The organism is Methanobrevibacter sp. (assembly GCF_017406825.1).
Classification (GTDB): domain Archaea; phylum Methanobacteriota; class Methanobacteria; order Methanobacteriales; family Methanobacteriaceae; genus Methanocatella.
Genome location: NZ_JAFQXT010000012.1, coordinates 1 through 45,323, shown reverse-complemented (window position 1 = coordinate 45,323; position 45,323 = coordinate 1). Strand labels below are relative to the sequence as shown.

Here is a 45,323-nt window from a genome sequence, read left to right as displayed (position 1 = left end):
TAATCCAAAATACATATTAGCAGACAGAGCATACAACACAGAACCCATCAGGAAATGCATAAACGAAGAAGCAAAAGCACAAGATCAAATACCACTAAAAACACGAGCAAAAACAGGACATTATCGGCTTGAAAGTAAAAACACATTCAACAAAGACATGTATTCAAGAAAAAATAATGTAGAATCAATATTTAGTGTAATAAAAAGAATATTCAACGGAACAAACAGAAGCAGAAGCCTACAATTATCAAACAAAGAAACAAAACTCAAAAACACAATCTACAACATCTATCGATCCGCTCAAATACAAGAAAAATGAGGATTTCTACAAAGCCTAAATTTAAACTATTTTAATTAATAGTTATACCATTTTATTAACAACATTTATATAATAAAGATAATAAATTTTTAAATATAATTTAGGGTATTTTGTTAATCTTTTAAAAAAATCATTAATGGATAACTGTATTCTTTACCATTGAATAATCAGTTAACTAATTAAGTTGATTTTAAAACAGATTTATAAAGAGGGAATTGAATGAGTAATATAGATGATTTTAAATCAAAAATAACATATGAAAATAAAACAAGTATTGGTGTAGCGGGTCTTATTCTCGCATTTGTTTTTTGGGCAATTGGCAGTCCAAATATCGGTTTGGGGGATGTTTTATTGCTAATTTTCCCTGCGATTTTTCTTGTAATTCCTAGTGAAAGCATAAAAAATAATAAAATTTTAGGAATCATTTCAGCGATAATACTTTTGTTATTATTGTTGGTTGGAATCTCAGCATTTAGTGTTGTTATTACAGAATATTTACCAGATTCATATATGTTTCCTGATGGTTATGTTGCAAAAATGTTTATTGCAAATCTGCTTCAGATAATTTTATGTATTTATGGTTTATTCTGTGCATATTTATTAACAATTGAAACAAAGCAGAATAAAACTTCAATTAATAGTCAAAATATGAATTCTATTGTTAATAATACAATAAAATATGATAAATATTGTTCTGAATGTGGACAAGGTTTATTTGAAGATACTAAGTTTTGTCCAAGTTGTGGTACTAAATTAATTGAATCTGATGATAATGAATAGGGGATTTTATGGAAAAAAATCAAAAGATAATAATTGTGGCATTAGTTGCAATAATCGCAGTAATTGTTGTAATTGGTGTTGGAATGTATATGGCAGAATCGAATAAACCAAAAATAGTTGTTGCAGAAAGTTTTAAATTAGAAAGTAATGAATCTGGTGTAGTTACTTATATTAGTAATCAAAGCAATGGTTATAAATTAGAAATAAAAGAAGAAGGAAATCCTAATGGAATTAAAAAGGATGATATGTATGGTAGTATAATGAAATGTAATGTAGATGGAAAAGATTATGTTATAACATGTTATAATCCTGTAGATTATTCAAGAGAAGTATCACCTCATAGTTATGGATTATATGATGTTTCAGATATCAAAGCATATCCTGGTGTTAAACCGGTTCAATGTGTTAGTATGAATGATGCAAATATTTTCCCAAGCATTATGACTCAATGTAATTATCCATATGATTTAAAAACATTGCATAATATGAATAAGACTGGTAATTTGAATGCTTCAAGCATTCAGCAATATTTCCCACCAACATACACTGATGCTTGTAAATTACTTAAAGAAAGAGATGATACATATCTAATAAACAGATATTTTGGTTAGTAAGAAATAAGTGGGGGACATAAAATGAGATTTAATAAAATATGTATTGTATTAATCTTATTAATTTTTACAATGGGTTTTGTTTCATCCGCGAATGTGCATGATTTTAAGTACCCAAATACATTTGAAAAAATGGAAGACGGTAATGGTTATATCAATGAGATGGGCCAAGGTATGATTGTTTATGAATACGATGATGCTTCAAAAGCACTTTTCTTAACAAATCATGATAATTATGGTTTTGAATACTATGAAGGTAATTATTATGCTTTTGTTGATCGTGATACTGATTTGTGTGGTCTTTTAGAAGTTGTTGAGTATAAGGGGGATAAATACATTGTACTTTCAACAATTTTATATGACAATCTTGAATCTGAAAGTGGATATATCCAAGAAAATCTAGAGGAATTCAATGAATTAAATCATGTTCAGGCCATTAATATTTAAGAGGTGAATAATGCAGGAATCCTATGTAACTAATAATCATTTGAGAATAATCATAAATAATATTGGAAATTATTTAGATAAAGGTCAAGAACCTCCAGAAGATTTATTCGTAGAATTCATTGGTGAGTTAAGGGTGTCTAATTTATTAATTCCAGGCATTGTTGAAGGGGACGAATTAATTTCAGAAAATTTAACAAATGATGCTGGTGAGAGAGTTATTCCATTATACACTGATGATGAGGAATATGTTAAGGATAACGGTTTAAATTCAGATTATAATCCAATTCCTAATGATATTGGATTTTATGTTGAGTTAGTAAATGAAAATAATTTTAAGGGAATAATAATTAATCTAGCTAGTGAAAGTTTCTTCATACCTTCTGATTTATTAAATAATTTATCATTAGGACCAACATTTTCAATTAATGATAATTTTAGCGGATATGGTCCAGATAAATTATTAAATATTGCTGAAAATACCACAAATGACTCCTTAGTAAATTTCATTAGAAATTCATATGATGAAATTTTTGATGGATTAATGATGGAACTAACTAAATCCATATTGCTTAATGTTATAGTTAGTGCAGAAAATCTAGAAAATTATCTAAGTAACGGAGTAATATTTAGAGAAGACGTCGGAGGTTTTGAACTTTGCAATACCGGTAATGATGAAGAAACCTTTGGAATATTGTTCACAAGTAAAGATGCTATTTTAGCTACTATGGATTATAATTCGGAATTTTATTATTATTATCAAATAGCAATACTTTCTGAATTCTTTGACTACGTGTTAAGAAGTGATATGGAAGGGGTAATTATTAATCCAGGTTTAGATGATTATTTCATTCCAAGAAGCTTTTTATTAACCTTTTCAAATATAATGGACAATCCTAGTTTTAAACAAGCAATTGATTATGCATTTTTATTAGAATAACTATTCTAAATAGTTATTCTTTTTTTTATTTAACTTCTTAAATTAGTTATCCGTCTGTAACTTCTTTAAATTTCTCCCATATCTTTACCATAGCAAAAGTATCAAGTTCACAATATTTTAGCAAACATTTTCTTATTTCATCCTGTTCTTCTAAAATTTTTCCCTTCAAACTCAAAAAAGCCTCTGATGCTTCACCACCATTATGGATTAGGTCCAGATTATCATAATCAAGTTCTGGATTATCTGGAAACAATGCAGGTAAAACATATTTAATAGAATATGAACCTTCCATTTCTTTTGTGTAATAGTTCCTGTTTTTAAATGGCACCATAAAATCAACCATATTGGTATTAATTCTGTCAATCTCATCTTTCAAATCAGGATACATTTCTCCAATTTCCCGATTACGCCCTGCTTCAAAACCTTTATTATAGACAATTACACTACCATTTTCAGATAAATCATTAATCATACTCTCTGCAAAGTTTCTGATAATATTTTCATCATCAATTTGTGCTAAATACTCTTTATGTTCTACTGACCCATCTTCTTTAATGATATGCAATGAATACTGGAATGGAATTTGCTGGTATGCTTTTGTTCCTTCAAATTCTGGAATTGCATACTGACAGGTTTCATAATCAATGAAATATAATGGATAATTAAGAGAATCCAGTACACTCCTCAAGGCTTCCTTTTCTATTTTTGCTTCCCTGTCATTCAGTTCAAAATCAATCTGTTCCAGGTATTTGGGGTTAAGCTTTTCATTTTCCAAATCTTCAAATGAAATCTTGCCTTCATAGTATTTTTCAAATTTTTTGGATTTATACATTCCACTTACATCAAAAACATTAGGTTTTGGCAGATTTCTTGTGCAGTAACCCCAGAATTCACAGGAATATGGATCAAAACACTTCATTCCTATTTGAGAATCTGGTTCATTGTCCTCATCATATCTTTCCATAAAATCATTGATATAATCAATATTCTCTCTTATTTCAGCTTGTTTTTCCAAAACTACGCTTGTTATATCTTCAATATTAAACAATTGTTCTATATCTAATTCTCCGTATCTGACGTATTCATTGTTTATGTAAACAATGCATACCTTTTTCACGTTAAAGCCAAGGTTTGACAAGACAAAGTACTGGTATGAAGCATCATCCACATACACATCCTTGATTTTTGTAGAACTTTTCACTTCATATATTTCTACTCCATCAACATCATTTTTCAGGATATCCACACTACAAAAATTGTTATCATAAATAAAGGAGGCTTCTGTAATGATATTAACTTTATTTTTAAGTGCTTTTTTTGTTTTTTCCATCCTTACGCTATGTTTTTTATCATATGGGATGTCTTCATATTCGCCAAACAATCCCTTTGCAAGGTCACCCACTTGTCTGCCCTTTTCAAAAATTGACTCGTTATTCTCAGATTTTGAAGTATTTGATTTATATTTATTTAACCAGAGAATCTTTTCACATTGCACGCATTTACAATAGTCGGATTTTGATAAATAAAGTTTATTCATAATATAACTCCTTATTTAATACTTTATAATAACTTTAATTATAAATTTGTTTTGAAATATAATCATCAATTTTAAATAATTTTGATACAAATTGTTATATATAATAATCATTATATTGGATTGAGAGTTATGAATAATTTCAACTTAAAATTAAAGGATGTTCGTTCAATAAACCTCGCTGATATTAACATAGCTAAAATCAATGTAGTTGGAGGAGTTAACGGTAGTGGCAAATCAACAATTTCTAAATTATTATATTGTTATTTAAAATCAGAAAAAGACGATGAATCCTTCGATTTCTTAATGGATAGTGAAGATTTACAGGATATTAAAGACAGTAAAATAACATTTGAAAGTGATTTTATTCCATCTGATATTTTCTATATTGATAATTTATCTATTTTGGATTTGAAGGATTTGGAAATCTTCAGAGTTGATCATATCATTCACATCAAGGAAGCTTTAGAAGATGAAGGCAGTAATTCATCAGAAATATTGTCTAAAATTCGTGAAATCATAAAAACTGACAGTTTATATTCAGCGGGAATTAAGGAAATTGGAATAATACAAATCCTTCTTCAAAACAATAAACTGAAAGAAAACTCCTTTTTAATCATTGACGAACCGGAATCAAGCCTACACCCTGAATGGGAAATAAAATATGCTGAAATACTTGTTCTGCTTGCAAAAGAGTTAAACATTCATATATATCTAAACTCACACAGTCCAATGTTTATCGAGGCAATTTCACTTTACTCACAGTATTATGATTTATTAAGGGATACGAATTTCTATTTAACTCAAAAACAAAGTAATGGTAAATACAACTTCAAAAAAATCAGCCCGAAAAACATGGGTGAAGTTTATGAAAATCTGACAAGACCATATGACGAGTTGGACAAGCTCAAGGCCAAAATATTGTTCAAGGAGTAAGCATGTCATTAACAGCTGAAGAAACTCAATTTGTAAAATTCCTGGAATCGTTTCCCCAGTTTTACAAAAAAGCTTATGAAATAGCTGAAAATGCAAAGGGAATCTCAATCCTTCCGATGGAAGGCGGCAAAAACGAGTTTAAAATGTATGCATTGGATGACATCTGCCATTCCTGCAATATTTTTAAAGATGGAAATTTAATGATAACTCCGAAAACGACCGATGCAATATGGTATAAAAAAGAAAATAACAATTTCTTCATTTTTTTAATCGAGTTTAAGGGAGACCTGCTTTGCAGAAATTCCAGCAAATGCACACTGGTCGAAGTCGTTGACAATCTGAAAAACAAGAATTTCAATGAGGAAATAGAACATGAAATCTTCCTTTTGGATAAGGTCCTATCGAAATATTCGGACAGAATGCTGAACGGTCTTGCAGCAAAACCGTTGGAAACAGTAACGATTGCTCTTCCATTGATTTATGAGGAGTACTATGAGAAAAACAAGGATACGGTCGAGTATCTCGACATCAGAAACTTCCTGAAAAATTCAAGGATTGTTTATAGAGTTGTTTCAATATCAGAAGATTATGAACCTAACCGCCAAAGGACAAGGGCAAGATCTTACAGATGTTCCAATATAATCCCGTCAGCATGTAAAAGGCTTGCCAATGAAAAACATGATAAGGAACTGGCGGCATCATATGAATCAAGCCTGCAGACTTATTACAGAAGATATGAAAGGGCAGGAATTGTTTACAGCGCTGGTTTTGTTGATAATATTGCATTTAATAATTTCATTGAAAATTACTTAAAATAAAACTAATCATATATTGAGGTGAAAACAGATGGTAACCTGTAAAAATTGTGGAGAGGAAGTCAGAGACGAGGCAAAGTTCTGTCAGAACTGCGGAACTGAAATCGTCATTGAAGAGGATTTGACCGGCACAAAATTCTGTTCCAGCTGCGGATTTAAAATGCCGAAGGCAACCAAATTCTGCCCGGAATGCGGCGCTCCAACAGACAGGGCGCCAAGGACAGCCAGCGCAACCGTAATGAGCACGGATAAAAGTCCTGGCCTTGCGGCAGTCCTGTCCTTTTTCATTGTCGGACTGGGCCAGATCTATCTGGGACTGAACAGGAAGGGAATAATACTTTTCCTTGCGGCCGTTGCGTCAGGCATTCTGATGATGATACTGATAGGATGGATCACCTGGCTTATAGTATGGGGATACTCAATCTATGACGCATATAATTCGGCTGAAAAGATGAGAAGCGGAATCGCGGTTGAGGATGGAATAGATTTCGACAATCTGTTCTAAATATTGGTGGTGAGATAATGGAAGATGAAGATTACGGCGAATGCCCGTTTTGCGGCGAGCCTCTTGAGGAAGAGGACTACTGCTATAACTGCGGATGGCCTGACAACGAATGATGAGGTGATGTGATGATAACATGCAGCGTATGCGGACACCTGAACGACCCTTCAAGGGCGACATGCGAGAACTGTGGCTCAGACTTGTCAGACAGTCCCGACTGGGACATATATGACATCGACGATTTCGGCGACGACATGCTTGATTTCGACGATGCGGAGGAATTGGGATACGTTGACCCTGATGATTATGAGTGATATTTTCTCAAATATCTAAAACTTTATTTATTTTTTTTATAAACATATAACCATGGAACTGAAAGACCTTTTCACAAACTCCTCAAACGAAACTTACGCCAAAAATGGCGAGCTTCTCGAAGAGCATGGTCTTCTTAACATTTTCGGCTCTCCGAACAAGGCATTCCTGAAATTCCTCAAGGCAAAAAGGCTGAACATGAATGAGGACGAGCTTACAGAGGACCTGATTGAGGAGTTTGAGGCATCAAAGCAGTCCATCGACCTTAAGCTTGCCCTCATCCAACGCCAGAAGGAGACCATATTCAAAAACAGAAGGGTCTGGATCAACATAGATAAGGACGGCGAAACCCTAGGTTGCGACCTGCTTCTCGACCATGACGCAATCACAATTGAGGAAACAGGCAAAAGGATTGCCTACAGCCAGATGGATGAAATCGAAATCAGTGAAGGTGGATGGTCCAAAAAGCGCCTTTCAATAGTCTCTCCCGATGATGAGGAGACAGTCTTTGAGATAAACGAGGACAGCGCCGTTGCCCTAAAGGAAATCCTAGAGGACAACATCGCCCACAAAAAGCATGATGAAATCGACGACCTTCTGGAATTGCTGGGCCTTTATGAGGACGGCGAGATATCCGAAGAGGAGTATGAGGCAAGAAAGGCAATAATATACAGCGACGATGTGTACTGCACCAACTGCGGCGTCAAGATAGATTCGGACAGCGAGTTCTGCACCCAGTGCGGACACAGGGTCGGCGGGTGAAAAGGTTACAAAGATGTGGAAAATTATTATTAAAATGATGATTAATATATAATCATATGATTTTGCCTGTGGAAAACATTAGGCAAAAAAGTTGTTTAAAAAGGGATGGAAAAGTGCTTTGGCTTTCAATCCTCGTCGAGCATCTTCAGTATGGCGAGGCCCAGTTCGGTGTTTTGATAGATCCGGCCTTTCCTTGCCTCTTCGTTCATGCATTTGACAAGTTTCTTTTCTTTCAAGTCATGGAGGGCATTGGAAATCTGTGTGGTTCTGTAGCCGGTGAGCTTTGCAATCTCTGAAGGCATGAGGAATGTGGATTTAAGGGATTTCAGGGTCTTGAGCCTTATCGCTGAAACCTTGATGAAGCCTATCATCTCCCACATTTCGTCGTCGGTGATTCTCTCTGCCATGATTATAGGTTTTATTTAATCTGAAAGACTATCTTGTATAATGCATTATTATCTGTTGCACCTTTTTATTAACAAGTTTTATAAATTACCAAAAATAGAGTAGTAAATAATGAGTTCATCTAACAAGCATCTAAAGACAAAAATATCAGAAATAAGAAATTTCACAAATGCCCACAACAATCCGCCTAAGGATCTCTACCATTCCTTCCTTCTCGAGCTGAAGGTGTCAAAACTCTACCTTCCGGCCGAGTTTGAAGGCGAGGAGGTCAACTTCGACCATCTAGAATCCGATGACGGAATGCAGCTTTTGCCGTTGTACACATCGCCTGAAGAGTACAGGGGAGAAAAGGACCTGAAGAATTACGGATTTCCCTTCTTTGCAGAGATAATTGCGGACTGCGATTTTGACGGATGTGTGATAAACCCGGACACGGAAGAGATCTTCGTTGAAAGAAGCTTCACCGACGTTTTTAGAGTCAAGGCAAAACCGGCTGTCGATGATGATGAGATATATGACGCATTCGAGCTGAAAGAGATTGCCCACACTGTCAAAAACGAGGCTCTTGTAAGCTTTATACGCAACGACTCCAATTTCAACAGGTTCGATGACCTGATAAGGGTGCTTTCCGGCTCCGTGCTTTTAAACGTTGTTTCAAGCCACACCGACTTGAGCAATCTCGCCAATGACGGAATCCTTTCAACCCTTGAGGTCGGAGGATTCAACCTGAGCGTTAAAAGCGAAGGCATGAACAAGTACGGACTTCTTTTCACAGACCTTGGAGCTATAAGGGACACCTGCGACAGGGATGCAGGAATCCATTACTACTGCCAGGTCACATCATTCGATAAGATTCTGGGATTCATACTCACAAACGATCTCGATGGGCTTATAATAAATCCGGGCATCGACGATTACCATGTGCCACGAAACGTCCTTCTTGACATATATGAGAACCATCCTGAAATCATGGAAAATCCGAAGTATCTATCGGCGACATTCTACGCATTCACATTCTAGGCTTAATCACAAGTTATATTACTTCTGAAGGTCAACATAGTAATGTGAATAGTTATGTTGGAATGGACCATATGCACCAAGTGCGGAAAAGTTTTGGACAACTCGAAAGCCTCATGTCCCGACTGCGGCATGAAAACCGATAAGCTGGACATGTCAGCACTGAAAGGCCACCTGTCGAATGTGACATTTCTAGTAAGGACTCTCGACATTGAACTGATAAGGGATTACTGTCCCAAAATCAGCGCCCTCGACACAGGCATTGATGTCATAGTCCTCGATGACCTTTTCAGATATTTCTCATTTTTAGGCCTTGGAGACGGCGTCGTCACGGACAATGAACTGTCGTTCATAAACGAGCTTCTAGACTCATCATACACAAGAGATGACATCATGAATCTTTCAGGCGAAAAGGCCGACGGCCTGCCTGAGTCATTCGAATGCCTTCATGAGCTTGACATGTTTGCGCAAAACTTTGACATGACCGGCGTAAAGTCATGCAGCGAGCTTTTCGAATCGTACAGGTTCCTCGGTAAATTCTTCATAACAGTCGACGGCCAGCTTGACGAGGACGTTTTGGACAAATACACTGATTTTATAGATGATTTAAGGGACAATCTTGGAGACTACCTTCTTGAGGATGACGGCACAACAGTGCAGATTCCGAAACCTGTCGAGGAGGCCGAAAGGCATTCCCTTGACGAATATCTCGATGAGCTCAACAGGCTTATTGGCCTTGAGGATGTGAAAAGGGATGTCAATTCCCTGATAAACCTTGTCCGCATAAGAAAGCTTAGGCAGGAGCGCGGAATCGCCCAGCCTCCAATGAGCCTGCATCTGGTCTTCAGCGGAAATCCCGGAACAGGCAAAACCACTGTTGCAAGGCTTCTTTCAAAAATCTATCATGAGATAGGTCTGCTTTCAAAGGGCCATCTCATTGAAACCGACAGGTCAGGCCTTGTGGGAGGGTATGTCGGCCAGACCGCAATCAAGACAAGGGAAGTGATAGACACTGCCCTTGGAGGAATACTCTTCATCGATGAGGCCTATTCCCTTGCTTCAACTTCAGAAAACGATTACGGAAGGGAGGCAATAGACACGATTCTCAAGGCAATGGAGGACAACCGTGACGATTTCATTGTCATCGTTGCCGGATATCCTGCCCTGATGGACCGCTTCCTTCATTCAAATCCCGGTCTCGAGTCCAGGTTCAACAAGTTCATATACTTCGACGACTATACCGCAGAGGAACTCTATGACATATTCATGCTTTTGTGCGGAGATGCCAATCTGTCGCTTGACGGGCCGGCGGATGACTATGCAAGGCAGTACTTTGAGAAGATGTATGAGCACAAGTCCTCAAACTTTGCAAACGGCCGTGCGGTTAGAAACTTCTTTGAAGAGGTCATAACGGCACAGGCAAACAGGCTGGCGCCGAAAGAAAACATAACCGATGATGAGCTTAACACATTAACATATGAGGATTTCCTGGTTGAGGAGTGAAATGGAATGTCAAAGATATGCACAAACTGCGGAAGGAAAGTGCAGGATGAGGACAATTTCTGTCCCTACTGCAGATCTAAAAGCTTCAGAAATCAAAATGAGATAGTAACAGTGGACAACTCAGTTGTCCACAGATTATTCTACTGGAACTATGGCGGAAAATACGTACTTTCAAAATCAAAAGTCGCTGCGATAATAGTATTTCTAATCTTTTCGCTCGGTGCGCTTCTTTCAAATGCTCCGGGAGGAATTCTCTTTTTTGCAGTGGTATTTGCTCTTTTGACATACGTTCTTGGCTTTGCCTTTCATCAGATGATTAAAAAACCATCACAGCCAAAAATCGACAACAATGACTTCGGCCTTGGCCAGGACCTGATTCATTTCCTGTTTTTCTGGCAGAACAATGACGGTGGATATGCCCTTTCAAAGACAAAGATAATCTCACATCTGATATTTCTCCTGTTTTTCGCATATGCACTGACACTGCCTGAACTTGTGCTGTTTACCCAAATCCTTTTTGCTCTGGTATTTGAGACTCCTGCATTTTTCATAGGTTATGGAATACACAAGATTGTAAATCCGAATCCTCAGCCTACAAAACAGATTCAGCCTAAAAGGGAACCTGTCAAAATTGAAACCCCTAATATCAAGCCGCAGCCACAGATAATCAGAAAGCAGGTCATTGATGAATATCGCGACTACAAAAGGCGGCTGGATGAGGAGTCACAAAGATTCAGGGCTAAGGAAAAATCAGCACGGGACATGATTGAAAAGCGCTTTGAACCGCCTCAGCTTACTTACACCCGTTTTATCGGAGGCGTCGACAGGTCAAAGGAAATCTTTGAAAAGCAGTCAAAAACAGCATATACAATGATTGAGCTTGCAGACGAGTATTCGCCAAGAATCGCCGAAGAGCTGGAGGCCAAGATAGTAATTCTGGATTCAATCAACGATAGGCTGGAAGATTTGATAAATGAGCTTCTCTTAAGCGAAGACGCATCGCAAAACGGTGATGTCGAAAATGTCATAAGCCAGATGGATGAGCTTATAAGATCCGTCAAGGATTATGACCAATAAAAACAATACTTTCCAAATGCTCTCTAATCAGATTTATATACTATCCTTTTACTAAACTAATAATGAGATGTGGCAGTACAGCAGTTATTCAAAAATAGACCCCGAAGCAGAAAGGCACTTCCCCTTCACGGCTCCAAGACGCGACCAGCTGGAGACGATTTCAGAAATCATCGACGCAATCGACCGGGGCTTTAAATACATTGTCCTTGAAGCGGGCACGGGAACAGGAAAATCCGCAATAGCATATACATTATCCTCAATTTTCGATTCTTCATACATACTTACCGTCACAAAACAGCTGCAGGAACAGTACCTGTCTGATTTTAAGGATTTGAAACTTGTAAAAGGAAGAAACAACTTCACATGCACAAGAGACCCCGCCCGAACCTGCGATGAAGGCAGATGCATACTGGAAGGGCTTAAATGCGAGGACGCCATAAGAACATGCGAGTACTACCGCCAGAAAAACGCAGCCCTAAACGCAAAGACGGTCATCTCAAATTACCATTACATGTTTCTGGAGCTCAACTACGTCAGGGATTTCAAAAAGCGCGAACTTCTTATATGCGACGAGGCCCATAACCTTGAAAACACCATAATGAGCCAATTGAAGCTTGAATTTTCAATCGATGACTTGAAGGAGCATCTCAACATTGAAGTGGGCGATGACATTCTCTATGAACTTGACAATGGGGATTTTGACGTCTGGCTTCAGTTCATCGGCGAAATCAGGGACGAATACCAGCATGAGTATGATAAGATAAGGGATGTCGATGTGCCTCATCTGATTGAAAAGAAGTCGTTTATGAAAAACGAGATAAGCGACTGCAACCGTTTTGTCGAAAACATCACGCAGGACCCCTACAGCTGGGTGTTTGACTATGACAGGGATTATAATCTGATTGAGTTCAAGCCGCTTAAAATTGACAATTACGCCAAAAATGCAATGTTTAGGTATGGGGAGGTGTGCATTCTCATGAGCGCAACCATACTTGATTATGAGTTCTTCTCAAAATGCCTCGGCATCGGGGCTGATGAGATATATGCAATAAGGCGCAAAAGCCCCTTTGACATGCAAAGAAACGCCATCAGAAGCTGCAGCGACCTGGAGCTTTCACACAAAACAATCAAAGAAAACGCCCCCAAAACGGTTGACGCAATCAGGTCCATTCTTGAATATCATAGGGATGAAAAGGGACTGATCCACACAGTCAGCACCGCATGCAAGGATTATCTTATTGACAATCTCAATGACGCCCGGCTGATTGAACATAACACGAAAAATAGGGCCGAACAGCTTGAGGAATACAGGAATTCAGCAAGGCCCTTGGTTCTGGTGTCGCCCTCAATGAATGAGGGGGTTGACCTTCCTGGGGATTTGTGCCGCTTTCAAATCATCTTCAAGCTGCCGTATCCTGATTTGGCAGACAAGCAGATAAGGCTTCGGGCAAATGCCGATGAGGACTGGTATAACTACAAGACCGCCCTTTCCCTGATTCAGACATATGGAAGGGGAATGCGCTTTGAGGAGGACTACTGCAGGACATATTTAATTGATTCAAGAATCGGCGATTTCATCCTGAACTCCAAATTCATGCCGGATGATTTTAAATATCTGGTCAAACAAAATAATTCCAATGGCAAATCATAAACATTTGAGAGTGGTGTTGGAGGACATATTCCTCAACAACAATGAGCTTACGCAGGACTTGAAATCAAGGCTTGTCAATGAATTTAGATATTCGAATTTATTCATTCCCGCCAAGAGGGACGAGTTCACGTTGAACTTCATAATCTATGAGGATGAGGGCATGAGGCTGACTCCCCTTTTCACAGACAAAAATGAGTTTGACAAGTTCTTCGCTGACGCGGATGATATCGAGCTTATGGAAAACTCCTTCGAGCTTTACCGAAACATTCTCCTTACAAGCGACCTTGACGGATATATCATCAATCCCGCAACTGAAAAGTATGTATTTGACAGGAATTTCGTTCTCGACATCAAAAACGTTCCAAAAACCAATTTCTACACAACCGACACATACTCCAAAGAGGAAATAGGTGAAATGAGACATTCAGGAAATCCCAATCTTGAGGATTTCATTGGAAATCCCAACAACATCGGCGATTTCGAGGCCCTCTTTGAAGAGATGTCCAAATCAACGTTGCTTGCCATGATGGTTTCAGACGTTGATCTTTCGCCCAAATCTGAAAACGGAATCGTATCTCTTATGGACATAGGCCCGATGGCCCAGATGTACACTGACAGGGTCGGCGGAGTTTATGCATGCATATTTTCAAGCGAGGATAAGATGAGACTTGTCGGCTCATCCAAGTTCAGGTATTCGCAGGTGATAAACCTTGCGATGCTTGTCAATTTCGTCTTGAGCGAAGACATGGACGGAATAGTGCTCAACCCCGAAAGTGACAATGTCCTGATTCCAAGGTCTACCCTTTTGAGATATTCGCTCGGATTTGAAAGATATGCAAATGACGAGAAGCTGTCCAATTCCATTTATTACATGTTCCCTTTATAATTGCCTTCTTTATGTTAATTTATTTTTAATTTGGAATATTGTAATCGTTTTAAATCAAAAAATATATATGTTTTGACCATCTTATTATTAACTGGGATTGTTGGCCCTAGACAATCCCTACAAATTGGTGATGGTCGAAAGAATCCTGTTATCTTCTACAGCCTACTATTTTTTTCATAATGGGGTTCTTTCAATTAACAAATTTTAATAATTATATTGGATAAATAGATAATCATGTCTGAATTATCTGAATTGATTAGAATTAATAAGAATATCGAAAGGCAGAACAGGGAAATAGTCCGCCTTTTGAAAATCATCGCCGGCGAAAGCGACTTCGTGGACAGGTCAGGTTATGTCTTTCCGGAGTTTCCCGATGAGGAAGCCGATATTTATGAGGAGGCCAGGAATTTCTCTTCACTTTTGGATGTTTCATGCGATGTTGGTGAAGTCTATTTCATAGACGGCGACATCTTCAAACTAAGTGTCAAAAATAATGAAAAAGTGATTGAGAATTTGATGGGTGACGGCGAAAGTATTAATTTTAAAGTAGCGGAATTTGTATCTGATGAATCCATTAAAAGAAACCAAAGTTTGGATGACGCTACAGTTATACTCACAGACTCAAGTAAGGGAAAGTTACCCCAAACCTTGCAGTTATGTCATGAGCAGGATGCCAAAAAAGTCTTCATTCCATGGAACCAGATGATGGAATTGCTTGGGGCACCTGAAACACTACAGAGAATACTGAAACTCAATTTCTACAAATCCGAAGAGGATTTGGCAGAAAGAATATTCAAAAAGGAGGAAGAATAATGTTTTGCCCATCATGTGGAGAGGAACAGCCGGAAGGCTCAAAATTTTGTAAAAACTGCGGAAAGGAATTGACAAACCTGCAGCCAAGCAACGTTCAGCCAGCAGCTGAAAATGACCATATGGCAGCAGTCATTATAGGTTATATCCTTGCAATACTAATCCCGCTTTTCGGATTGATAGCAGGTATATATTTATACACCAGAAAGGATTCCGCAAACGCTCAAAAACACGCAAAATTCGTAATATTGGTTGCGGTAATCGTATGGTTCATATCATTCATGATAATGATGTCCTAAAAAAAAGTATTATGATGATTTGTTAAAATCATCAATGGCTGAGTCCACCAGTTCAATGACGGATTCAGATAAATCAGGGTATGAATCATCAATAGGCACAGGAATGTTGTCGCAATAGACCACATCCAGCCCGTGTGCTATGGCGTCTTTTGTTGCAACATCCACTGCAGCCGCCTTAAGTTCGGTCAGCATGACATCAGCATGATCCATATATTTCTGCATGTCTTCACGTAAAAGCGGCCTGTTGGACAGGTGTGCGGTTGTGCCGACGACTTCGCAGTTGAAGTTTTCTTCAAGATAATCCACTAGCTTGTCTTTAACCTCTTCAGGTGCTGTTGTTGCAAAAAGCACCTTTTTGCCTTCAATGCTTTCCAGCGGTTTCGGCCTGAAGACCGTTGATATTACGACCGCTTCAGGGTTTATCTCACCGACAAACTCTTCTATTTTTCTTATTTTCTCATCGCTGCACATAGGCTCTTCGCACATTGTCAGAATAACCAGGTCTCCAAGTCCCACCCTGTATGGTCCGAAGTAGGTGGTCAGGTTTTCGATAGGCTGGTTTGCTCCGATAAGCGCTATTTTCCTATTGGTCTTTATAGGAGGTATTGCAGCTCCGCTTCCTTCAAATATCGCGAATCTGGAGGCCACTTCATTGGCAAGTTTCGCTCCCTTTTTCATGTTGGTAAGAAAGACTTCGCCTGCCATTCCTCCGCCGCAGCGTCTGCATCCGATGGTGAGGATTCTGCTCATAAGGGCATCTTCCCAGTGGTCACTTGCAGCGTGAACTCCCTTTTCGGACTGTTCAAGCAGGAATTTGGCGTTGATTTCAAGCTCTTCGCCGTGAACGATTTCAGGCTCTTCAGGTCCGCCTCTTCCCATTGCGATAACGCACGGTTCATAGCCGTTTTTGTCAATGAGCCTTGCAACGAAACCTGAAACTGCAGTTTTTCCTATTCTTTTTCCGGTTCCAAGAATTGTGATTGACGGCTTTTCCATTATGTCATACTGTGTGGTTGGCTCGAACTTGAAGTCCGGGCCCTCATATGATATTCCCTCATTTAGAACTTTGCATGCGATTTTGAATCTTTTGGGATAGTCCAGTATTGGCTCGTCGCTCAAATCAAAGACTGTGTCGATTTCATATTTGCGGATCATCTCCACAATGATATCATATGGTATGTCCTTTCCTTTTGCAAATTGGACGGGAATTCCAAGCTTTACGGAATAGGATTCCTCTGAATCGTCCCGAAGCTTCTCTGTTCCTCCAATGAAAACGGCACCTTTGATGTCGATGTGTTCCAGGTTGTTTAATGTGTCGATTGCTTCTTGTGTGACTGGCAGGTAATGTTCACCATCAACTAAACAGAGCATTTTGGTTAAGGATTTCATGGTTATAGATATAATTTTAATAAATAAAAGTTTAATTATTAATTATGCAGATAGACATCGCGCAAACACACATCAGACTTACGAGTGATTTGAAAAATCATCATCTGGCAGAATACATCAAATCTATACGCACGGATTTGAAAATGCATATCGCCCACAATCAGGATTTCCTATACAGTCTGGAACCTGTTGAAGCCTCCGGTGATGGTATGGCCAGTATTGTTGAGAGGATGTGTGAATCATCAGCGTTATGTGATGTCGGGCCGATGGCCTGTGTTGCCGGAACGATTTCTGAAATGTCTCTTGAATATCTCATTGAAAGGGGCTCCCGCCATTCCATTGTTGAAAACGGAGGTGACATTGCACTTGTCAATGACCGTAAGGTCTTGTGCGGAATATATTCAGGAAATGAGGTTCTGGGAAATGGGCTGGCATTTGAAATCGGGGAAAGAAAAAGCCCGTTAGGAATCTGCACGTCATCGGGAAGGATTGGCCATTCCATAAGTTTCGGCTCATCCGACAGCGTCAGCGTCGTTTCAAGGTCACCTTCCGTTGCAGACGGTCTTGCAACAAGGATTGCCAATGAGGTAAATGGCGTGGACGGCGAAGAGAAGGTTGCAAGTGCTGCCGATGCGGCGGATGGTTACAGGGATCTTTTTGAGGGGGTCCTTATTGTTTCGGATGATTATGTTGCAACTGTTGGAAAATTGCCGAAAATCGTCGAAACATCTAAATTTCATGTGAATAAAATTTAAATTTATTTGAATTATTCTATTTACCATTATTATTTTGAATGCAAAATTTAAATATTATTACTTAATAATATAAATGTATATAATTAAGGAGTTATATTTTAACTAACTGAAATTAGTTAGATAAGGGTTAGATATCTATGTATAAAGACGAAATGATACAAATGCACCAGTTCTTAGTTTATGTTCTAAAATATTTAGCTGAAGATGACCAGATTAGCAATGACTGCAGTGAATACATCACCCTGAAAATCAGTCCTCATCATATTCACAAGACAAAGGCCGAGCATAAGCATGCCATTTTTGTTTTATGTAAAATTATCTCAGAGATTATTTCCGATAGGGAAGACAACCCTATTCCGGAAAATGTCCGCAACTCTTTATCAGACCTTGTAAGAAGATCTGAAAGGGAACTCTATGCGGAATAACTTCTTTTATTTTTTTTAAAATCAAAAGTGTTAATTACTTTTATATACTACTTATTTTATATATAATTAAAAAAATTAAAAATTAACACGTGTGATATCTTGAAATCCTTTGAATTCTTATCTAAAAAAAGGCCTGAAAAACCTCGGGACTGCGGAATCACAATGGTTCTGGACAAGGGCTTGGGCCTTGAAACAGCAGAAAGCCTTATGAACATATCCGGAGACTATGTGGATTACCTGAAGTTCGGATGGGGAACATCAATAGTTCACGACCGTGAAATAATAAAAGCGAAGGTCGAAATGTACAAATCCCACAAAATCACTCCCTATACCGGAGGAACACTATTTGAACTTGCCTACATGAACGGTAAACTGGACGAATTCTTCGATGAGGCTCATGATTTGGGTTTTCCGGCCATAGAAATATCAGACGGTTCCACAAACATTTCCCACGAGGAAAAGCTCAAATGCATCAGGATGGCAAAAGGCGAAGGCTTTGAAGTCCTGTCCGAAGTCGGCAAAAAGGACCCGAACCTTGACAAGGAACTCACGCTTGACGAAAGAATCAGATACATGCAAGAGGAGCTTGATGCCGGATCGTCACTTGTCATAGTCGAAGCCCGCGAAGGCGGAAAGAACATTGGAATATTCGACAGCACAGGCAATGCCAAGGAAGACGAGATAGACTATATCCTGGATAATTTCGACGGCTCAAGGATTTTATGGGAAGCTCCAAACAAGGACCAGCAGGTATTCTTTATCCTCAAGCTTGGAAACACTGTAAACCTTGGTAACATTTCATCAGATGACATAACCTCCCTTGAAACCCTAAGACAGGGACTTAGAGGAGATACATTAGGCAAAATCTAAAAGGAAGCATTTCTATGAAAGAAAGAAGCATTAATGACATAAACCGTAAAGTCCAAAGCGGCGAGGCAAACATCTACACTGCAGAAGAGTTCAAAAAACTGATCAAAAAGGGAGACGCTCCGGCTTTTGATGAGGTGGATGTGGTGACATGCGGAACCTGCGGCGTCATGAGCGGAACTGCGGCGATACTCAACTTCATCATATCAGAACCTGGAGTCTTCATAAGGGCAAAGGAAGTATACATGAACGGCGTTCCGGCATATGCAGGACCATGTCCAAACGAATGGCTTGGCTCAGTTGACGTGATTCTACACGGAACGGCCCACTCAATATATGACGAATCCTATGGAGGAGGATTCCTTCTAAAGGAAATCCTTGAAGGAAAACCGATTGACGTCAGGGTCGAAACCGCCGAAGGAAAGACAATTGAAAACACCATTACAATGGATGACATCACACGCGGACAAATAATAGGTGCCCGTATGGCATTCAAGAACTACACTGCATTCACAAATCCCGGAAAGGATGAAGTCAAATCAATATTTGCTGCAATGCCTCTTGAAGGAAACCTCAAAGGCCTTACCTTTTCAGGATGCGGAGACTTGAACCCTCTTCAAAACGACATACCACACAATGCAATAAAGCAGGGAAGCAAAGTATTGCTCAATGGCGCATTGGGATACATATTGGGAGACGGGACCCGGTCAAGCGCTGAAAAGCCTAACCTCATGCTTTCAGCCGATTTGTGCCAGATGGATCCATACTATCTTGGAGGATTCAAGACAGGCCAGGGCGGTGAGGTATACGATACCGTGGCAATACCCATACCGGTGCTGAATGAGGAAATCTACAATAACCTTCTAGTCACTGATGAGATGATTGACCTGCCTGTTGCAGACATCAAGGGCCGCCACCTGCCGCTTGACAATACCAACTATCAGGAAATGTGGGGAGATTATGATTTAAGACCCAAATATGATGAAAGGAAATGTAAGGACTGCGATTCATGTACAGTCGAAAGGGTATGTCCTACCAATGCGTTTTCAAAGCGGAAATTAAACATTGCCCGATGCTTCGGATGCGGAATGTGTGCAAGCCACTGCAGGCACGACGCGTTCGCCATGAATACCGGCAGCGTCGATTTGAACATCAACGGCGAAAATGTCAATATCCCTATTATCTGCAGGCAGTCTGACAGATTAAGGGCAAACAAATTATCACTGAAGCTTAAAAGAATGATTGAAAATAATGAATTTATGTTATAGGCGATTCCATGTCCATTCAACAAAAGATAAACGACTCTCCAATCGAGTTTGCAGTACAGATTATCAATGACGTAAAGAATTCCAAGGATGAGGGGGTTTTGAAATGCGTGCAATGCGGAATGTGCACATCAACATGTCCCGCTGCAAGACATTCGGACTACAATCCCCGTGAAATAATCGAAAGGGTGCTCGATGGGGACCTTTCCATAATAGAGGATGATTCCCTTTGGGACTGCTTTTACTGCTACACCTGCCACAGCGTATGCCCTGCCGGAAACAGCGTATGTGAGGTGAACCAGATTCTAAAGCAGATTGCCGTATACAAGGGCATAGGATACGACAAGCTCTATGAGTATCTTGGATTTGCCGATTCATACTTCACGGCCGCAATCGGGGCGATTCCCGAAATATTCTTTACAGACATTGACCGTGACGTGCCGGGATGGTGGGATTTCAGGCAGCATCTGGACGAGATTAGAAGCGAACTTGAACTGGACCCGCCGCTGATGCCGCCGAAAGACGTCATTGAAGAGGTAAGCAAAATATTGACAATAACAGGTTTTAAGGATAAAATCGAAAGGATAAGGTCCGCCGAGGAGGAATCCAAATGAAATATGTTCCAGACAAAGACATACTGCTTTTCAGAAGCTGCCTTGTAAGCGTCGAATATCCGGGCGTCGAGGCATCCACAAAATTCGTATTCGACAAGCTGGGAGTGGATTATGCAATATCAGAAAAGCAGACCTGCTGTACAGGACTCGGACATTATTCCGATGTGTTCAACCAGATTGACACATCAGCCATAGGGGCAAGGAACTTCAGGATTGCAAGGGATATCGGAAGGCCGAACCTTGTCATGATGTGTGCAACATGCTATGCAATCAACAAGAAATCGGTCAAGCTGCTCAACAGGAAGGACGAGTTGAGAAATCACATTAACGAATTATTTGATGAAAACGGCTTGTCTCATCTCAAATACGAAAAGGACGATTTGAAACCGAGTGAAAATATATTTCACGTGGTCGACATACTCTATGCCAAGCGGGATGAGATTGGAAAGCATATAAAATATGACTTAAGCGATTATACAATTGCAACCCACCACGGATGCCATTACTGTAAGGTGCACTATGAGGACACAATCGGAGGGGTCCGCGACCCGAACGTCATGGATGAGCTGATTAAGGAATGCGGTTGCACTACAATCGGATGGTATGACCACAAAAGGGCAACATGCGGAACTGGCTTTCGTCAGAGATACTCAAATCCTGACCTGTCTTTTACAGCCACCGCAGACAAGATGAACGCGATAGCGGATGAGGATGTGGACATATTGGTTCATTTATGCCCTAACTGCCATATCCAGTTTGACAGATATCAGTATCTGATATCAGAAAGGGAAGGCAGAAGCTTCAGGGCAATCCATCTAAACATTGCACAGTTCATTGCCCTTGCAATGGGGGGAGACCTTGATAAGGTAATCGGTGCCAAGGCACACACCGTGCCTATAGATTCTGTTGTTAAGGATTTGAAGGAGGTTAAAAAATGAGGGATGATTTAAAAGTTGGCGTGTTTTTATGCGAGTGCGGAGGAAACATTTCAGACATTGTGGATCTGGATAAGGTAAGGGAAGAACTTGACGTGGAGTTCATAGGCCAGTTCGAAAACCTGTGTTCACTGAACGGCCGAAAGATCATACGTGATGCGATATTCGACCACGACCTGGACAGGGTTGTAGTTGCGGCATGCTCACCGATTTCACATGAAAAGACATTCCAGGACTATGTAAAGCCCCTGAATCCGTATCTCATGGACATGGCCAATATAAGGGAGCAGTGCTCATGGGTGCACTCCGACAGCGAAAGGGCAACACGAAAGGCAATCACCCTGATAAACGCCTCAATAGAAAAGGTAAAGCAGTCCGATGCTGTGGACCCTATCTATTGCCAGACTCCCGATGAGGTTGCAATAATCGGCGGCGGAATTGCCGGCATGAACGCCGCACTTTCCCTTGCAAAGCAGGGAACCAAAGTCACCCTTATAGAGCAGTCCCCATCAATCGGAGGGCACATGGCAAAGATAGGAAAGGTGTTCTCTCCGGTTAAAATCGCAGAAGAATGCGGAATGTGCCTTTTGAATCCTATTTTAAATGAACTGGTCTGGAATGAAAACATTGAAGTCCTGACAAACACAAAGGTCATCGAGGCCGAAAGGCGCGCAGGTACATATAACCTTATTCTTGAAAAGTCCCCACGTTATATCGACACCGAGAAATGCATTGCATGCGGAAAGTGTGCCGAGGCATGTGAGGTTGAAGTTCCCAATGACTGGAACGACAATCTCTCAATGAGAAAGGCAATATACAGGCCCTTCGGACAGTCATATCCAGAAGCATATGTAATAGATATGGACAACTGTTCCAAATGCAGCAACTGCGTAAAGGCATGCAGCATGAAGGCGATAAGGCTTAGGGGAAAATCCGAAAGGATTCCTCTGCAGGTGGGATCAATCATCGTTGCCACAGGCCACAAGCTCTTCGACATGGAAAAGCGTCCCGAATACGGATACGCACGCTATGATGATGTCATAACGCAATCTGAGCTTGGACGTATCACCGGAGTCAACGGTCCGACCAAGGGCAAGTTGCTTAAATCCAACGGAGAGGTTCCAAAGCGTGTCGTGATGATACAGTGCGTCGGCTCAAGGGATGAAAAGCCTGACGGGCACAAGTACTGCTCAAAGATATGCTGCACGGTGGCCCTCAAGAACGCAAACATCATAAAGCACAAATATCCAGATACAGATGTCCTGATTTGCTACACTGATGTGAGGACTCCCGGAATGTTTGAGAAATACTACAAGCACACCCAGGAAAACGAGGTCAGGTTCCTCAGAGGAAGGCCTGGCGAGGTTGTCAAGAAAGGAGACAACTATATTGTAAGAACAGAGGACACTCTTAAAGGCGAATTCGTTGAAATCGAAGCCGACATGGTTGTTCTTTCAACTGCAATGGAGCCTTCTGAAGGAACAGAGGAAATAGCTGAGATTCTAAACATAGGAACAACAGAAGACGGATTCATCAAGGAGTCACATCCGAAAATCAAGCCTGTTGCAACCGACGTTCAGGGAATATTCGTCTGCGGAACCGCACATGAGCCGAAAGACATCACAGACTCAATCATGCAGGCGACCGCCGCGGCCGCAAAGGTCAACGAATACAATTATGGCGGTGTGGAAATCGAACCATTCATCGCAGAAATCGACAACGACAGATGCAATCTGTGCGGAGAATGCATAGAGCGCTGCAAGTACAAGTCAATGAGCATTCAGAATGATGAAATCTACATTGATCCTATGAGCTGTACAGGCTGCGGAAAATGTCTTGTCGGATGCAAGCAAAGGGCAATCACGGTAAACGGCAACATCGATGAGAAGATCATGGCAACCATCAAGGGAGCATTGTCCAAAAAGAGGGACGGCGAACGCATGATACTTGTGTTCCTGGACAATATAGGATACACCGCCGCCGACAATATCGGTGTCAACAGATTATCATATCCCGAATCGATTCATATAATCAAGGTAATATCCGTCAACCGTGTAAGGCCGAGACACATCAAATATGCGCTTGAAAACGGTGCTGACGGAGTATTCATCGGCGAGTTTCCGGGGGATTTGATGTATGATGAGGTGGAGCGCAAAATCCAAAGGGCCAAAAACAGGCTTCAGGAACTGGGCGAAAACCCTGAAAGGATAACATTCTCAAAGGTTTACATTCCATACTTCTCAGGACTTGCCCGCAAGTTCAATGAATTCGATGCAAAAATCGCAGAGCTAGATGATGAAACCTAGAAAAAAACCGGATGATGACTTAAGTGAGATTGCCGCTAACGACCCCGACTATCGCAAGCGTCTTAAAGCCGTTGAAGCAATCTCTGATGATGAGCTCTTGAACGATCTGGCCTATTCTGATTCAAACCGCAAGGTTATGATTTGCGCTGTCGAGAGGATTTCAAATCAGAATTATATTGCCCGAATCGCCGCAAAGCATAGTGACTGCCATGTCAGGATTGCGGCAATAAGAAGAGTTGAGGACAGGTCTGTTCTCGAAAGGATTCTCAAAACCGAATCCAACAGAAAGGTAAAAGGGGTTCTACTTGAAATCCTGAAATGATTGTGCTAAGCATTATTATATCTAAGAAACATATATCTAACATGTAGGTGATTTCAATTAAGTTTCTTGAATTGAATAATCGGAACAATTCCCTGAATTTATTTAGATTAATATTTGCAACATTCGTTTTAATCAAACATTCGTTTGTCGTATTTGCAGCCGACATCAACAGTTACATGCCCAATTCCATTGTTGTTGTCATGTCATTTGCAGTGCCTTTCTTTTTTTATATATCAGGCTATCTTATCACGGCATCCGCAATCAAGAATGATTTCAAGACATTTCTGAAAAAACGTTTGGCGAGAATATATCCCGCATATTTCATTTGCATTTTGCTGATTGTAATCCTGTTTGCCCCATTGGCATTTACGATAATTAACGGCAATTTCGATTTGCTTTCATATTTGAATCTGAACCCTTCACCCGCCAGGTTTTTCATTTATGCGCTTCCGTTGAACCTCTTTGAAAACAATATCGGCACGTTGCTTGAAGCCATCAACGCCGACAATTGGAATGTTTCCATATGGACGCTGATTTTTGAGTTTGGATGTTATATTGCCGTATCCATCGTCATGGCGGTTTTGATGAAATCCAGAATCAGAAAGAACCACTATCCAAAAGCGCTTTTCGCCATTTATCTTATTCTTGGCATTGCATATACTTTAATGCCTGACAGCTCCAGCAAGGCTTTGACTTACTTTAAGCTTGGGCTGTATCTCTTTTCAATGTTTTTTGCAGGAGGATTTGTCTATCTGATTAAAGACAAACTTGCATTCTCATATAAGCTGTTCGCTTTGGCTCTGATTTACTGTACCGTTTGCATGGCATTATTTTCAAGAAACGCCGCTGGAATATACATTGCCATTCCAATGACATATATTCTTCTTGTACTTTCCGTTAAGATTAAATCTCCAGGATTCATCAAGGAAAATGACATATCATATGGAACATATATCTATGCATGGCCGGTACAGTGCCTTATTGCAATTCTTATCACTTTCAACAACCTTAATGTCAGTGTATGGCAATACCTGCTCTACGTTTGGATTCTGACTACCTTTTTTGCGGTGATGAGCTGGTTTGTTGTCGAAAAGCCTATACTGAAAAAAGTGAGATGAACTAAATCATAGATTCTTCAGGACTTCAATACCCAACTGTGTGCATTTGTAAAGGCGTCCCTTTCGCATGTCCTCATTAATGCACAAGACGATATTCTCATTTTTCAAACCGATCAGTATCCTTGAAACCTGAGATGTGGTGAGGTCAATCTCTCCGGCGATTTCAGAAGGCATCTTGAAGGAATTTCCGATAGCTTTCAGAGTGTCTATTCTGAATTGCGAAACTTTCACAAAGCCCAAGGCACGGAATAATTCATCATCATTCATATATTATTATATAGGCATGATTTTTATTAATTATTTGGATATGTCAAACAGTTTAAAGTAAACTAAACAGTTAAAATGATGCCATGAACCTTTCCTTGATGGTAATAGGGTCTATATCTATAATTGGAGCGTTTGAATTTCCGGATTCGGTTCTGTATACGATGAAGCTTGCATCATCGCTTTTGATGAATTCCTTAAGGTTGATGTCATCGAAGTAATGGCTGTTTTTAAAGCCCACTCCACGGGCAATATCCACCAGGTCAACGACCTGCGCATATGTGTCCTGATTTCCTGTTGAACCGTAGGCTCCGTTGTCAATGACTATCCATGTAAGGTTGGATGGATTGTTTGCAAATACTGTAACTAGTGAGCCCATATTCATAAGAAGGGATCCGTCACCGTCGATTACAACGACATCCTCATATGGTTTTGCCATGGCCAGTCCAAGTCCGATTGAAGAGGCAAGGCCCATTGAACCTATCATATAGAAGTTCTTTTCCCTGTCATTTATTTCATACAGCTCCCTTGACGGAAATCCGATGTTGCAGATAACCAGTTCATCGTCAATGTATTCCATAATCTCATAAATAGCTTCATATCTTGCCATGTTATCACCAGTACTTTATCTCCAGTAAAATGCTCACAGGCTTTCCTTCCTCCTCAGACAGTTCCCATGACAGTCTGATGTCGTCATATGCCGCTTCGGCGGTCTGCGGTGTGAAGAACTTGAAGTCCATGGCTTCAAGAATCAGCGGCGTTGACTCGCCCATAGGGACCTGTCCGACAATGCTTTCGCCTTCGGTGCCTCTGTGGCTCATAATCATCAATAAAGGAATTTCATACAATTCAATCAATGATTTCAGGGCGTTTATTGAATTTCCAAACCCTGAATTCTGCATTAGAATTGCCGGCCTTTTGCCTCCGAGGTATGCTCCTGCACATATTCCGATTCCCTCCTCCTCACGTGTGACTGGAATATGGGTGATTTCAGGGTCATCATCAATCATGTTTAGGAGTTTTGTCAAATTGACGCATGGAACGCTGACTATAAAATCGATTCCTGCATCCTTCAGGCCGTCGTATACTGCTTCGGTTGTATCCATAATATCACATCTAATACTTTAATATATACTAAATACTATAAAAAACTATTTTATTTTTAATTATTCATCAAATAGTAACCTTTTTATTTATTTAAAATCAATATAACAATATGTTTGATAAACTACCCGTTTCTTCCAAAACAGAAAGGATATTGACAAAATCCCTCGATGAGGAAATTTCTGTTGAAGAGGCGAATTATTTGATGAATATTAATGGGCCTGATTTATACCCATTACTTGCAACTGCTGATTTTTTAAGACACGAAATCGTTGGAGACAACGTGACATTCATTAATAATTGCAATATTAACTTTACAAATATATGCACCGTCAGATGCGGATTCTGCGCATTCGGAAAGGATGCTGACGACCATGATGCATATATCCTGAATGACGAGGAGATTCTCTCAAAGGCCGAAGGCGCCGTTGCCAATGGAGCCCGCGAATTCACGCTCATGGGAGGAGTGCATCCCGATGCAGACATAGAATACTACACACATCTGCTCACGTTGCTTAAGGACAACTATCCGAATGTGTCCATACACGGATTTTCACCTACAATGGTCCGTGACGCCTGCAGGGCATCCGGAATTGACATGAGCGAAGGCTTTGAGATACTCAAGGATGCCGGCCTTGACACATTGCCCGGCACTGCAGCAGAGATTCTCACAGACCGTTCAAGGGAGATAATCTGTCCTGAAAAGGTAAGCGTGGCCGAATGGATTGAAGCCGTCAAGGCAGCCCAGGAAGTCGGAATAAAGGGTTCTGCAACAATAATGTACGGGCATGTTGAAACTTTAGAAGAACGGGTGGAACACATTGACATTATCAGACAGATACAGCAGGAAACTCACGGTTTTACAGAGTTCATACCAATGACATTCATGCATGAGTACTCCCCAATCTTTCTGGAAGGCCAATCAGACCTGGGAGCAACCGGAACACAGGATTTGAAATTATATGCCGTTTCAAGGCTGATGCTTAGGGATTTGCTTCCTAACCTTCAGGTTTCATGGGTAAAGATGGGCTTCAGATTCGCACAGGTCGTACTGACAGCAGGTGCAAATGACCTTGGAGGAACGCTGGGCGGAGATGAACTGTCAGAGGCATCAGGAGCTCCTGATGGTGTTGACGCATCAATCGAAACATTGGCAAGAATGGTCAGGGACTTGGGAAGAAACCCGATTGAGAGGGATTCACTCTACAGTGAGTTTTATGAGATAGATTAGGTGTTTTGATGAAGAAGTTTATTGTTATTGACGGATTGGACGGTTCGGGCAAGGACACTCAGGTAAATTTAATAGCTGAAGCATATCAAAAAAAGGGAAGAAGCGTAACAGTAAGGTCACATCCATGCAGTGACAATAAATACGGTTTAAAATCAAAACAGGCACTCTTAAAGACAGGAAAGCTAAATCATATCAAGGCAACAATATACTTCGGGCTTGACGCGATAAGGTCTGTTCAAAAGTACTGCTTCAACAAGAACGTTGACGTTCTAATTTTTTCAAGATATATCCTTGCGGTGATGTATCTGCCTAACGTCGTTAATACCATAGTATATAAGATCGTAGCATTTGTGCTTCCCACATCAGACTGCATGTTCTTTTTGGACATTACACCTGAGGAATCGCTAAAAAGAATTGGCTCAAGGGACGAGCAGACCGAAATGTTTGAAAATATAGATTCATTGAGGCAAAACCGTGAAAGGTCAAAGAAATTCACCTATAACTGGAATGTGATTTCTGCAGATGACGCGCCTGACGTGATTTCCCAAAAAATAATAGCAAAATGCTTTGAAACTGACTGACTATAACACTTCTTTTATTCCATCGCTTGTAATAATCATCAGTGAATTGAGGTTTTCAAGGACAAGTGAAACGATCGGATGGGTTTGGATATCCTTGTGCATGAAGACTACTTCTTTTCCGACAATGTCAATCCAGTTTACATGATAAACCACAACGCCATTAACGATCAATCCCAGATATTCCGGAACGAATCTGTTTTCGTCAATCTCTTCAAAATACGGGCTTTTTCTAAATATCTCTCTTAAAACCTTATCCATACTTATACACCTTTTCTTTCATAGACAAATTTCGGCACTGCCTTATCGAAAGGATCGAAAGTTTCCCTGTTTTTAACTTCCATGCATTTCATGCTTACCTTTGAGTGAAGCGAAGAAGGCAATCTCAATATTCTTTTCAAATCAATTGTAACTTTGGCATCGATTGTTGCAAGGTTGACTCTTGCCATTGCTTCAACAAGATTTTTATAGCGTCTAGGGCCGATGTCATTTTTAAACTGGCCCCAGTTGTTGTTTTCAAGGTGGTGTCTTGAAGCGATGATGTCCTTCATGAGTTTCGCATTGATTCCGTCCAGCTTCTCATTGCCGACCATGTGCTGGATGTTGAATTTCACTTTTTCGGTGAATATCCTTGAATATCCGACAGGAATGGTGAAGTGTTCAAAGTTGAAGCTCTGATTTGATACTCCTGAGTTCATGAACTGGGATTTTGGAACTTCAGCGCCTGCAACGTACTTTAAGACTTCAGACCTGAGCTCGCTTCCGGCAGTCATCATTTCCTCATCAAGAATCCTGATATGATATCCCCTTCCGGAATATATGAGATGAATGTTTTTAAGGCCCAGATCACCCTGTAAAGTATCAATCAGGCTGTTTACTATTTCCAAAGCTTCTCCGAGGCAGACTTCACAAACTCCATCGCATTGGCATGACCTGATAGGAATATCCTTTGCGTCAACGTCAAAGATGTATTCTGCCTTTAGCCAGTCCTCCCTTCTTCTTGGATTATTGTAAAAGGCGACTGAGATGTAGGCTGCAAAGGGTGCCTTGAATCTGAGGAATTTTCGCAGGGACTCTGTTCCTCTGAAGGTTTTGTACCTGTCGTTCGGTCCTCGGCCGTTGTGGTCAAAACCGAACTCTCTTTTTTTGATATCAGTGGAGATGAAATCAGGCAAATCCTTCGGGTCCCATTCCTCACGATAGAATTGTCTTCGCTCTTTTAATGTAGCTTTGGAAAACATAATATTAATTAGATTTTCAAAGTATTTATTTTATTTGATGGTGCGATTTTGTGTTTTTTCATGAATATGATATGTTCTTCAAATCAAGAAAAATAATAATATATTCTTTTATTTTTTATTTAAATTATTAAAATTAAGTTCTAGTTAATTTAAGATGTATGTAAGCACTTGCATTCGAAAATCTATATATATAATCGTTTTTAGACTATTAAATATGATGATAGTCTAATTCATCATAATATTTTAATGGAATGATTATATTGAAAAAAATAATATTTTGTTTAATTTTAATTTCGATTGCCTTGGTGGGCATAAGTTTTGTAAGTGCAACTGATGCGGATAGTGTCAGTTCAGATGTTGTTGGCCATGTTTGTGTCAGTTCAGATGTTGTAGATAGTGTTTTAGGCGCACCTGCTTTAGGCTCAGGTCTTGGCGGTGGCGGAGATCAAAACTATTACTAGTTACATATAATCTTTAGGAATTATTCTTTTTGAATGATTTCCTTTTTCTTATTTTTTCTGTCATATTATTCAGATTTTTTTTGTCAACTTCAAAAAAATAAGTTTATTATGGATTACGGCAAAATATTATCACATGAATGAATTTGTTGAAGTTATTGGAGTTGAGCATCTAAAAACAATCCTTTCAGCTCTCAGTCCGGAAGAGATTGTAAAGCCGGCTTATGACAATTGGATGGCTGGAGTTAAAACTGGCCATACGGTATTGAACCTGGAAGATGGCCGCGTTTATGGTATGGGCATTGATTTTAATCAGCTTCAATTGCATGATGACATATATATTGAACTGTATACTATCGAATCTCATGAGGAGCCAATATCTGAAGAGGAATTCTTCTCCAAAAATGAGTATGAGGAGTATTTGGACTTCAGCAGTGATGATCCCTGCGAGTATATTCCTGACATCATATCTGAATTCTGTGAAATGAAGGGCATTGACGAGTATGAGCGTACTGTCGGCCTTCTTGCATATAATTTCGAAAAACGTGAACAGGCAAATTACAATATGTGGGAATCAAAGATTCTAAACAAGTATTATGATGCAATATATGAGGACCACAATCCTTTCAGGTTTTCACAGTCTAGTCTTTAGCTTCCTGGTCAAGCTGATATTTTTTACGTCCGTAACAGGATAGGGGATTGTTTATTCCCTTGCATGACTTGTCCGGATGGCACAGGTTTGGAAGGTGTATCTTTATTTTTTCACAGCTCATCGGAGTGTACCATTTGGTTTCGCCCTCATGGTTAATATCCACTGTTTCATGCATTCCGAAACCTAATTTTGAGATGATGTTTATTTTTTCCTGAGGCTGGTCGTCGAATAATGGCGGTGAACAGTTGTCCGCCGCATCGAAAATCAGCGGAAGTATTTCATTTTCAGTGATGGAAAGGTCAGGGTCCATATCGGATACCTTAACCGTTTCATCGGATGCGAATATCCTCGGATAGAGCCTTGCATATGATGCAAATGATGTTAAAAGCAGCACGATTGCATCGTTACGTCCTCCTGAAGAGACTCCTTCAACAGTTGACTTGATGCATGGTGGAAATGCGTCCGGATTCAGTTTTCCAGCTTGAACTGAACCGTAAATGCCTCCGCTTCCCGCATAATACTGGTTGTATTTGCTTATCTCTTCAGGTATGAATTCCTTAAGTTCCTCACCTATCTTTATGATGGCAGGGTGTATTTCTATTCTTGCTGACATCTCCTTGATGCGGGCAATGTATTCCTCTGTTTTTTGCATTATCAGTCTTGATAGGATCTGCTCCTTGACGCTGTCACCGACCAGTATGTTATACATTCTTTCAGGACTTCTGTCTGTGAACTCATCGCCGAAACGGTAGAGGAAGTCGTCCTGCTGCAGGATAATGTCCCCATCATCGATGAGAAGGTCTGTTAGTTTGAGTTTTTTGGTTGCAATTACATCTTTTAGGGATTTCCAGTTGATTGCACCGTCAATCTTTACTTCTTCAAGGACTTCATCAATGATTTCAGCCCTTGACATTGGCGGAATCTTTGCCAGACGTTCTAAAATAAGCGCGCCCTGTGATTCAATGAAGAGTCTTGTTTCACGGGAGCCAAGGTTGAACTGAATCGCTATGGCCTGGCAGAGCATATGGAATGTCACGACATCCTGAAAAAAGAGTTCCTCGTTGGTGAGGTATTCAAATTCGGATTGGGTGAAATTCTTATTGTTCTTTTTTTCAATAGCCCATAATATGCGTTTCATACATAAATCAGCATATGATTTGGGAATGAGACTGTCATCTGAAAATTTCTGGTTGTTGGTATGGATGCAGAGGTCTATGAGGGTTTCATCCTCTTTGAAAATCTGATTCAAGTCTCCGTATTCACGTATGATTTGTCTTCCTTCATCGGAAAGTGGATTGATATATGAAACTTCAGCCATGATTTTAACTTTTTATTTCATGTTTTAAATAGGTATCTCAAGGTCAAAATCAATCTTTAAGTGAAAATGAAAAAATGTTTAAAATCGCTTTGTTGAAAAAAGCATTTATTACATATAATGGACAAAATTATTATATGATTAAAATTACTAAGGGGATTAGATAAATGTCAAAAGTATTTATTTCATGCGCACTTCCATATGCGAATGGGCCATGTCATCTGGGACATATCCGTTCCACATACCTGCCGGCAGACATTTTCGCCAGATATCACAGGATGATAGGCGATGATGTGCTGCTTGTTTGCGCTACAGATGAACATGGAACTCCAATTGCAGTGAAGGCAGATAAGGAAAATAAAAAACCGATAGAGATATCAAAGAGATATCATGACCTGATTGTGAAAGACGTTGAATCAATGAACATATCACTGGACAATTTCACAAGAACAACAGACAAGAAACATTATGAGATTGCACAGAACTTCTTCAAGGACCTTTATGAGAAAGGCTTTATCTACAGGGAGGATATCCAGCAGTTATACTGTCCGAACTGTAAGAAGTTCCTGCCTGACAGATATGTTGAGGGATTGTGTCCTGTATGCGGCTCTGAAGCAAGAGGTGACCACTGCGAGAAATGTGGAAAAGCCCTTGATCCCACAGAGCTTGATGAACCTCACTGCATTACCTGCGGAACCACTCCAATAATCAAGGACACCTTCCAATACGCATTCAAATTATCAGAATTTGAAGACACACTTAAGGATTATATCAGCGGCAATGAAAATCTGCCTGCAAACGTTAAAAATTACGCTACCAACTGGCTCAATGAGGGATTGAAGGACTGGATATTGACCCGTGATATGGATTGGGGAATACCTGTGCCGTTGGATGAGGCTGAAGGCAAGGTATTATACGTTTGGATTGAAGCGTTCCTGGGTTATATATCCTCAGCAAGCCAATGGTCCGAAAAATCCGGCAGCAAATGGGAAGAATACTGGAACGATTATGCCGTTCACTTCATAGGAAAGGACATCATTTACCACCATTCAATATTCTGGCCGGGACTTCTGTCTGCATACGGATGCAAATTGCCCGACATGATATATGCCGGTGAATTCCTATCCCTTGAAGGGGAAAAGATGTCCACAAGTAAGAACTGGGTAATATGGATAGCTGATTTCGTAAAAGACTATGACCCTGATTTGCTCAGATATTACCTGACAATCAACGCTCCCCTAAATAAGGATTCAGATTTCTCATGGGATGACTTCCAGAGAAGAAACAATGACGAGCTTGCAGACGTAATCGGAAACTTCCTCCACCGTACATTCGTGTTTACCAAAAAATATTTTGACAGCAGAATCCCCGAATATGAAAATCCTAACGAGGAGGATGAAGAGTTCAGAAAGGCAATTGAGGCATTGCCGGATAAGGCAGGCGAATATATAGCAAACTATGAATTCAGAGAAGCTTTGCTTGAAATATTTAAAGTTGCCAAAAAGGGTAACAAATATTTCAACGACTGCGAACCGTGGAAAGCGGTTAAAGAGGACATGACCAAAGCCGCCAACTGCCTGTACCTGTCCAACCAGCTGGCAAAGACCTTGGCATATACATTAAAGCCGTTCCTTCCAACAAAAGCGGACAAGATTGCCGAGATTATGAATATCGATTCATTGGACGTGTGGAATGATGCCAAGATTGTCCTTCCTAGCGGCCACGAGATCAACAAGGCAAAGCCATTATTCAAAAAGATTGAAGATGATGAAATCAATGCTCAGAAAGCAAAACTGAAAGAAAACCTAAATGAAAAGGAAGATGAAAATATGAGTGATTTAATAACAATTGACCAGTTTGATGAAGTCGTGATTAAAATCGGACAAGTGAAAGAAGCCGAAAAAATAGAAAAATCCGATAAATTATTGAAATTGCAAGTTGACATCGGAGAAGACAAACCTAGACAAATCGTTGCAGGTTTGGCGAAATTCTACTCTCCGGAAGAATTGATTGACAGAAAAGTTTGTGTTGTGGCCAACCTGCAGCCAGCAAAACTCTTCGGAACACTATCCGAAGGAATGATATTGGCAACCGGCAAATCCGGCGCCTTATTGGCTCCTGATGTGGCTGGCGAAGTTGGCGAAAGAATCCAATAGATTAAAATGCCCGAATCTGCACTAGTGAATAAAGCCAAGAACTACCTTAAAGAAATAGCAGATAATCCGATATCTTTAGATGACATTGAGGATTTTGATAATTTCAAAACTCTTTACTTCAAGCTAGATGACAGATTAAACATTTTACAGAACCTAAAAGATGAAATGGATGTGAGGGGATATGATTCACCCTTTGCGTCCCGTAACAGATACGGTACAAAGAATATTGCAGATGTTGTTGCAGATGAAATGCGCGAAACCAGCAGGCATAATGAGATATTCAGGAATCGGGCAAAGGCAAAAAAGAATATTCTTGACCGCGTTAAATCGGCGATTGATTCGCACAATATTGCACTTGGAAATCTGAGCCAGTTCGGTTATGTGAAATGCAACTCCTGCTATAAGAAATATTCAATTGACGAATATAAGCAGATGAATGGACAGTGCAGCTGCAAAAGCAAAGGATTTACCTTCAAAATCAACAAGGAACTAACCCATCGCCTTGAAATAATTCCATATCTGCCGCTGTCAGGAAACTATTTGGTCCTGATGAGTGAACTGTCCCCATATGCAAGGGAATCATATAAGCAGGTTCTCAACATTTTAAAGCAGGAACGCAGAGGTGTTGTGAAAACCGTCTCCCTTAGAATCAAATTCAGGGATGACAACAATCGCATGATTAGAAAAAACATCACCCTTGATTCAGAATACACTGATGATTATGAGCAGGAGGTAAAGAGAAGATACGGCAAAACGGTACGTATCGAAAGATTGGGATTCAATAAAACAAAACCTGCAATCATTGATGACAAACATGCAAGAACCGCTCTTGCACTGGCTTATGTGGGTTATTCGCAGGAGATAATCTCAAACATTAAGGATGACATTCTTAAACGAAGACTGACTGATTTTAAAAGGATCAACAAGTATGATGAGATAATGATGGAATTTGAAAACCAGAAGCCTGATTTCATCGATAAGTATGATATTGATGCAATCGAGGCATGGCGAAAATCCCAAATAGAGAACAGATTGCGGGAACTGAACTATATTGACAAGTTCGGGGACTTGACCCGATCCCTTAAAAGGGATTTGAAGGTAAGGGAAAGCATTTATAAGGCCACATTCAAGAATATTGCATCCGCCCTGATAATATGGGACATGTTCAGATATTATATTACAACATCAAATAACTCCCGCAGGATAACTATCGGTCCATTTCCGTATATCCGGGTGGAATTGGACCGTGAACAGAGAAAAGTGTTCCAGACCGCCTATACAAAAGTCATTGAGATTCTAAACGCTTTCACCGATATTAAAATCATAGAAATACCTGAGATGGATCTGTTGTTATATGAAAAGTTCAAATTTGAAAAGGAGATGCATAATTCCAATATCAAATTCAATCAGGTTGCCCTCGGAGCTGCTTTAATCAACCTGAACTCCGATATAGGGCTTGAAGATATAAGTAACGCATTAAATATCAATGAATCCAAAATCAAAAATGAAATAAAAAACATCAATAAAATCAGAAATCCGAAAAGCGGCAAATCCAAGGAATTCCTGGAACTAATCAAGTGATAATATGGATAAAGACTCAACCACGGTTCATATTTCAAAAGCATTATCATCATCAATGATTGTCGAGCTTTTAGATGAATTCCCTAATCTGGAAGAGATCACCTGTCCTCCAAGTGTATATAAGAGGACTTCAAAAAAATATTTGGAAGCTTTAAGCAAATTGAATATAAATGTTAAAATCAAATACAATTGGGGCGCCAAATCCAGAAGCAACGGCATAGAGTTTTATGTATCCAAGTTATCCGATGAAGGATTTAGCGCGAGGCAAATCTCACAGAAACTTGACATTTCCCTAAATCGGGTTTATTATCTGCTTAGAAAAAGCAAAACTAATTTTGATAATAGAAAACGAAAGCACGACCGCAAAGAAGTTAAAAAGCTTAAGAATCAGGGTCTCACCGCAAAGGAGATTTCACAGAAGTTGGATATTCCTTTAAGAAGCGTTTATTTTATTTTAAATAAAAAATAATTTTTGTTTTTACAATAATATTATATTGTTTATTGACCAAAGTATTAACTATGATGATTTTACCTCAACTTCCATTATATGCAATTGCAATAATATGCGGATTGCTGTCATTTGCCGTGACCAAATTGGCGATGCCGAAGATTATTCGCAAACTTGAACAAGCGGATATTGTTGGAAAGGACATTCATAAATCCTGGAGGCCCGTTGTAGCTGAAATGGGCGGTTTTGGAATATTGTTCGGATTCATAATAGGAATGTTTTCCGGAATATACATGCACGATATACTGACCTTCCAGCTGGTAATCGTTTTAGTGGTGATACTTCTTGTCGGAATAATCGGCATTGTAGATGACCTTCTTGCCTTATCATCTAAGGAGAAGTTCTTCCTGCTCTTTTTGGCAGGCTTGCCGTTGATTTGGGCGGCACCGCCAAACGTTGGCTTATTGTATCTGATTACAATTCCAATTGCATTGTCAATCGGATCCAACCTGACAAATATGCTGGCAGGCTTGAACGGAATCGAATCAGGACTGGGAATCATTTCAATGGCATCACTTACAATAGCCTGCATACTGCTTGGAAAATATGATGTGACAATCATATCAATGAGCATGCTTGGCGCTTTAATCGCATTTCTATATTATAACAGATATCCCGCAAAGATTTTCCCCGGAGATACCGGAACTCTCATTATCGGAGCTGCCATAGTATGCATTGCATTTATAGGAAGGGTGAAACTGATTGCTTTTGTAATAATGATGCCGAACATTATTGATGCGGCCTTGAAATTCTACTCTGCCGGAGTAATGAACCGTCAGCAGCAAAAGCCGACTCAGCTCAATGACGAGGGAAAGCTTGTAAGGCCAAAAACCGGATTCAAATCATTAATCAGACTGGTGTTAAGGCGTCCGATTGCCGAAAAGGATGCCGTTAAAATAATATGGGTCATAGGCATTGTATTCGGTGCCTTGGGAATAATCATCGCTTTGATAATGCCTGGCATGCTTGAAAATCAGACCCTGATGAATTTCCTCCATATAAAGGAAATGTTCTATCATATTTAGGTGGTTAAGATGAGACCTTATGTTATCTTGAATGCTGCAATGACATTGGATGGAAAGATTGCAACGGCAACCGGAAGTTCCAATATCTCAGGAAAAAAGGACCTTGAACGGGTTCATCAAATAAGAAAGGAATGTGACGCGATAATGGTAGGTATCGGAACCGTGATTGCTGATGACCCGAGACTAACCGTTCACAAAATCGATGCAAGACCTGAAGACAATCCCGTCAGAGTTGTTGTCGACAGCAAATGCAGAACACCTGCTGATGCAAGGATAACAAATGAGGATGCCAAAACAATCATAGCCGGAGCCAATGAGTATAAGGAGGAATTCATGGCCAGTGACAAATATGAAACGCTTAAAAAAAGAGGCGTTAAGTTTTTCTTTTCAGGCAGTGAAAGGGTTGACCTTAAGGCATTGATGAACTATCTTCACGAGGAAGGAATAGAAAAGCTGATGCTTGAAGGGGGATCCACATTAAACTTTTCCATGATAAAATCAGGTCTTATTGATGAGATAAGCATTTGTGTAGCTCCAATGGTGGTTGGAGGTGCAAATGCTAAAACATTTTTCGATGGCGATGGCTTCGACACGATGGATGAGGCCGTTAAACTGGAACTTACAGATTCATATTCACTTGACAAGGACCTTATTTTAAACTATAAAGTGTTGTATGACTGATTTGACAATATTTTATACCAGATGAAATCATCACCTGCATAAAAGCTGACCAATATTGATGCCAGTGTTGTCAGGACAAATATCATAAATACATTGACTGGTGTTAAAACAAAGAACAGTATCACTAAAATGATTTCGGCAATGACAAATGTCCTTAAAGGATTGCTGAATTTAATATAACTTAAGATGCCAAGAATAACTGGTGTTGAAATAATTGCCATTATATATAGGATTGAATCAAATAAGCTGACGATATTGAAAATAGGAAGGTTCAATATGTTCATGAACAGATACATCTCCAAAACGGTCAGGAAAAACCCTTGCACTCCGCCGCTTATGGCCTGAGACAGAGTATGTTTGTTTAAAAGAACCCTTGACCAGATCAATACAGGATAGATTAAACCGAAAAGCGCACCGATAGGACCTAAAAGCAATATCAATGCCGCAACAGGCCCTGATAATCCTGTAGTGTGAACGCTTATTTTCCATTTTGTTGTAAAAAGCAACACCACACCTGTATTAATTGAGTAACATAGAAGCAGGCATGTCAGGAAGTTGTCAACGTTAAAAATCAGGCATACCAGAAAGCCGATGAAATAGGAAACGATTCCGACAATCAAAGGCATGAATCTGTCTGATCTGTTTGAGATATCCTTGTCCGTTCCAAGCTTTTTGGCCCAGAAAAGAATGATTGCCATTGGAAGCAGTGAAGCGAAAATCAGTGAAATGACTTCCATGACAATGAATTTATTCAAGTCAAATCCTGCTTGTGTAAATGATAATGTTAGGCATATTATCAGAAATAATGGAATGCAGATTATCGGAGGATTTGTGAATGTTGAAATATTTTTTGCAATTTTTAACTTTTCCATATTTATATTATATGATATTATAATATATAATCATGAAAGTAAATGTAAAAAAACATGCAATGATGTATCCTGCACCTGCGGTCGTTGCAAGTGCATATGATGAAAAGGGAAGAGCGGATGCATGCACTCTTGCTTTTGCAACAATGTGTTCCCATCATCCTCCGGCCGTAATGATTGCAATCAACTCAACATTGAAAAGGAAAACATTGAAAAGCATATTAAATAGTGAAGAGTTCTGTGTGGGTTTTCCAAGCATTGAGCATGTTGGCGAGGTTGATTATCTGGGGATAGAATCAGGTTACAATGAAGACAAACTGGCCAAAATCAATTTCACACCAAAAAAGGCAGAGATGGTCAACGCACCTATCATAGAGGAGTTTAAGGTCTCTTTGGAGTGTAAGGTAATCCATATTGCCGATGTAGGTTCACATACTCAAATCACAGGCGAAATCGTCAATATTCAGGCTGATGAGGATGTATTGGATGACAGGGGCAAAGTCATTTTCGAGAAGCTAAACCCTATTGCATATGATGACATAACCCATTCATATTTTGCAGTCGGTGAAAAAATAGCAGATGCGTTTAAGGTTGGTTTGAAATTTAGAAAATAATTTAAATGAAAAAATGAAAATATATTATTAATTATACTTTGGGGTATTTATTATGAAAATGGAAATCGATTTAACAGATGCGCAAGCCGAAAAAGTGCAACTTTTAAAGGATAATGGTATTGAAGTTGGCGATGCAATTGACATGTTTTTTGAAATGAGGGACCAGATTACCGAGTCCAGCAACGTGATTTTAGATTCCAGAATTCAAAAGGCCAATGAGGAAAAGGCACAACTTGAAGCAAAACTCGCTCAAATTGATGATGAATTAACTTTCTTCAACAAGATTAAGGACACCGCTCTTGACGCTTCTCAAAAGCAAAAATTAGTTGAAAAAGAATACGGCATCATTCCTAAAACTTATGACGAGTCCGTTCAGGACACCAAACATAAGATGAAATGGTCCAATATCTTCAAATTCTAATTTTTTTACTCTTTTTTTTATTTGATTTTTTTCATTGTTGCCATGTCAATAGTTGTCAATGCAACAGTTTATATATGATGAGGTAATAATAATAGGTTATGAAAACATTAGTAGCCTATTATTCAAGAACAAATATTACAAAAAAACTTGCACAAGACATTGCAGGCAAGACTAACGCTGATATAGAAGAAATCATTCCAAAAGTTAATTATCAGGGAAAACTGGGTTTTGCACGTGGCGGAAAGGATGCAATATCTGAAAAGATTATTGACCTCGAAGACACAAAGCGGGACGTGGAAGATTATGATGTTGTATATGTAGGAGGTCCGCTATGGGCGGGTAAGACATCCACACCGGTCATCTCCTACCTGAAGCAGAATGAGGGAAAATTCAAAAGTGTCAAGTTCTTCATGACCGCAGGAAGCACAGATTTCGAAAACGCTTTTGCGCAGATGGAAAAATTTTCAATCAAACCTCTAAAAACAATGGGTTTAACCACTAAAGAAGTTAAAAAAGATGATTATTCTTTAGATTCATTTATTGAGTAGATACCATGTCTCTTGAAGAGTTTAAAACGGTTGATGCATCAACTCTTCCCATCGGTAAACTGATTACAATTATCGCAAGAGGCCAGACTCTCTATTTGAACCATACGTTGGTTGGGCTGGGAATCAATGCAACACAGCTTCACTTCCTGTTTGAGATATATCACCAGAACAATATGAATCAGGAAAATATTGCAGAAAGATGCAATATCAACAAGGGCGCAGTTGCAAGATCAATCAAAAAATTAGAGGATAATGGTCTTGTCATAAGAGAAATTGATGAAAACAACAGAAGACAGAACCGCGTTTCACTGACAGACAAAGGCAAGAAAACACTTAAAGAGAGTATCAGCATATTGAAGATTTGGGAAGATGAAGTGTTCAAGGGCAATGCAATTGAAAAAACTGTACTTCAGCAAGCCCTTAAAGAAATCGCAATTAAAACAATAGAGTTGAATCAGGAGGGTTGCAATGGCAAAAAAGAGCAAAAACATTGAGATGATTACTGGAGATCCGAAAAAAGCGATAATCAAATTGGCCCTTCCAATGATGCTTTCCATGCTTTTAATCATGCTTTATAACATTGCCGACAGCATATGGGTAGCGGGACTTGGTGCCGATGCGCTTGCTGCAGTCGGTTTTATCACACCGCTCTTTATGGTATTGGTAGGATTAGGTAACGGAATCGGTGCTGGAGCAAATTCCTTGATTGCAAGATATATCGGTGCTGGAAACTATAAGCAGGCAAACAATGCGGCTCTGCACGGAATTTTACTTTCGGTTATTATTTCAGCAATATTTACAATAATAATTGAAGTGTTCATGGTGCAAATCCTGCAGTTTATGGGCGCTGGTGAAACAATCCAGTATGCAATGGATTACAGTTATATAATCTTCGGATTCCTGTTCATATTTGTATATTCAGGAGTTGCATCAGCAATATTCAGGTCAGAAGGTGACATGCGCCGTGCAACAATTGCAATTGCAGTCACAGCAATTATGAACATCATTCTGGATCCGATATTCATTTACGTTCTTGATTTTGGAATATCCGGTGCCGCATGGGCCACAGTGCTTTCCGCATCACTGTCATGTCTTGTTATGAGCTATTGGATTTGGGGGAAAAAGGACCTGTATCTTGACTTGTCCTTAAGCAACTTCGATTATCAGACAAAGATGATAATTGATACCCTGCAGGTTGCAATTCCTTCAACATTGGAAAACCTTGTATTTTCAATTTTGGCCATTATAATCAACAGTATGCTTGTAATAGCTGCGGGAACAACTGCGGTTGCGGTCTATACCGCTTCAATGAGAATAGTGCAGCTTTCCATGATTCCGCTTATAGGTCTTGGAACAGCACTCCTGACCGTTGCAGGCGTCGCTTATGGAGCCCGTAACTATATCAACCTGAAGACAGCGCATTCATATTCAATCAAGGTAGGTTTTGCAATATCCATTGCATTAGGTGCAGTGATGTTCCTGTTATCATCCCAGATTGCAGCGGTGTTCTCATACACTGAGGCAAGCGCGGCCCTGTCGCCTCAAATAGCACATGCAATATCCATACTGAGCCTCTTTGTTCTCGCAGTTCCTCACGGTATGATGTCATCCATGGTATTCCAGGGAGTTGGAAGAGGAGTATACTCCCTTATCATCACTCTTTTGAGATCTTTAATCCTTGAAAGTGTATTTGCATATCTTTTCTGCTTTATATTCGGATGGGGACTGACAGGAATCTATGCAGGAGTGGTATTCGGATGTCTGGTTGGAGGAACATTCGGATATATCTGGGCAAAAATATTCATTTCCAGATTCAAGAAATTCGCCAAAAAAGAGACAATACCTGAAAACTAGTTATTTTCATAACTAGTTTTTTATACTTTTTTTGATATAATATAAGCATGGAGTTCATCGTAAACAACAGGAAATATGGCATTTTGAACCATGAGTTATATATTGATTATATAATAGTGGAATCCTATTTTAAGGATTATTCCAAATATGACTACAATATCCATTTCGATTTTCTGGATTTCGTTTTGAACAAGGAAAAAGTCACATTTGAAGATATTCTTGAAGGAACAAAAATCCTGGAGGATTTAATAGAAAAAGGAGAAATAAATTTCACCCCTCCTGGTTTAAGAATCGATGAGCATCTAAATGAAAATTTCAGAATTACCTATCAGACTTTGGAATTTAAAAATGTCACTGTAGGAGAGGCAATACCCTTGATGATTGCTCTTTCAAGCCTTTTGAACCATAAACCTGTCATCAGCCTGTATCAGATTGAAGAGGAACTGAATCAGTTTCTCGAAAAGTTCAGATATTATATAGACGGGGAATAGTATTCCGGTTTGCATGGCCTGATGTGGCAGGTACTTGTTTTTTTCCAGTAACAGTTATTGCAGGTGATGCAATGGCTTTCTCCGTTGCCTTCAATTTGCCAGTCGACAAGAAAACTCGGATCATTTACGAACGGACGTTGCATTGAAATGAAATCTATGCTTGTTGAGTTGAGCAAATCGTTTATCTGATTTTGGCTGTTTACTCCACCTCCCAGTATAACGGGAATGCTTACGTTATCTATTATCTCTTCTGCCGCTTTTATAAGAGGATTCTTCTGTCTGTTTTCACGGGTGAAGAACTGGGGTGAGCGAGGACGTGTAATCTGCAGGGAGTCAACGCCATGCTTTTCAAGCAACTTGGCTATATCAATTGTTTCGTTTAGGGTCATTCCATTGGTTGTTCCGTCAAATGCATTGAGACGGCAGTTTATATGTAACTTAGTTGTGTTTTTGATGACTTTAATCATCTCCAGAACCATTCTTAAGCGGTTCAATGTGCTGCCGCCATATTTGTCTGTGCGGGAATTGAATGTTGGATTTATGAATCTGGATAAAAAGTAATAGTTTCCAAGCCCTAGCTGAATTCCATCAAAGCCGCCGTAATCGAATTTTTGAGCTGCAACGATCATATCAGTTTGGATTTTGCGAATGTCCTCGACGGTGACATCTTCAACTTTGATGTTCTGTTCAAGTCTTTTGTTGTATTGGACCAAACCCAATTGGGCGAAAATAGGCACGTCATATATGTGGACAAGGTCAGTCAGGTCACGGGCTTCACGAACGAAGCGACTGTAGTTGACGGTGTTTGTGTATTTTGAAAAGACATCTCTAGGGTAAAGTGAGAATAGCTCAGTAATTATTAATCCGACACCGCTTGCAGCCATATTTTCATATCTGTTATATATTTCAGGTGTCATATTGCCTGATTTTTCCCTTTGTGATTCCCAAAGGCCTGTTCTGACTATTCTGCTATTTAATTTCAAATCCCCAAATTCTACCATATCAAATAAATCTTTCATAGTAATTATTTAAAACAAAATACTATAAATATATTTAGTTGAATTATAATAATTTCGTTTATTTTATAAAATTATGACTATTCTTAACCTCTTATTTTAAATATAAGGAGTTAATAATACTTTAATTGGGAAATGATATTATTATCGTTTCCTGCCGACTGACAAAGCTTATGATTAATTGGGAATTGAATCCCTTTTAATCATGACTAAATTTAAATATTTTAATTTATAAAATTTATTTAATGTCTTTTAATATGATTTCCACTTTTTTAATCGCTGTAGCTCTTGCAATGGATGCCTTTAGCGTATCCATGACAAAGGGATTTACACAGAAAAACTTAACTAACTCACAAATATTATATTATGGACTGTTTTTCGGAGGATTTCAGGCATTCATGCCAATATTAGGATACTTCTGTGGCAATGTTATAGCTCATATTGTAGAATCATTAGCTCCGATAGTTGGATTCGTGCTTCTTTTGGCAATCGGATTTAATATGATACGGGAAAGTTTATCAGGTGAAAATGAACAGGTCACAGACCACTTCTCATTCAGGGAGGTAACGCTTCTTGCAATCGCAACAAGTATCGATGCATTCGCTGTTGGAATAACCATAGCTCTCATTAATGATCCGATTTTAATATCCTCTGCAATAATCGGTGTTGTTACATTTATGTTCAGTATTTTAGGAATATTCATTGGAAAAAAGCTTGGAAACTATGTTGGGGACAAATTCCAAATTATCGGTGGAGTTATTCTGATTTTAATCGGCATAAAAATTCTTTTGGGATTGTAAATTTTTAGAAAAACATGAGTTTTCACCATCACATATAGGGCAAGTTATTTAGATTTCATTGTTTTGAAATTAAATCTGTTAGTGAAATTCATGGAATTTTTTAAATTTCATAAAAATTAATAAATTTCATAAATGAAAATGATTGTCCAAATGTTATTTAATCAATTTAAATTTATATTTTATTATTTTTTCTAATTATGTGCATATATTCTTTTGTTTAATGAAAAAAAGATTATTATATTGCAATATTATAATTAAAGTCCATATATGGATTATTTTTAGTGAAATTCCTGTTAGTGAAATATTACAGTAGTCGG

The 45,323-nt window shown here is 39.4% G+C and carries 53 protein-coding genes; 42 read left to right on the top strand and 11 right to left on the bottom strand.

Translation table 11 applies throughout. The annotated features are described in order from the left end of the window. The 5 genes from IJF99_RS02320 to IJF99_RS02300 all read left to right on the top strand — a co-directional run. Positions 1–319, top strand: a 319-nt coding sequence (locus IJF99_RS02320) for a transposase (RefSeq protein WP_292791566.1), incomplete at its 5' end; no start/stop codon positions are given. Between the two features lie 219 nt (positions 320–538). Next, complete coding sequence (locus tag IJF99_RS02315) at positions 539–1,099, top strand: hypothetical protein (protein ID WP_292791563.1); 561 nt, start codon at positions 539–541, stop codon at positions 1,097–1,099. Between the two features lie 8 nt (positions 1,100–1,107). Continuing rightward, positions 1,108–1,710 carry a hypothetical protein gene (locus IJF99_RS02310; protein WP_292791561.1) on the top strand — a complete coding sequence of 201 codons (603 nt, stop codon included), beginning with the start codon at positions 1,108–1,110 and terminating at the stop codon, positions 1,708–1,710. A 24-nt stretch (positions 1,711–1,734) separates the two neighbouring features. Then, entirely contained in the window at positions 1,735–2,157 is a 423-nt protein-coding gene (locus tag IJF99_RS02305) for a hypothetical protein (RefSeq protein ID WP_292791559.1), read from the top strand. Positions 2,158–2,167: 10 nt separating this feature from the next. After that, positions 2,168–3,094 carry an SseB family protein gene (locus IJF99_RS02300; RefSeq protein ID WP_292791557.1) on the top strand — a complete coding sequence of 309 codons (927 nt, stop codon included), beginning with the start codon at positions 2,168–2,170 and terminating at the stop codon, positions 3,092–3,094. A 46-nt stretch (positions 3,095–3,140) separates the two neighbouring features. Here the strand turns inward: IJF99_RS02300 and IJF99_RS02295 are convergent, their stop codons facing one another. Beyond that, a complete protein-coding gene (locus IJF99_RS02295) occupies positions 3,141–4,631 on the bottom strand; it encodes a DUF2779 domain-containing protein (RefSeq protein WP_292791555.1) in 1,491 nt (496 codons plus the stop codon). Positions 4,632–4,760: 129 nt separating this feature from the next. On the opposite strand from IJF99_RS02295, the gene IJF99_RS02290 reads away from it, so the two are divergent. The 5 genes from IJF99_RS02290 (at position 4,761) to IJF99_RS02270 (ending at position 7,955) form a co-directional block, all read left to right on the top strand. Further along, entirely contained in the window at positions 4,761–5,564 is an 804-nt protein-coding gene (locus IJF99_RS02290; protein WP_292791553.1) for an AAA family ATPase, read from the top strand. 2 nt (positions 5,565–5,566) lie between these two features. Beyond that, complete coding sequence (locus tag IJF99_RS02285) at positions 5,567–6,382, top strand: hypothetical protein (RefSeq protein WP_292791550.1); 816 nt, start codon at positions 5,567–5,569, stop codon at positions 6,380–6,382. Between the two features lie 28 nt (positions 6,383–6,410). After that, entirely contained in the window at positions 6,411–6,884 is a 474-nt protein-coding gene (locus tag IJF99_RS02280; protein ID WP_292791548.1) for a zinc-ribbon domain-containing protein, read from the top strand. Between the two features lie 125 nt (positions 6,885–7,009). Then, positions 7,010–7,195 (top strand): hypothetical protein, encoded by a 186-nt coding sequence (locus tag IJF99_RS02275; protein WP_292791546.1) that lies wholly within the window; start codon positions 7,010–7,012, stop codon positions 7,193–7,195. A gap of 52 nt (positions 7,196–7,247) precedes the next feature. After that, positions 7,248–7,955, top strand: coding sequence for a zinc ribbon domain-containing protein (locus IJF99_RS02270; protein WP_292791542.1), 708 nt, complete (start codon positions 7,248–7,250; stop codon positions 7,953–7,955). A gap of 125 nt (positions 7,956–8,080) precedes the next feature. Here the strand turns inward: IJF99_RS02270 and IJF99_RS02265 are convergent, their stop codons facing one another. Next, on the bottom strand, positions 8,081–8,362 hold the full coding sequence (locus IJF99_RS02265) for a MarR family transcriptional regulator (RefSeq protein ID WP_292791539.1): 282 nt from the start codon (positions 8,360–8,362) through the stop codon (positions 8,081–8,083). Positions 8,363–8,471: 109 nt separating this feature from the next. Here IJF99_RS02265 and IJF99_RS02260 point away from each other — a divergent pair, with 109 nt between their 5' ends. From IJF99_RS02260 to IJF99_RS02230, 7 genes are all read left to right on the top strand, one after another. Next, the gene (locus IJF99_RS02260; RefSeq protein ID WP_292791536.1) at positions 8,472–9,380 is read left to right on the top strand and encodes an SseB family protein; all 909 of its coding nucleotides are present in this window, start codon (positions 8,472–8,474) and stop codon (positions 9,378–9,380) included. 54 nt (positions 9,381–9,434) lie between these two features. After that, a complete protein-coding gene (locus IJF99_RS02255; RefSeq protein WP_292791529.1) occupies positions 9,435–10,880 on the top strand; it encodes an AAA family ATPase in 1,446 nt (481 codons plus the stop codon). 6 nt (positions 10,881–10,886) lie between these two features. After that, positions 10,887–11,957, top strand: coding sequence for a zinc ribbon domain-containing protein (locus tag IJF99_RS02250; protein ID WP_292791525.1), 1,071 nt, complete (start codon positions 10,887–10,889; stop codon positions 11,955–11,957). Positions 11,958–12,024: 67 nt separating this feature from the next. Continuing rightward, positions 12,025–13,608 carry an ATP-dependent DNA helicase gene (locus IJF99_RS02245; protein WP_292791522.1) on the top strand — a complete coding sequence of 528 codons (1,584 nt, stop codon included), beginning with the start codon at positions 12,025–12,027 and terminating at the stop codon, positions 13,606–13,608. Continuing rightward, the gene (locus IJF99_RS02240; protein WP_292791519.1) at positions 13,595–14,494 is read left to right on the top strand and encodes an SseB family protein; all 900 of its coding nucleotides are present in this window, start codon (positions 13,595–13,597) and stop codon (positions 14,492–14,494) included. Before IJF99_RS02245 ends, IJF99_RS02240 begins: the two co-directional genes overlap by 14 nt. Positions 14,495–14,728: 234 nt before the next feature. Next, positions 14,729–15,307 (top strand): hypothetical protein, encoded by a 579-nt coding sequence (locus IJF99_RS02235; RefSeq protein WP_292791517.1) that lies wholly within the window; start codon positions 14,729–14,731, stop codon positions 15,305–15,307. Continuing rightward, the gene (locus IJF99_RS02230) at positions 15,307–15,603 is read left to right on the top strand and encodes a zinc-ribbon domain-containing protein (RefSeq protein WP_292791516.1); all 297 of its coding nucleotides are present in this window, start codon (positions 15,307–15,309) and stop codon (positions 15,601–15,603) included. The genes IJF99_RS02235 and IJF99_RS02230 overlap by 1 nt, the downstream gene beginning before the upstream one ends. A gap of 9 nt (positions 15,604–15,612) precedes the next feature. On the opposite strand, the gene IJF99_RS02225 is transcribed toward IJF99_RS02230, so the two are convergent. Then, entirely contained in the window at positions 15,613–16,992 is a 1,380-nt protein-coding gene (locus IJF99_RS02225) for a 2,3-diphosphoglycerate synthetase (protein ID WP_292791513.1), read from the bottom strand. A gap of 44 nt (positions 16,993–17,036) precedes the next feature. Here IJF99_RS02225 and IJF99_RS02220 point away from each other — a divergent pair, with 44 nt between their 5' ends. From IJF99_RS02220 to IJF99_RS02180, 9 genes are all read left to right on the top strand, one after another. Further along, entirely contained in the window at positions 17,037–17,747 is a 711-nt protein-coding gene (locus IJF99_RS02220) for a UPF0280 family protein (protein WP_292791510.1), read from the top strand. 137 nt (positions 17,748–17,884) lie between these two features. Further along, on the top strand, positions 17,885–18,172 hold the full coding sequence (locus tag IJF99_RS02215) for a UPF0058 family protein (protein WP_292791507.1): 288 nt from the start codon (positions 17,885–17,887) through the stop codon (positions 18,170–18,172). A 99-nt stretch (positions 18,173–18,271) separates the two neighbouring features. After that, on the top strand, positions 18,272–19,042 hold the full coding sequence (comA, locus tag IJF99_RS02210; RefSeq protein WP_292791505.1) for a phosphosulfolactate synthase: 771 nt from the start codon (positions 18,272–18,274) through the stop codon (positions 19,040–19,042). 14 nt (positions 19,043–19,056) lie between these two features. Beyond that, positions 19,057–20,307, top strand: coding sequence for a methanogenesis marker 16 metalloprotein (locus tag IJF99_RS02205; protein WP_292791502.1), 1,251 nt, complete (start codon positions 19,057–19,059; stop codon positions 20,305–20,307). An 8-nt stretch (positions 20,308–20,315) separates the two neighbouring features. Then, positions 20,316–20,918 carry a ferredoxin:CoB-CoM heterodisulfide reductase subunit HdrC gene (gene hdrC / locus IJF99_RS02200; RefSeq protein WP_292791499.1) on the top strand — a complete coding sequence of 201 codons (603 nt, stop codon included), beginning with the start codon at positions 20,316–20,318 and terminating at the stop codon, positions 20,916–20,918. Next, the gene (hdrB, locus tag IJF99_RS02195) at positions 20,915–21,856 is read left to right on the top strand and encodes a ferredoxin:CoB-CoM heterodisulfide reductase subunit HdrB (protein ID WP_292791496.1); all 942 of its coding nucleotides are present in this window, start codon (positions 20,915–20,917) and stop codon (positions 21,854–21,856) included. Before hdrC ends, hdrB begins: the two co-directional genes overlap by 4 nt. Continuing rightward, entirely contained in the window at positions 21,853–24,159 is a 2,307-nt protein-coding gene (gene hdrA, locus IJF99_RS02190; RefSeq protein WP_292791494.1) for a ferredoxin:CoB-CoM heterodisulfide reductase subunit HdrA, read from the top strand. Before hdrB ends, hdrA begins: the two co-directional genes overlap by 4 nt. Then, entirely contained in the window at positions 24,149–24,481 is a 333-nt protein-coding gene (locus tag IJF99_RS02185) for a hypothetical protein (RefSeq protein WP_292791492.1), read from the top strand. The genes hdrA and IJF99_RS02185 overlap by 11 nt, the downstream gene beginning before the upstream one ends. Before the next feature lie 47 nt (positions 24,482–24,528). Further along, positions 24,529–25,599, top strand: coding sequence for an acyltransferase (locus IJF99_RS02180; protein ID WP_292791490.1), 1,071 nt, complete (start codon positions 24,529–24,531; stop codon positions 25,597–25,599). A 6-nt stretch (positions 25,600–25,605) separates the two neighbouring features. Here IJF99_RS02180 and IJF99_RS02175 read toward each other — a convergent pair whose 3' ends face one another. The 3 genes from IJF99_RS02175 to comD form a co-directional block, all read right to left on the bottom strand. Beyond that, positions 25,606–25,866: a MarR family transcriptional regulator gene (locus tag IJF99_RS02175; RefSeq protein ID WP_292791487.1), complete on the bottom strand. Its 261-nt coding sequence runs from the start codon at positions 25,864–25,866 to the stop codon at positions 25,606–25,608. Between the two features lie 70 nt (positions 25,867–25,936). Then, entirely contained in the window at positions 25,937–26,473 is a 537-nt protein-coding gene (gene comE / locus IJF99_RS02170; protein ID WP_292791484.1) for a sulfopyruvate decarboxylase subunit beta, read from the bottom strand. A gap of 4 nt (positions 26,474–26,477) precedes the next feature. Then, complete coding sequence (comD, locus tag IJF99_RS02165) at positions 26,478–26,969, bottom strand: sulfopyruvate decarboxylase subunit alpha (protein WP_292791481.1); 492 nt, start codon at positions 26,967–26,969, stop codon at positions 26,478–26,480. A gap of 110 nt (positions 26,970–27,079) precedes the next feature. Between comD and cofH the strand changes: the two genes are divergently transcribed. Then, entirely contained in the window at positions 27,080–28,198 is a 1,119-nt protein-coding gene (gene cofH / locus IJF99_RS02160; RefSeq protein WP_292791479.1) for a 5-amino-6-(D-ribitylamino)uracil--L-tyrosine 4-hydroxyphenyl transferase CofH, read from the top strand. Between the two features lie 8 nt (positions 28,199–28,206). After that, complete coding sequence (locus tag IJF99_RS02155) at positions 28,207–28,779, top strand: thymidylate kinase (protein ID WP_292791477.1); 573 nt, start codon at positions 28,207–28,209, stop codon at positions 28,777–28,779. Here the strand turns inward: IJF99_RS02155 and IJF99_RS02150 are convergent, their stop codons facing one another. Both IJF99_RS02150 and priS read right to left on the bottom strand, forming a co-directional pair. Beyond that, the gene (locus IJF99_RS02150) at positions 28,780–29,037 is read right to left on the bottom strand and encodes a hypothetical protein (RefSeq protein WP_292791475.1); all 258 of its coding nucleotides are present in this window, start codon (positions 29,035–29,037) and stop codon (positions 28,780–28,782) included. It lies immediately after the preceding gene. 2 nt (positions 29,038–29,039) lie between these two features. Beyond that, the gene (priS, locus tag IJF99_RS02145) at positions 29,040–30,017 is read right to left on the bottom strand and encodes a DNA primase catalytic subunit PriS (RefSeq protein ID WP_292791472.1); all 978 of its coding nucleotides are present in this window, start codon (positions 30,015–30,017) and stop codon (positions 29,040–29,042) included. A gap of 305 nt (positions 30,018–30,322) precedes the next feature. Here priS and IJF99_RS02140 point away from each other — a divergent pair, with 305 nt between their 5' ends. Further along, the gene (locus tag IJF99_RS02140) at positions 30,323–30,478 is read left to right on the top strand and encodes a hypothetical protein (protein WP_292791469.1); all 156 of its coding nucleotides are present in this window, start codon (positions 30,323–30,325) and stop codon (positions 30,476–30,478) included. Between the two features lie 133 nt (positions 30,479–30,611). Further along, a complete protein-coding gene (locus IJF99_RS02135; protein WP_292791466.1) occupies positions 30,612–31,127 on the top strand; it encodes a hypothetical protein in 516 nt (171 codons plus the stop codon). Here the strand turns inward: IJF99_RS02135 and priL are convergent. Continuing rightward, the gene (gene priL / locus IJF99_RS02130) at positions 31,117–32,445 is read right to left on the bottom strand and encodes a DNA primase large subunit PriL (protein ID WP_292791463.1); all 1,329 of its coding nucleotides are present in this window, start codon (positions 32,443–32,445) and stop codon (positions 31,117–31,119) included. The genes IJF99_RS02135 and priL overlap by 11 nt on opposite strands. A gap of 164 nt (positions 32,446–32,609) precedes the next feature. Between priL and metG the strand changes: the two genes are divergently transcribed. Genes metG through IJF99_RS02105 form a run of 5 tightly spaced genes read left to right on the top strand, consistent with a single transcriptional unit; the run spans position 32,610 to position 38,393 of the window. Further along, positions 32,610–34,598, top strand: coding sequence for a methionine--tRNA ligase (metG, locus tag IJF99_RS02125; protein ID WP_292791460.1), 1,989 nt, complete (start codon positions 32,610–32,612; stop codon positions 34,596–34,598). Positions 34,599–34,604: 6 nt separating this feature from the next. Next, a complete protein-coding gene (locus IJF99_RS02120) occupies positions 34,605–36,179 on the top strand; it encodes a DUF530 domain-containing protein (protein ID WP_292791458.1) in 1,575 nt (524 codons plus the stop codon). Positions 36,180–36,183: 4 nt separating this feature from the next. Then, on the top strand, positions 36,184–36,648 hold the full coding sequence (locus tag IJF99_RS02115; protein ID WP_292791456.1) for a hypothetical protein: 465 nt from the start codon (positions 36,184–36,186) through the stop codon (positions 36,646–36,648). A 50-nt stretch (positions 36,649–36,698) separates the two neighbouring features. Beyond that, positions 36,699–37,712 (top strand): glycosyltransferase 4 family protein, encoded by a 1,014-nt coding sequence (locus tag IJF99_RS02110; protein WP_292791453.1) that lies wholly within the window; start codon positions 36,699–36,701, stop codon positions 37,710–37,712. A gap of 9 nt (positions 37,713–37,721) precedes the next feature. After that, positions 37,722–38,393, top strand: a complete 672-nt coding sequence (locus tag IJF99_RS02105) for a 2,5-diamino-6-(ribosylamino)-4(3H)-pyrimidinone 5'-phosphate reductase (protein ID WP_292791450.1) — start codon at positions 37,722–37,724, stop codon at positions 38,391–38,393. On the opposite strand, the gene IJF99_RS02100 is transcribed toward IJF99_RS02105, so the two are convergent. Further along, a complete protein-coding gene (locus tag IJF99_RS02100; RefSeq protein ID WP_292791447.1) occupies positions 38,372–39,265 on the bottom strand; it encodes a hypothetical protein in 894 nt (297 codons plus the stop codon). The genes IJF99_RS02105 and IJF99_RS02100 overlap by 22 nt on opposite strands. A 32-nt stretch (positions 39,266–39,297) precedes the next feature. Between IJF99_RS02100 and IJF99_RS02095 the strand changes: the two genes are divergently transcribed. From IJF99_RS02095 to IJF99_RS02070, 6 genes are all read left to right on the top strand, one after another. Next, positions 39,298–39,876 (top strand): flavin reductase family protein, encoded by a 579-nt coding sequence (locus IJF99_RS02095; RefSeq protein ID WP_292791445.1) that lies wholly within the window; start codon positions 39,298–39,300, stop codon positions 39,874–39,876. Positions 39,877–39,928: 52 nt separating this feature from the next. After that, entirely contained in the window at positions 39,929–40,297 is a 369-nt protein-coding gene (locus IJF99_RS02090; RefSeq protein ID WP_292791442.1) for a hypothetical protein, read from the top strand. A gap of 98 nt (positions 40,298–40,395) precedes the next feature. Beyond that, positions 40,396–40,845, top strand: a complete 450-nt coding sequence (locus IJF99_RS02085) for a flavodoxin (protein ID WP_292791439.1) — start codon at positions 40,396–40,398, stop codon at positions 40,843–40,845. Between the two features lie 5 nt (positions 40,846–40,850). Beyond that, on the top strand, positions 40,851–41,339 hold the full coding sequence (locus IJF99_RS02080; protein WP_292791436.1) for a MarR family transcriptional regulator: 489 nt from the start codon (positions 40,851–40,853) through the stop codon (positions 41,337–41,339). Continuing rightward, positions 41,314–42,699, top strand: coding sequence for an MATE family efflux transporter (locus tag IJF99_RS02075; protein WP_292791428.1), 1,386 nt, complete (start codon positions 41,314–41,316; stop codon positions 42,697–42,699). The genes IJF99_RS02080 and IJF99_RS02075 overlap by 26 nt, the downstream gene beginning before the upstream one ends. A 47-nt stretch (positions 42,700–42,746) precedes the next feature. Further along, complete coding sequence (locus IJF99_RS02070; protein ID WP_292791425.1) at positions 42,747–43,190, top strand: hypothetical protein; 444 nt, start codon at positions 42,747–42,749, stop codon at positions 43,188–43,190. On the opposite strand, the gene IJF99_RS02065 is transcribed toward IJF99_RS02070, so the two are convergent. Next, entirely contained in the window at positions 43,172–44,209 is a 1,038-nt protein-coding gene (locus IJF99_RS02065) for a tRNA-dihydrouridine synthase (RefSeq protein ID WP_292791422.1), read from the bottom strand. The two genes, IJF99_RS02070 and IJF99_RS02065, sit on opposite strands and share 19 nt — an antisense overlap. A 242-nt stretch (positions 44,210–44,451) precedes the next feature. On the opposite strand from IJF99_RS02065, the gene IJF99_RS02060 reads away from it, so the two are divergent. Then, entirely contained in the window at positions 44,452–45,006 is a 555-nt protein-coding gene (locus tag IJF99_RS02060; RefSeq protein WP_292791417.1) for a manganese efflux pump MntP family protein, read from the top strand. Positions 45,007–45,323 lie beyond the last annotated feature (317 nt).

Coding starts and splice junctions, on each gene's coding strand:
- IJF99_RS02285 (WP_292791550.1), top strand. CDS start 5,567: ATGTCATTAACAGCTGAAGAAACTCAATTTGTAAAATTCCTGGAATCG.
- IJF99_RS02250 (WP_292791525.1), top strand. CDS start 10,887: ATGTCAAAGATATGCACAAACTGCGGAAGGAAAGTGCAGGATGAGGAC.
- IJF99_RS02245 (WP_292791522.1), top strand. CDS start 12,025: ATGTGGCAGTACAGCAGTTATTCAAAAATAGACCCCGAAGCAGAAAGG.
- IJF99_RS02315 (WP_292791563.1), top strand. CDS start 539: ATGAGTAATATAGATGATTTTAAATCAAAAATAACATATGAAAATAAA.
- IJF99_RS02100 (WP_292791447.1), bottom strand. CDS start 39,265: ATGGAAAAGTTAAAAATTGCAAAAAATATTTCAACATTCACAAATCCT.
- priL (WP_292791463.1), bottom strand. CDS start 32,445: ATGGCTGAAGTTTCATATATCAATCCACTTTCCGATGAAGGAAGACAA.
- IJF99_RS02150 (WP_292791475.1), bottom strand. CDS start 29,037: ATGGATAAGGTTTTAAGAGAGATATTTAGAAAAAGCCCGTATTTTGAA.
- comD (WP_292791481.1), bottom strand. CDS start 26,969: ATGGATACAACCGAAGCAGTATACGACGGCCTGAAGGATGCAGGAATC.
- IJF99_RS02230 (WP_292791516.1), top strand. CDS start 15,307: ATGTTTTGCCCATCATGTGGAGAGGAACAGCCGGAAGGCTCAAAATTT.
- IJF99_RS02275 (WP_292791546.1), top strand. CDS start 7,010: ATGATAACATGCAGCGTATGCGGACACCTGAACGACCCTTCAAGGGCG.
- IJF99_RS02310 (WP_292791561.1), top strand. CDS start 1,108: ATGGAAAAAAATCAAAAGATAATAATTGTGGCATTAGTTGCAATAATC.
- IJF99_RS02290 (WP_292791553.1), top strand. CDS start 4,761: ATGAATAATTTCAACTTAAAATTAAAGGATGTTCGTTCAATAAACCTC.
- IJF99_RS02305 (WP_292791559.1), top strand. CDS start 1,735: ATGAGATTTAATAAAATATGTATTGTATTAATCTTATTAATTTTTACA.
- metG (WP_292791460.1), top strand. CDS start 32,610: ATGTCAAAAGTATTTATTTCATGCGCACTTCCATATGCGAATGGGCCA.
- IJF99_RS02300 (WP_292791557.1), top strand. CDS start 2,168: ATGCAGGAATCCTATGTAACTAATAATCATTTGAGAATAATCATAAAT.
- IJF99_RS02280 (WP_292791548.1), top strand. CDS start 6,411: ATGGTAACCTGTAAAAATTGTGGAGAGGAAGTCAGAGACGAGGCAAAG.
- priS (WP_292791472.1), bottom strand. CDS start 30,017: ATGTTTTCCAAAGCTACATTAAAAGAGCGAAGACAATTCTATCGTGAG.
- IJF99_RS02095 (WP_292791445.1), top strand. CDS start 39,298: ATGAAAGTAAATGTAAAAAAACATGCAATGATGTATCCTGCACCTGCG.
- IJF99_RS02235 (WP_292791517.1), top strand. CDS start 14,729: ATGTCTGAATTATCTGAATTGATTAGAATTAATAAGAATATCGAAAGG.
- IJF99_RS02225 (WP_292791513.1), bottom strand. CDS start 16,992: ATGAAATCCTTAACCAAAATGCTCTGTTTAGTTGATGGTGAACATTAC.
- IJF99_RS02295 (WP_292791555.1), bottom strand. CDS start 4,631: ATGAATAAACTTTATTTATCAAAATCCGACTATTGTAAATGCGTGCAA.
- IJF99_RS02185 (WP_292791492.1), top strand. CDS start 24,149: ATGAAACCTAGAAAAAAACCGGATGATGACTTAAGTGAGATTGCCGCT.
- IJF99_RS02085 (WP_292791439.1), top strand. CDS start 40,396: ATGAAAACATTAGTAGCCTATTATTCAAGAACAAATATTACAAAAAAA.
- hdrB (WP_292791496.1), top strand. CDS start 20,915: ATGAAATATGTTCCAGACAAAGACATACTGCTTTTCAGAAGCTGCCTT.
- IJF99_RS02265 (WP_292791539.1), bottom strand. CDS start 8,362: ATGGCAGAGAGAATCACCGACGACGAAATGTGGGAGATGATAGGCTTC.
- hdrC (WP_292791499.1), top strand. CDS start 20,316: ATGTCCATTCAACAAAAGATAAACGACTCTCCAATCGAGTTTGCAGTA.
- IJF99_RS02080 (WP_292791436.1), top strand. CDS start 40,851: ATGTCTCTTGAAGAGTTTAAAACGGTTGATGCATCAACTCTTCCCATC.
- IJF99_RS02175 (WP_292791487.1), bottom strand. CDS start 25,866: ATGAATGATGATGAATTATTCCGTGCCTTGGGCTTTGTGAAAGTTTCG.
- IJF99_RS02240 (WP_292791519.1), top strand. CDS start 13,595: ATGGCAAATCATAAACATTTGAGAGTGGTGTTGGAGGACATATTCCTC.
- IJF99_RS02120 (WP_292791458.1), top strand. CDS start 34,605: ATGCCCGAATCTGCACTAGTGAATAAAGCCAAGAACTACCTTAAAGAA.
- IJF99_RS02060 (WP_292791417.1), top strand. CDS start 44,452: ATGTCTTTTAATATGATTTCCACTTTTTTAATCGCTGTAGCTCTTGCA.
- IJF99_RS02205 (WP_292791502.1), top strand. CDS start 19,057: ATGAAAGAAAGAAGCATTAATGACATAAACCGTAAAGTCCAAAGCGGC.
- IJF99_RS02110 (WP_292791453.1), top strand. CDS start 36,699: ATGATGATTTTACCTCAACTTCCATTATATGCAATTGCAATAATATGC.
- IJF99_RS02270 (WP_292791542.1), top strand. CDS start 7,248: ATGGAACTGAAAGACCTTTTCACAAACTCCTCAAACGAAACTTACGCC.
- IJF99_RS02105 (WP_292791450.1), top strand. CDS start 37,722: ATGAGACCTTATGTTATCTTGAATGCTGCAATGACATTGGATGGAAAG.
- IJF99_RS02260 (WP_292791536.1), top strand. CDS start 8,472: ATGAGTTCATCTAACAAGCATCTAAAGACAAAAATATCAGAAATAAGA.
- IJF99_RS02070 (WP_292791425.1), top strand. CDS start 42,747: ATGGAGTTCATCGTAAACAACAGGAAATATGGCATTTTGAACCATGAG.
- IJF99_RS02075 (WP_292791428.1), top strand. CDS start 41,314: ATGGCAAAAAAGAGCAAAAACATTGAGATGATTACTGGAGATCCGAAA.
- hdrA (WP_292791494.1), top strand. CDS start 21,853: ATGAGGGATGATTTAAAAGTTGGCGTGTTTTTATGCGAGTGCGGAGGA.
- IJF99_RS02215 (WP_292791507.1), top strand. CDS start 17,885: ATGTATAAAGACGAAATGATACAAATGCACCAGTTCTTAGTTTATGTT.
- IJF99_RS02255 (WP_292791529.1), top strand. CDS start 9,435: ATGTTGGAATGGACCATATGCACCAAGTGCGGAAAAGTTTTGGACAAC.
- IJF99_RS02220 (WP_292791510.1), top strand. CDS start 17,037: ATGCAGATAGACATCGCGCAAACACACATCAGACTTACGAGTGATTTG.
- IJF99_RS02090 (WP_292791442.1), top strand. CDS start 39,929: ATGAAAATGGAAATCGATTTAACAGATGCGCAAGCCGAAAAAGTGCAA.
- IJF99_RS02135 (WP_292791466.1), top strand. CDS start 30,612: ATGAATGAATTTGTTGAAGTTATTGGAGTTGAGCATCTAAAAACAATC.
- IJF99_RS02065 (WP_292791422.1), bottom strand. CDS start 44,209: ATGAAAGATTTATTTGATATGGTAGAATTTGGGGATTTGAAATTAAAT.
- IJF99_RS02115 (WP_292791456.1), top strand. CDS start 36,184: ATGGATAAAGACTCAACCACGGTTCATATTTCAAAAGCATTATCATCA.
- comE (WP_292791484.1), bottom strand. CDS start 26,473: ATGGCAAGATATGAAGCTATTTATGAGATTATGGAATACATTGACGAT.
- IJF99_RS02155 (WP_292791477.1), top strand. CDS start 28,207: ATGAAGAAGTTTATTGTTATTGACGGATTGGACGGTTCGGGCAAGGAC.
- cofH (WP_292791479.1), top strand. CDS start 27,080: ATGTTTGATAAACTACCCGTTTCTTCCAAAACAGAAAGGATATTGACA.